The sequence below is a fragment of the Sphingobacterium sp. UBA6317 genome (genome assembly GCF_002440385.1).
Classification (GTDB): domain Bacteria; phylum Bacteroidota; class Bacteroidia; order Sphingobacteriales; family Sphingobacteriaceae; genus Sphingobacterium; species Sphingobacterium multivorum.
Genome location: NZ_DJTD01000067.1, coordinates 147,758 through 205,428 on the forward strand (window position 1 = coordinate 147,758; position 57,671 = coordinate 205,428).

The following is a 57,671-nucleotide window of genomic DNA, read 5'->3' on the forward strand; positions in this document are numbered from 1 at the left end:
ACGACCTTTTCTATGTGAAATTTGTAGCACTATGGTCTAGGAGAATCAAATTTGATCTGAAGATCAAGAATTTCTCTCTTATTCGTTGTTTGTGCCCAGTCAAAATTTAATGTAAATGTTTTTGTTGCAGGATCATATTTATTGACCTTCCCCGCAATATTTCTTAATGTCGGTGCACCTAAAGCAAACATAGTGACTTCATTAGTAGCAGGGTTAATTGTCGCCCGCAAGTTGTCGATACCAGCAATACCAGAAGTACCACCTGCCCATCTCATATTTGTAATTTCGACAGTGTTTCCATCTATTGATTTAAGCGTAACCTTTGGATTACCAGCCAAACTTCCGTTCAATGCATCACCAATATTTAAAGCACCGCCGGTATAACGTTGTACAAGCCCTTTTTCAACGGTGTAAACACCGTCATATAAGTTTTTCGGTACAACACCTAAGACTATTGCTCCAAAATTACCAGAGATTGTCCCCTCACTTACAGATTTGATTTTTAATCCCAAAGCATAGCTTTCTTTAAAATCGAATTTTTCAGGAAAAAACTTGATGTTTAAGTTTCCAATTTTTTGACCTTTTGGAATTGTAATCTCGTAAGTTGAAACAGTATAATTCGCTGTTTGCAACGGTTGATATTTCGATCCATTCTGTGCATTATAAGCAGTAATTATACTATTATCCAATTCTAGTGTAACTTTAACATCCGCTTTCGGATTATACACCCCTGCTATTTGAACAGGAATTGCAAAATCCGTTGTTGGAACCATATCAAAAGCCTGAATATACAGCGGATATTTACTAGATGTCCCCGAAGATGGCGCTACAAAGTTTTTAAACTCGATGATATTTTCAACATTCCCACCTGCATCGGGACCGATGATTGCATCATCCTTCAAACAACTTGTGAACATAAACGGTAACAACAGTACCGAAATATAATTTATAATCTTTTTCATTTCAAATCAATTTATTTTGCCCAAAACAATTTATCAGTGTATTTATTCACCGTCGGGATATTTGCACCGTTATAACTGAACTCACTTGCTGGATAAGGTAGCCTAGCAAGATTTTTATCAGGAGCGGTCGAGCGTGACTCAGTAGAAATAAAGTTCAACTTACCATTACCAATCACATTTCCACCTGCAATTTTCGGATAACCAATTCTACGGTATTCATTATACGCCTCGTGCCCAAATAAGAAGTTCATTGCTATATATTTCTGTGTCACAATAGCCTCTAATTTTTGGTCTTTTGTTTGTGCTGCAGACCAGTCTGCCAGGTATTTACCTGCATTGGCAGACACGTAACTTGTCAAATAAGTAGCCGCATTTGCACCATTTGATACAACATCGGACTCATTTTTATTTAAATAAGTGAAAGAAGCTTTAATTCCGTTTTCAAAAAATGTTTTCGCATCACCTGAAAGTAATCCTTCAACGACAGCTTCTGCACCAAGAAAATTACCTTCTGCACCAAGCATTAAAGGTTGACCTGCAGATGGTCCTTTAATAACACCATAACCTCTATAGTTTGTTGCACTGATTGTTCCTGAGGCTGGTTTCATAACCCAAGCAGAAGGAGAGATTCCCACTGGCGGATTGTTTGTATTTCCCAACTGGTTTACGTTTGTTGAAATACCATTGGCAAAAAACAAGTTCGCACGTGCTTCATCACTTAATTTAGATCCATCAAAAAAAGCCATTACAAATGGTGTAGGGATAAATTGCGTTCCCCATGTACCTACAGCAGCACCATCAGCACCATATGCCCAGGTATTCCACATTGGATTCTGTTTTCCCGCAATTTTAGTAAATCCAGGTTGTACAATCACATCATCTGTAATTACACCAATAGGATCTATCGTCTTATTTGCAAACGCCGCTTTACTGCCTGCACGCAATACCAACCTTAATTTAAGTGTATTAGCAAATTTAGCCCAAGAGGTATTATCTCCTTTGAAAATGATATCCGATTTTTTAAATACATCAGAAGAAGCATTTGCCTTAAAATACGCCACCGCTCCATCGAGCTTTTTAGCCAAATCGACATAAATATCACTTGCTTTATCGTATTTCGGTGTTAAGAATGCTGCTCCTTGCAGTGCTTCAGAATAAGGAATGTCATTGTAGGTATCTACTAAATTAGCATAGTTGTAGGCCATCAACACTACGGCAGCTTGATTTAAATCCTGATAACCCGCGTTTCCGGAGGTATTTTTAACAACATAATCCAAATCCGTAAGTGTATTATAAACCCCGCTCCATAAACCACCGAACGCACTTGTTGCATAATCGTATGTCAGGATATCTCCCCAACCCGAGACCCCACCAGATGTCGCATAGTATCCTACAAAGCGTGCTCCATAGGTATTAAAACCTGGAACTTGCTGAGCTGTAGCGACCATAGCTTGCGGTAACACCAATTCAGGTGTAGAATAAGTCGGTGAATTTGGGTTAGTATTTATATCTAACGCTTTATTACAGGATTGTAAACCTTGTGTACAAAGTGCAGCTACCAATCCCAACATTATATATTTAATATTTCGTTTCATTTGTAGTAAGATTAAAAAGTTAAACTAACAGAGAATCCAAGGTATCTCGATGGTGGCGTTTGGCTCAAACCAGTTAAACCAATCGCATTTCCGTTTGAAGAACCATTTCCGTCAGAGTATTCTGGATCGGTGTAAACGTTCGTTGCTGGAGTCCATAAGAATAAGTTACGACCTTGCGCACTTACTCGAGCTCTTTTAATTACTTTTTGTCCAGCTAACCAACTTTTAGGAATGTTATAGGTTACTGACATTTCACGAATCTTCCAGAAAGCTGCCGAAGTCACATAAGTTTCATCAATATCCCTTCTTCCGGTTCCCATTGTCCAATAATCTGAACCGCCATCATACACTGTTATATTCGTGTTAGCGACATAAGATTGTGTTGCATCATCCCAATAAGATGAATTAGGGATAACAAAACGCTCTCTATCATAACCGACAGTATTGATTCCTGATCCAGAAAAATCAAAAGTGCTTGCTCCTCTATGATAGATATAATTTCCAGTGCGGTATTCAGCACTCGTATAGAACGTCAGGTCTTTCCAAGATAAGCTAAGATTCAACCCAAGTGTATGCGTAGGCATTGCAGGCCCCATATTGATCAAGCTTTCTGTTTTTGTTGGATACCCCGTATTTTTATCTACAATAATCCGTCCTTGAGGGTCTCTGTTATAACCATAACCCATGATCACTGGAAACTTCTCTCCTGCAATTGCGTATGATCCTGTACTTCCTCCATATGTTCCCAAAGCCAATTGTGTTAGACCTGCTCCTACTGCCTCTACTCTATTATCAATATAGGTAAAGTTACCGCCTACCGTTAAATCCCAATCCTGTGTTCTGATCGGTGTAACCGTCAATTTAGATTCAATCCCCTTACCAGTTGTAATACCTGCATTGACCAGGTAATTGCTGTATCCAGTTGCCCATGAGATGATAGCTGGAACGGTATTATCTGTTGTTCTATTGTTAAAATAGGTTGCATTTGCAGTTATCCGATTATTCCACCATTGTGACTCAAAGCCCAACTCAATTGAGCGAGTCATTTCAGGCTTTAATCCAGGCTGAACAATCTGATTTCCGATTGTAAAACCGCCGACGCCATTATATGGATATCCTGAGCCTTGGCTGAAAGTTGGAACAGTTGCATAAGCTCCAAATGTAGAAGTACTACCTACGTTAACTTGTCCCACTTTTGACCAGTTAGCAATCAGCTTCAAGAAATTTAATGGTTCAAAATCTTTCAATCCGTCAATAGCATCAGTCGCTACAAAAGATAATGCTACACCTGGATAAAAGAACGATCTATGATCTGGATCAAGAATAGAAACCCAGTCATTACGTCCAGTCAGACTCAAGTAAAGATAATTTTTGTACGCAACATCCACTTTTCCAGATAAACCAAATGTACGGGCGAGGTATGAAGATTGACCCGCGCTTGGATTGTTCAATGAGTTCCCAAGATTATAAATATCAGGAATGACCAAGCCACTTACAGAGGCGTTCATACCTGAATATTGATTTTGTAAAAATTGGAAGAGTAAAGTATAATCAAACTTGAAATCACCATTGGTATGTGTCGCATGGGAAATAAAGTCTGTTGCTATATTTGTAGTATAGTTAAATGCATCTGTAACATTACCCGTAATATTATTAGCCTTATAGGAACCATGAAGCCCTGCTGCATAAGGTGTAAATGAATATTTACCCGTCGTATATTTATAAGACTGATTGGCAGTTGTCATACCAACACGGCCTGTAAAATCTAACCATTGTAATGGTTTGAAACTTAAGTCAATGTTCCCCATAAAATAGTCATTACGGATATTCTGACGATTATTAGCAGCCACAAAATATGGGTTATTATAATAAGCATTGTAATAACCGCTAGGGTCAGCAAACGGATTATTTTTCCAGTCTTTATAACTTAATAAAGGGATTTGTCCAGGTTGATTCAAAACTGCATCATAAATGGAAGAATTCGCTGATGTCTGATCATATCGATTTTGTGCATAGTAAGAAGAATACGAAATATTCAACTTATCACTTAATTCTCTAGCCCCATTTACGCGAGCTGAAGCTCTTGTGTATTTATCTCCTGGAACCGTACCTGTAGAATTTAAATACTGACCAGAAAAACGGAATGAGCTTTTATCGAGCTTTGATGCAACAGACAAGTTGGTCATATTAGTAACGCCGGTTTCCCAGAATTTATCTTTATCACCGCTATAAGAATATGGTGTATATTGCGTGCTTCCATCTTGGAGCGGATCGCCAATTAACACATTTGAACCGTCAAATTTAGGTCCATATTGTTGGTTTTCATAAGGTGTGTAAATCTGAACATATTTATCCGCACCAGACCCGAATAACTTCTGCATCTTAGGTAAAAAAACCGAATTTTCAAAAGTTGTTGTGTTATCGATTGTCACTTCTAGGCCTTGGGAAGCAGCACCTTTTTTCGTTTTTATGATCAAGGCACCATTTGATGCTTGTGATCCATAAAGCGCAGCAGCAGAAGCACCATTCAGTACGGTGATATCTTCCACATCATCAGGGTTTAGATTACCCAGCATAGCTGAAGGAGAAATGATATTATCAATAACAATTAAGGCTTGGTTATTACCCGTTAAAGAGCGCATTCCCCGCAATACTACGCGGTAATTGGGATTTACACCACTACCAACTCCTTGTACTGTTAGACCCGCAACTTTTCCAGTAAGGCCGGTCACGATGTTTGTCGGTTTTGCCTTTTGTAGATCATCTGCTTTAATAGTTGTTTGGGTAACACCAATAGAACGACGACTGGCCTGAAGACCCGCACCAGTTACAACGACTTCATCAAGAACAGAAGCATTGTCATTCAGTTGTACGTTATATAAACTTGAACCTTGTGCAACGGTAATTGTTTTGTCTGAATAGCCTACAGAGCGAAAGACTAAAATTTTTCCAGTAGGAACATTAATAGAATAGTTACCGTTTGCGTCGGTTTGTGTGGCTTGGTTAGTGCCTTGAATAACAATAGTAACGCCTGGCAACCCCTCGCCATTTGTACCTGTCACTCTTCCACTAACCTTCTTTTCTTGGGCGAATGCTACCGAAGTTAGGATAGCACCACCCAATAAAAAACTGAGTAGTTTGTGTTTCATATGTTTATGTTTAATTAAGTATGTTTATTTAAATTCTTGGCAATACAGCACCTTGGCTAGCGAATTTTTTACTTCTCAATAATTATTATATGCGATGTTAGTTAGTCATACATCTTTTAAGTCAACAATGTCAGCTGTTAAAAAATGTTAAATACAAATTTATAACTTTTTTTAACTTTTGCAATGCAAGCATAACTTTGTGATAACATTTATTTCATAATAAATCACAAACAACTGATAAACAGGTCATTATTTTTGATGCAATATTAATTAAAGTAACATTGTTTAAACAAACATATTTATTTGTATTTCCCCTCGAACCATGTTATCCATTCACTTATCTTTCATCAAATTCTATTTATTTATAATAATATATTTTCCACTGACGGTAAATCCGACCTTAAAATGAATGATCTCAAACGCTCTATTCATCTGTTCGCTTCAGACTTATAGATAAGGAAATTTTCATTTCATCGCCGTACGACTGTCCTTATGATCTTCAGGGCAAAAACTTATCATCCCTTTTTTCTCATACATCAACACCCCAGCGTCGCGTATTACGGCATAGACCTTTTCCCGATTGGTCCTATAGCAGACAGTCGTACTTATCAACTTGTTCGGTATACATTTCATGTTTTTAACCGCAAATCCATGCCAGCGGCTCATCTGCCAGACAAATTCTTTCAGTGGGACATCTTTGTATTCACGTACAGCATTCGCCCATTGCGAAGCTTGTTCAAAATCCCCGTTCTTTAAATAAAATAGACTATCCCGTTGTACTTTTTCACCTTTAGGTAAATAGGATTTGATAACCACAGCTTCATCCAAACATTGAAGCTCCTTACTTTTGTATGATCTACGATCAGAGACAAGCACCTCTCCATGTGATACCGTTGCCCGCGTAAACTGGGCATAAGATGCTAATTCAAACCTTCCGTAATCACTCGAAATTTTTCCATTGCTAGTTTGTATTACCATCACCCCCCCAAACAGTTGGCTAGGTATGTCTATAAGCACCTCGCCCTCGATAAACAGATGTGTACTATCTCCTCCTTGCGTCAACGGATAACGAAGGGTTGATTGGGCATTTAGCCGGACCCGCATACCATAAGAGAATTCTATAACACATTGCTGACGAGCAGCTGTTCTGATCACGATAGCCGTATCTTTTGTATTTATTTCCCGCCCGCTGGATGATTTATCAAATTCCAATACCCCCTCGGCGGTCTTGGCGAGCGAAATACCGTTTAAATCAAGCAATACTCCGGTTGCATTCGTATCCAATCGAATGATAGATGAATCAGCAAGCATTATTGTACCTGCAGATTCAGACAACGGTATTTCCGTACCAGAGGACATACTAGCACATTCCAGACCGATTTCAGCCATATAATTCCTGTGTTTTAACATGACAATTACAGCCGGTAGCAAAAGAAATAAAACTGCTGCTGCAGCACAACGCCACCATAATTGCCGTTTCTTTTTTTTAGCTAACCGATCTCCCGCAGCCTGGATCTGTTCAAAATCAGGCCGCCACTCGATGGATAATTCGTTTGACCGATTAGTAGACATTTCTTCGATCACCTCGGCAATCATTGCATCAAATTCCTCTTCACTAAAAATTTTCTCCGCTGCTTCTAATTGATCGGATTCTGTAAAACTGATACTCGCGTCCATACGCTTCCTAATCAGTTCCTTTACATATGTTCTGTTGTAAATCATTTCACCTTGTATTAAACAAATAAGCCCATAAGATCTTTCAACTTTTTTCGGATCACCTTCAGTGCCCTAGACAATTTATTTTTCACCGTCTGTTCTGCCATTCCATAGGTTGCCATTAATTCCTTGTTACTCCTACCCTCAAACTTCGATTTAATGACGAGCTCCCGATCCTGGGGAGGTAATTCCTCACAAGCCTCCAAGATCAGCATCTCAAGTTCGTTATAGGCAAATATATCGTCTGCGCATTGACCACTAGCCATGTCCAGGCCATTATCGAGAGAAATCTTATTATATTTTGCCTCATCTCTAATGTAATAAAGAGCTTTATTTTTCGCTACGCGCTGCATCCAATATACGGGTGCTTCTAGCTTCGCGACCAATTGCCTTTTTTCCCAGATTACGATTAATGTCTCATTTAATACATCTTTGACCAGATCGTCATTATCATAAATAAACCGACGGATATACTTTTCCAGACTCCCGCCATAATGCGCAAAAATCTGCTCAAGCGCTGCATTAGGCTGTGAGTCTAATAATTGAAAAAAGTAACGATCGTACGTATTTGTTTCTTTTGCCATTCGTCTACCCTCTCTAATATCATTTTGATAAAATTATAAACTTAAAAATCAGATACTTATAAAAATTACAGCGTATTAGCAGGTACGAACTAGCCTTTATTGCTAGTAGTATATAGAAGAATTAGAAGATTAGATTTTAAATCATTAATAAAACAAAGATAATAAAAGCCATATAACAAACCAAGAAAAATAATTTACAATATACTGATTTACAAATAGTTGAATTCAAAATTCAACCCGATACTCTTATGCTTCTTTTATAGATTAGAAAAGACAGTAACAACAAAAAAAATGAACGCAAGAACAGCACATATCGCAATGGAAAGTATCCGAATCGCATTTATGGTCTTTTGGATCTATGTAGCTATAGACAAGCTCATGGAACCCAGCGCATTCCAAGCTGCTCTTCTCCGGCAACCGTTACCAAGCAGCTGGGCAAAACCTCTTTCTTTGACACTTCCTGCTATTGAGCTCGCTACCGGAATCCTTTTAGCCGGTCGGTATAAAAAAATAGGATTACTGCTATCTATAGCTTTATTATCCTCTTTCAGTGTCTATATTGCATTGGGACTACTCAATCTATATCCGCAGAAACCGTGTGGCTGCGCATCCGTATTTGAAAGTTTGTCGTGGGAATGGCACTTGGTGGTAAATATGGTCCTTTTTACGTTATCCATATTGGGATGGTACTTGACTGGCCCAACCAGCCCCATGGAAAGGCACAAGAAAAGGAACCTATCAATTGGCTTTACCTTTATACCGCCCATTCATTTAGGTATTGTCACACTCTGTCTTTATCACACTTCTCAAATACGCTTTCCGCGAAAATTTGCACTATTCCCGGCTTGGCCGGTATAGAAATAAATTATGACACGTGATGGACAGCCCGTAAAAATCGATCCCGAGGTATAAAACAGACTGAAGCGCCTCGTTAAAGCAAAGATTCAGTCATTAATAAAAAAATTGAGTTTTTTGTGGAGGTAAACTTTTTTTGCTCTTATAAAAAAGGCCTCGGTATGAAAGCAATATCTTTCATCAAAAAGCATGCAACGGTGATGTTAGCCGGAGCTGCAATAATTGGATTCTCCAGCTTCAAGATTGCTGAGAACTATAATAAAGCTGGTTTAATGTGGTACCCTGTAGATTCGTCTGGAAATATCTCCAGTACGGGGAGTACTTCGCCCACGAGCGACTGTAGCGAGGAAGAACTTCCAATTGTCTGTGAAATACAATTGGAATCCAACTCAAATGGCACACCTCCAGCTACGCATATCAATGATACAGAACTGAAAGGAGGTTCTGTCCCATTTAATGATGCAAAATTCCGTAACGAAGATTAATCAATAACGGATAATCAGCTATCTCCCGCCTCGTAATATGTGGGAGATAGCTGATTAGAAATAATTAATTCTGTTCGTACTTACCCAGGTCAACTACAGCTTTTGGAATCGGCATTGCATATCGTTCACTATTCGGTTCCAAGATATAAGTACTGCCTTCAACACTCCTTGTAATTGTTCGCGCAGTTTCTTTATCCAAATTAAGCCGTTTCAGATCCGACCATGCAATACAGCGCAAAAGCAATTCCTTTCTTCTCTCCAAGAGTATCCGCTTCAATAGCTCGGCGTTTGGCAAATCCTTTATAGGTTGAAAGTCCGAGTAACGATTTATCAATAAATGATTGAGGTCCGCCAGACTCTTGTCTGCATCACCCGTTCGCAAATATGATTCGGACCGAATGAGATAAAGTTCATCTTTTGCAAGTCCTGCAAAGTAAACACCAGATCCTATATAAGAACCCTTAAAATTGTAAATACCGTTTTTCAGGTTAAAAAAACCTTTCTTGCGAAGGTCATTGTCTTCATAAGTTTTCAACAGTTCTGCGTTTACATCAATACGAGTATCCGAGATAATCTGCGCATAACTCATGGAAGCATAAAAAATCACTTCGGTATTATTTTCTTTAAATGGGTAGGCCAAGGAAAGATTCAATTTGTTGTAATCCAAAAGTGTTCCGTCAATCTTTATGGCCTCGTCACTATGAACTAAAGCTTCCTTATAGTCTTGCATAATTAGATTAACTCTTGCTAGCATCATAAGTGCCGACTTCTTATTGGGCTGATAAATGTTTTCAGAGTTTTTATCTAATAAGGATACCGCTTCTTCCAAATCCGTCTTAACCAGCATATAAGTTTGTTCTAGCGTTGAACGGTCTAATTTTACATCGAGATCAGTTCCCTCTCTCAATGGCAGACCCCGCTTACTTTTATTCTGTTCGCTGTAAGACATGCAATATACTTGTGCCAATTGAAAGTAAGCCCATGACCGGAAGAATAGTGCCCTGCCGCGAATATTATTAAATTTATTGGTATCGGTGGTTTTATCATTTTTTGACAGGATGTCCAGCGCCAAATTAGCGTAATAGATTTGCTGATAAAAGTTACCCCAGTTTTCCAGCCCAACGTTATCAATAAAAACTTCATCTCGCCAGAGGTAGGCGTTCGCCTGCCATGGAACCAGACTCGACCAATAACTAGGTGGAACCACAAAATCTCCTGCGGCAATATCGCCCAGCGGCGAGGCTCTGCTGGCATTCATGATAGACGTTCTATTAAGAATAGCTTCTGCATCTACAAGGGTGCTCGGTATGACCAATCCTTTGGATGACCGGATCTCCAGCCATTCTTTTTTACATCCCTGCATAAGGATGGAAAAGAAGACGAAGAGTAATGTTAGTGTATTTCTAGCTTTCATGATCTCTGTTCATTTAAGGTTAATAGCTCATTTTAATTCCAAGAGAAAAAATACGTGGTGAAAGGTAATAAGAGGCAGACGGATAATCGGGGTCCAAACCCAGCTTATTTTTGCGCCACAAGATTCCGACATTGTTTAAATACCCATAAATTGATAGATCCTTTATCTTGAAGCGATTATGTAGCAATTTAGACAGCGAATAATCTAGTCTGATATCGCGCAGGCGTATATGATCTCCTTTTTCTGCCAATATCTCAGACTGCGTATACACGATATCTCTGTTCGCAATATTTGCAAAAGGATTTGACGGTACATTTGTCACAGCTTCATCACCCGCTTGCTTCCAACGATTGAGATAATCTTCGTGCATGCCTTTGCCATTTGTCATCAGCAAGCTGTATTCCACTGAATTTCGTCTGAAATAGTATCCTAATTTAAAAGCGATATTGAAACTCAGGGTTAGGTCTTTCCATCTAAAATTATTTCTCCAAGCCCCAGTCCAGATGGGCACACTGCTGCCATGGTTAACAAGGTCATTCATTGATAAACTATTTATATATTTGGTATACTCGGTATTCCTTACGCCATCATTGATCACCAAGGGATTGCCGGTAGTATGATCAAGACCGAACCAAGGCAAGCTATACAGCGCATCCAGTGACTTATCTTTTATTGGACGCTTATCCATACCCGTTGTATAGCCCATTACAGTAATAGTGTTGTCACCATAATAATCGGTCACCCGGTTGCTAGTTTTCGATAACCAAAATTCATTGGACCATTTAATTCTGCTGCCTATTTCTCCATAGCCCAAAGTCAGATCCATTCCAGCAGTTTCCATTTTCGCATAATTACGTTTTAACTTAGCCTGAGAACCTCCATAATACACTGTGGGATCGATAAGATCAATACCGATAAGATCATCCGATTTCTTTCGATAGTAATCCACTGATCCTCTAAATTTTCCTTTGATCCTGAAATCCATTCCCACATTTAACGTCGCCACTTTTTCCCAGCGCAGATTTTGATTACCTGGCGATGTGACCAAGGCCTGCTGTAAATTGGTCGATGAGTTGACACTATATGACACTGTAGGATAGGCAGTCATACTTCGGTCAATATTACCGTTCTTGCCATAGGAAACACGCCATTTCAGTTGCTGAACAACATCGTTTTTAAAGAAATTTTCGTCGCCCATATTCCATGCTAAACCAACAGACCAGAGCGGAATACCCTTTTGGTTGGTATTGACGCCAAACAGATTGGAAGCATCCCAGCGCACACTCCCCGACAACAGGTATTTAGATTTCCAATCATAGCCCAAATTGGCATAATAAGACAGGTATCGATCAATATTTTCTTTAAGCGTACTCATCGGAAAAGGAATTCTTCCGGAAGACTGCGGGCGAAGTGGATAAACCTTAGTATAATCAAGTATCATCTGTGATGTTAACAATTCATCATTATAGCCATACAGTGTGTAATCATCCAGCTTAGTGACCACTTCACGCTGCTCCATGCCTGAAAGAAATACAACACGATGAGATCCAAACTGACGATCGACATCAAGCTGCAGTCTGCCAGACTTAGAGGTCAGTTGCTGCCGGCTCTGACTGAGTATATCTCCATAAGGAAACACCCGGCTCCCATCGGCCTGTGTATAGCGATTAACCAAATTCCGTACATAATAAGCATCCTTTTTCTCCAGATTGCGATAATTGGTCGATGCCATCAATGACTGCAGATTGAGAGACAAGCGTATTCCTTTGACAATTCCATAATTGATCGCTAAAGACCACCTATTCTCATTCATGCCGGAGCGCTTACTTTGAAGATTGAGCTCATCCAATGGTCTATAGTTCCAGTCTAGCAATCCTGAAGTTGGAGCTTCCGCTACATATTCTAAGTTATAATCCCTTAGAACAGGTGCATTTCCGTCCTCCTGCTTCAACGACATATAAGGATAGAGGTAATCAAAATTTCTAAAATCCACCGTGTTAGCCACATTGTTATTTGCAATAAAGCCGTATCCAAAATCAAACTTCAGCTGACTTATCGGATAATAACTGACTGAAGATGAAAAGGTGGTTCTTTTTTGACTATTGCCAATATCATGGAGACGCTGTCCATCCCATCCGCCAGAGAAAAAATAACTGAGATCCGAAGAACCGCCCCGCATATTTACATTGTATTGCTGCAAAAAGGAAGACCTATAAAGGTACCGCTTCGCCTCATCGCGCAGATCTATCTGTGCGGCACTACGTAATCGCTGGTCCAGATCGGTATCGCTAATCTTATTATTCCTATGCTGATATAGCCATGTAACCACCGGCGACAATGGAGATTTGCTCGCATCGCTATACCGTGCATCATATATTCCCTTTTCAAAAAAAACTTTCTCCAAATCAATATAGTCCTTGGCATTAATAAAATCCTTACCATACGTCAAATCCGGTCTAGGAGAAAAAGAATTAACTGCATTTAGGCTGACTGTCAATGGCTGATCTCTCTTTCCTTTTTTTGAAGTCAGCACAATAACACCATTTGAAGCCCTTGCACCCCATATAGACGTCGCAGCCCCATCTTTAAGCACCGTTATTGATTCAATATCGTTAGGGTTGAGCCCATTGATATCACCGTCATACGGAAAATTATCCAATATGATCAAAGGAGAACCATCGGCATAGATTGTATTGGTACCACGAAGGCGCATAGCAGTCCGGTTATTATCGCTGTTCATCTGACCTATTTTTCTTTTGTCGAACTGAAGTGAAGGAGCAATATCTTCCAATCGATCCAGTATCGCCGAAGAAGTATTCCGCTGCAATGTCTTTCTATCGATAAAATCAAAGCTACCTGTAGCACGCTCCTTTGGTAATGAATAATAACCGGTACTGATCTGCACCTCCTCTATCATCACCGATTCGGGCATCAGACTGACCAACACATTTTTCTGTTCACGCTTAATAGCAAGCTTTTTTGCTTTATACCCAATCGATGAAATCCAGACCGTATCGTATGTCTTTAAAGAAAAAACAAAAGCACCTTCGCTGTCCGTTTTTGCCAGTACCAACGAATGATCGGCCTTGATAGTGGCCCCTGCAATACCTTTCTGCGTCTTTTCGTCGACAACTCTCCCTTTAATAGATGATTGACCCTTGGCAGTAAAAAATGTAATTAGAACGAGGAAAGCAAGTATACAATAACGATTAATCATGATCGCCCCTCCTTTCTATCACCAGCATAGGCAAGGCTATTGTATCTCTCTTTATCCCCAGGCCGTAACGTTGCAAAGCAGCATCAACTGCGAAGAGGTTTTTTGTATCAGCGTAAAGATCCATGCTGACATTCCCCGCATAACCAGTAGCATCAGTAACAGGCAATTTATCTTTATAATTATTATCGGCTAGATAGGAAACCAAAGATTGCAGAGGTCTATTGACCAAACTAAAATAGCCCTTGTCAGCTTTTATTTTTCCTGTAGCACCACTCTTACTGTAGCATTTTTTGAAGACAGCTGCATCCCGAATATAGAGACACCAAGCTTCTACCCTGCTTGTCGCAACGTAGGATCGGGCATTAAATTTTAGTTCAAGCAATTTAGCTAGATCCAATTTTAATAGATCTGTCTTCTGTTGTTCGTCCAGCATCTCGTTACTTTTAAGATAATAGCAATATAAATTGGAACTTTTCCAAGCTCTTAATGCATTTTCCTTTTCATACTTCTTTGTATTGATAAGCTCTACCGGCAATTCCATCCAATACCGCGTTGAATCTGCTACGTTCCATATGACCCGATTACGCATCCCTACGAAAGGAATTTCTTTACGATTCGCATAAAGCAAAAGACCTAAAACAGAATGATTGTATAAAGTCAGCGAATATTTTGTATCGAATTTTGCAAAAACACTGTATGGCAAAGACTTAGCAAACACACTACTTAATATCACCTGTCCAATTCTATTTGAGTCTATATCCGGCTTAGATAGATTACGTAGTTCCTCGCGACTTATTTCCGCATTCTTTGGCAGCAATTGAACAGGTTTGTTGTGCACCAATTTATTTATATTGGCAACGGAAGTGAGGTTTCCATCTGTAATATAGGCTACCCGACCATCTTTGATCCAGATCTGATGAGGGACGCTTACATGGGGAAAATATTTTCTCAGGAGAGAATCTGCGTAGATGGAAGAAAAACCAATATTATTCTGTTGTAGTATCCGGCCTGCTGCATGTGCATCGTTTATGGTAACGGGTATGACTACCGCATTAGTATCTATCAGTGTTTGACTGGCCGATAACTCTTTCAGTTTACGAATGCATGGTGCACACCATACTGTCCAGAAATCCAGAATAAGAAGTTTCTTGCCGCGATACTTCTGCAATGTTATTGTTTTTTCAACTTTAGTGTGATCGATAGTCTTCAATGGCATATTCCATAATTGATTTTCAATAATGCTCCCTACTTCCAGCGATTTGATTGAAAGCCCATCGGCCCCGCTGTCCTTGCGGGGCGTCTGAGCTGATAAACTAAACATAGAAACAAAACATAAAAACATCCATGTTAAAACCATGCGATACGCACGCTTATAATATGCAACGAATAAAAAGCATTTTAAAGCCCGCTGAACAACTAAGCCTATTGATCCAAGCAAAGTATTGGCTCGAAACTCCAAAGCCTTACAGATCGACTTAAAGAACCTTAAAAAAGATCGTTCAGATTCTACTCCATAAGTCAATCTAGACTCTCCCACCTGCTGAAAAGCTTGCTTTTGTTGGGTGGTACTTGTGCAATCGTTTAGTTGTCCTTGTGTATAACAAGGGCTTAGCAAGGGTGAACCTAGGGTCGCGCTATAGTCAAGCTTGTGTGTTTCTTGTGCGAACGTATAGTCAACCGTTAAATAACCAATAACTACCGAATTTCTACGTTTCATCGGATTTTCATCGGGTCGGCATCGGGTTTTGATCGGTGTGGCCCGATGAAATCCCGATGAAAACTCGATGCCAATAGCATGAAAGGCAGAAGCTGGGGCGAAGTTGGGCAGACAAAAGTCCGAAGAAGCCTCCATCTTTATTAGGTTTTGAAAGTCGCTCGTGTAGCGCTTTTTTAGCAGGATCGAAGTACCTTTAAAGTACGTTTTTCCTTGTCTAATTTTCTTGCGCAACAGATGTGTAAATAGTACTATATCTGTGCTTAAGTACTGCTTGACAGGTACTTGAAAGATATAGGTTATATAGGCCTTTAAAAAGGTTATTAATTTTAGGGTATTCATCATTTTTTTGTTAGTGGTTACTTCGATAACCGACCGAAAAACTCAGCGACCTTTCTGCTCAACTCTAGCTCTTTTCCGATGCGCTCTTTTGCTTCTGCAGACAGCTGTACTGTACTCAGGTCTATATGGTGATGATTGGCGATACAATAAGCAATCAATACGCGATACAAGGCAGTTGCAAATTCTTGTATTTCCTCATCTTTCAGAAGCCTATTTTTCTTCACGTCACCATCAACATAAGCAATTAATAGTTCCGAAGTATTAGCAGATACAGTCTCCAGCGCATAGTGATTCCAGAATGTCTCAATCTCCTTTATAGGGTCATAATCGAGGCAATGGACATCATAAATCATACGATCAAAAGCAAATTGTAGCGCTAAAATCCTGTTCATTTTTCAGTAGATAAATCATAACCGAAAGTACATAGCATGCCCCTTCCGATCGAAATCAGCTTTTTATTGGGAGCCTGATGTTACTCAGTTCACATTAGTAATAATTAATTCATTCTGGGAGCCAGAGCGCGTTTGATTGAGGGATCACAAAGGTGTATAATATTGGCGTTACGCGTTCCATGGCGAGAGAAGCCAAATCTTATTTGGCCAAACCAGCCGAGCTACTCGGGGGCAGTGATGATGTTTTTTGATCTTTGTTTTTTGTTCATAACTCGTTTATTGGTAACGAGTCTTGTCGGTAGGTTTCCTAATGATAAATGTGGGGCTACAAACCGTACCTGAAATAAAGTTCTCACGCCTTACACAACACGGATTTACAGTAGCGCCCACATCTATCTTACATGCAAATATAGCATAAAAGTATAGACGTGGGTATTTAAACTACTGCCTTGCGTTGTGGCGTGAGAAATTACAGGCGCAAGACTCTTGATTTAAACACCTAAACTATAGATGACTGATCTAATATCTTTCTAAAACAAAGATAATAAAATAGAATTTAAAAATCAAATTATTTAAGACATAAAGCATAAGGATATCTTATTACTTCCTTTATTTATGGCTACAAATATTTGGTTTTTATTTCCTATAGAGCTTTATTTGATTATACAGGTAAGACGTATAAGATTAGATTTAAATATCGTTGCAGAAGAGCTTTCAAACTTTTTAAAGAAAGGAGAGAAATATATTGGACATATTGAAAGTCGTGCACATAACTCAAAATACAATGATGAGATTTTGAGTGAAATTGCTATATACTTTTCTCAAATTGCAAAAATGAGGCAACAAGAACTTAAGGATTCAGGAGATAGCTCTATCATCAAAACAGATTACAGGATATATGACTTCTATCCCGCAGAAATTTTATCTAATGATAAAGTTCTCAAAGAAGTTCCTCCTATCCCACCTGGTGCGGGTCCAGCGCCTACCCTAAATGCGTTAATGGAAGACCAAACTTTTTTCAGAAAAGCAAAGACCCTAAATGAAATTGTGATTAAAGCCAATGAAGTCCAAAATCAAAATTGGGAAGCAAAAGACTTTACCCGTCCATTAGAACGCGCTGTAAAGGGCAACGGTAAAAGACTCAAAATAGTGCTTAAAGGAGACCTTAATACATACATCCTTGTCAGTAAACACAAAAAGGATTAGTATCTTTGTGGTCAAAGAAATGGCCAATTTTATGCAAGTTGATCTTAGATTTGAAATAACTAACATTACTACAATGCCACGAATAGAGGTCGAAAAAATGCTCAATGTATTTCTTTTGAGGAAGAAAAGAGGTTATAGTCAATTCGAGCTATCTTTTCTCATGGGCCAACGCGACTTTTATGTTCGTGACGCTGAAGATCCCACCCATACTTTAATTTACTCCGTGCCATTTAATAATATATTCCGTGAGATTTTCGATTGTAGCATTGAGCAAATAGTTCCAGATATAACTCAAATAGATTATACAATTCAAATATCTGTAGCAAGGAATGAATCGGCTCCAGTTGTTTATAAAGCTGAAAAATTCTTCAAAGATGGTCGAACAGAACTTTTAGGCGACTTATCTGCTGAACGAAAAGATGTATTACTTCAATCCCCAAGTATAATATCGGAACAATCTGTTAAAGATTGGGTATTTCATCAAATTTCCACAGGATACTTTAACGAAAATAAAAATGCGCTACAAATTCTCAAAGACTATGAGAAGGAACTTGGTAGCACAATACGTCCATTGTTTCTTGCGAATGCATTAAAGGCATGCAAAGGTACAAAAGGAACACCTAAACTGACAAGTAAGAAAGATGAGAACGGGCGGTTTGTTTACCAGAAAAGTAGTTAATAAAAATATCTCCTCAAAATATCGAACATCTAAAGTTACCATAGAAAATAAATCCCTAAACCGAAGTTCTTTAGAAAACTAGGGTTTATTAAGATGCATTGCTCTTTATCATTTTCAAATTTAGCATACGAAAGAGATCTGATAGGTTTTAGGGAAAATACAAAAAAAACCTAGAGTCTTAGTCTAGGCTTTTATATTCTAGTTTTTAATAGGTCTTGCTGGTAATATTCTTAATATACGAGATTTTTCCATTACACCACACTCTCCATTCGATCTAATATAGATTTCGACATCGTCTCCTCTTCCTTTGTCCATCAAAGGATAATTTGTCGGAACTGAAATTTTAAAAGTATATTTATCTACCTGGGTGGTAATTAGATGAGGTGAATCTACCGACCAATTTACGTTTGTATAATCCATACCAGGTTCTGGTTTAAAATAGAAGTAATTATCATTCCATCCTTGCTTGATTCCAACTGGCCCATCTATTGTACCTTTCATTTCAGAACTTACTTCAATAGGATAATTGAATACTTTTCCCTCATAAGTTGATCTAAGGATGACCGTTCCTACAGCATTTCCAATCCTAATGACTTTCCACTGATTATTCCCTAATGATGTCAATGTAGCAATACCAGCTGCGTTTTCAAGAGTTACTTTATAAGGATTTGTAATTGTGTAAACACTTTCTCCACATGTGGAATTTGATCCGCTAAAACTGGAAGCAGGAATTTCATCTGGATTAAGAGCAAAAGGCCTTGTGCTAGCGTAATACCACTCGGTCCATCCATTTGTAGTCTCAGGGTCAGGATAGCCTTCTTTATAATATCTCCACCTAGCTTGCACATCCACAACTGGATTACTAACTGTCACAGTATTTGCTGGAACTGTAAAATCTTTCTGAATCATTTGTGAAAATGTTCCTCCAGACGGCCAATCAGCATTAGTGAAAGGAGCCGTTACCAAAACAACCTCCTGATTATCTTTATAGTAGAATAACTTAGCTTCTCCTTTCACAGGTAAGCCAGACCAAGGGGCAATTGCTGGTTTGGACATCATGAAATAAAATCTCATAGCGGTAGGAGCATTATATTTTAAAAATATGACGTTTCCTTTAAAAGAAACGTTTGTAAGCCCAGCCGATTCTAACCTAATTCGTTGTCCAAATCCTAAATTACATAAGGAAATAAATAAAATTGCAATAAAAAATCTTCTTATTTCCATAATTTGCCAGCTTTAGCGGTTCTTAAATCAGTGGCAAACTTGTCCATATTCATGGAAAAATTGAGATAGTCTATGTTCAAGGTGTGAGTCTTTGAATTGTAGTGAATACTGTCTTTTGGTATATTCAGTATTTTCGAGGTAGTGGTGTAAACAAAGTCTTTTCCGAATTCTTCGCCATCAATTACAATAGTCTCTTCTTTAGGTTTTACGGCTTCTTCTTTCTTACACGCGCTAAAGCCTAGCCCTAGCAGTGCAATAAACATCAAATATCTTTTCATTTTTATATAAGTTTGCAAGCATACTAATTTTAAATACATTTTATATGCCTATTGGTTAATTCTACACAAAAGTGTGTACTGATAAACCGTACCGAATATTTTAATCGGAGCTTTTAGCTATTTAACTAGAATCATAAAAAATAAGAGCTACTTATTTTTTCAACCATTCGGTAGAGATGTTGTAATGTACATTATTTACTTTTTTTGGCCTTCCTAACAACAAAATGATAATTTTCAGAAAACTATCACTTTCGAGATCTATTATTCAAATATTCTCTTGAATAAAACAAACCTAGTCACCTTTATTAAACTAAACATGGATGAAACAGGATATTATAGAAAGCACAGTAAAATAATTGGGATTTCCTTGTGTTTTTTGATGAGCCAGAAAATATGTCGGGGCTCAACCCCAAATTTTTCCAATAAAATTAAGTATGGATATCCCTGCTATTTATAGCGAAAAAAAGCGGCAATTTCTTTCGAAATTGCCGCTCCCACAAGCATATAATCTAAGAGACTACTTAACGTCCCACCATACCGGTGTATAGATTACAACGTTACCTGGATAATTGCTATTTGTTGTTGCTTCACTAAGTGCGTAAGGCATGCGCAAAGGCATTCTGTCTTCACCTAAAGTTGAAGCTGCAGATTTAACAAAGAAGGTTGGATACCCCGTTCTTCGCCATTCAGTCCAAGCTTCGAAGCCTTGGAAACCACACATTGCATAATACTTTTGTGTGATAATAGCTTTTACTTTAGCCTCCACATCGCCAGTGAATTTAGCATCTGGCGCATCAGCAATATATTTGGCAGCATCTGCGGCGTTACCTGTTGCTTTAAAGCTCTCTGTAATACCAGCACTATATAAGCTCTGTGCATCTCCCGTTCCCCAACCTCTTACAACTGCCTCAGCCTGTAAGAACAAACTTTCGCTTGCAGAAAACAGTTTTACTGGTGCTACTGCAGATGTTTGACTCATGGCATTACCTCCAACCATTGGAGAAGGAGTAGATACTAATTTTTTTGAATTACTTGAATACGTCCCTTGAGCAATGTAAGCAATTGTATCCTGTATCTTTGGTTCGTTCGTTTCTGGATCTGTGTATTCAACTTTGTCATAGAAAGCAAATCTGCGAGGATCATTATTTTTGACAAAAGCTTGCACAACGGTTCCACTAGCTACAACATTTTGAGTTTTTCCTAAACCAACCATTTCATTGTAGAAAGGATTTTCATTACCCCCTGTTGTTGTATAAGTGATTGTCGCATCTTGATTCAAGAAAACAGCATTGCTCGCATAAAGTGCTTTAATACCTGCAGCAGCTTTGGTTGCGTTCACATTAGAAAGGCGTAAATAAGCTCTTAATTTTAAGGTATTAGCAAAAGCCTTCCATTTTTCAAGATCGCCATTGAAAATAATATCCTGACTTGCTACTGGAATTGCTTGTTTCACAGCTAGTAAAGATAGTCCTTTATCAATATAATTAAAAATTGAATCGTATACAACTTCCTGAGCTTCATATTTTGGACTCAAATTTCCATCAGCCTTTGATGCTTCAGAAAGCGGAATATCCCCGAAAGCATCGGTTGCAACCTGATATGCATAAGCTTTCAAAATGTGAGCGATACCTTTATAATTTTCGTTATCCGCCACTTTTGAATTGATAATCAATTCAGCGTTGTTTAAAGTTCCCCTGTAGATATTACCCCAAACTCTATCCATAGAAGTATTGGTGATTCTATACTGATCGATAACTCTATATTGAGAAGACGTTGGGTTTTGTGTCCAATACTGTCCCCAAATATTACCAAATACCTGAAAAGAATTTCCAACCACCTGACTGATTGAGGCTTCTACTGTCGGCAATAACAAACTAGGTGTTGCTGACTCCGGGTTATTTGGATTCTCATTGATATCCAAGAATTTATTACATCCAGTCAAGCCCATTGTCGCAACTAAAGCCACAACTAGGAATTTCTTGGTATTATTAAATTTTATAGTTTTCATACTTTATTCGCTTTTAAAATGAAACTTTAACATTAATGCCATAGTTACGCAGTGAAGGTTGTGCGGTAAAATCAAAACCTTGTGCATTACCAGCACCTGATGAATTCACCTCCGGATCAGCATATTTATTTTCGCTTGGCGTCCAGATAAACAGGTTATTTCCAAACAAACCAATAGAAGCAGCTCCAAAAGGCGTGTTTTTCAATTGATTTTTCGTGAATTTATAGCTCAGTGTCAAGTTACGAAGCTTGATGTAAGTTGCGTCCACTACATTCATTCCAGACTCCAGTGAACCATAGTAATTTTGCTTATCGTAGGTTACCGATGTATTTTCAATAGAGTTTCCGTTATCATCCAAGTAGACAGAATTTGGGAAAATCTGTGCAATTCGCTCACCACCGGTTTCAGCAGATGTTCCAACGAAAGCCATGATATCTTTTGTTCTTGAAAAGAATACACCGCCTTGTTTTGTATCAAATAAAGCACTCATTGACCAATTTTTGTAGGTCAGGTTAGTACCCAAGGATGCTTGGAAATCTGGATTATAGGTACCTAAATATTGTGGTTTTTCAGTAGCTAATGGCATACCGGATGCCTGATCTACAATCGTACGACCCTGAGCGTCCGTAGCATTTGTAACTCCATAAAACTCACCATATGGACGACCTACCGCTGCCACGATATTCATACCAGAGAAACCACCGACAGAAACCTGTTCTACACCGGGCATCAATTCGATAACTTTACTGTTATTTTTTGTGAATGTTCCAAACAATTCCCATGTCAAATTCTCTGTTTTCACCGGTGTTCCTCTCAATGTCAATTCAACACCATTATTTTGGACCTTACCAGCATTTACCAAGGCAAATCCGTAACCTGTTGAAACTGGAATTGGAATACTTAGGATTTGATTTTTCGAATTATTTTTGTAATAAGTGAAATCTGCGTAAAGACGATTATTTAAGAAACCTAATTCAGCACCTACTTCGAATGATGTTGTGATTTCAGGTTTCAAACCTGCATTTCCAATTGTATTACTTGACATCAACGCGGATACGTTTCCAAATGGAAAAGTTGTTGAACCAAAACCGCCAGCAATCGTACTTCTAGAGAACGTTGTAATTAATTGATATGGATCTGTATCTGAACCAACTTGCGCCCAGTTTGCACGTAATTTGGCATAATTGAACTTGCTCTTCAATTCAGGTTTAAACAATTCAGATAGAACAAATGATCCACTTACGCTTGGGTAAAAGAAAGAATTATTTTGTTTTGGCAAAGTGGATGACCAATCGTTACGTGCTGTAGCTTGTAAATAAGCTATATTTTTATACGAAACATTCAAATCTCCATAAACACCTACTAAACGACGATTGCTCCAAGTATCTTCGATTAGATCCAATGGACCATTCGAGTTAGCTAAATTATACCAACCTGGTACTACAAGTCCTCCACTTGAATTGGTAGCAGTGCTATTATTCGAAGTTTTGCGTTGACGAATATTATTACCAATCATAAATGATGCATCCCAGTCCTCATTAAATTTATGAGTAGCGGTTGCCATGAAATCATGTACAATTTCATTCACATTAAATTGATCGATTCTATAACTTCCTGGATCCGTTTGAACGTTTCCTTTCACATAATTACCTGTAGAGTTATCAGCAGGCAGGTAGCTATATTTTGGAGACTGCGCTCTTCTACGATCGGTATAATTGTCTAAACCTACACGTTCTTGAAATGTTAACCATTCGGTCGGCTTATAATTCACATTGAAGTTCCCCATAATGCGGTTCACATCATTGTAATTATTATAATTCGCTAATACCCAATAAGGGTTCATGGTATAAGCACCGTAATAACCGTATACATCATCATGCAAAACACCGTTTGCATCCGTATATCCATACGCATTATACGGATTTGAAAGATCTTTCAATCCTTTAACATCAATATCGCGCGGGGTCTGCAATAGGTTGTTATAAACAGAACCACCGCCTTGGCCACCACCGACATTGTTACTGTTAATACGGCTATAATTTACAGAAACACCGGCACTGAATTTATCAGAGAATTCCGTGGTTCCATTAAATCTGACACCATATTTATTGTAGTTATCTTTCTTCCCAGGATAAACACCATTTGAATTCAAGGCATTTAATCCCAGATAGAATGTAGACTTTTCTGAACCGCCTGAAAAACTAAGGTTATTGTCAGAAGCAATACCCAGATCAAAGAAATCGCGTACATTATCTTTTACTGCAGAATAAGCTTTCTTCTGGCGAACGCCATCTATCGCCTGTCCCCATTCTTGAACATTGCCTGTAAAAGGAGCTCCCCACGAACCATTTTCCCTCGGATCATTCACATAATCAATAAAAGCTCCTGTCTTTTCATCAAATGCAGCATAGCCTTGTCCGTATTCATTTTGAAATTCAGGTAACTTCAAAATAGAAGACAATGTATTGGTGGAGCTAAATGTAATGGCACTTTTCGCACCTTTTTTTCCACTTTTCGTTGTAATGATCAACGCACCATTCGAAGCTCTTGAACCATACAATGCCGCCGCCGCAGGGCCTTTTAATACGGTCACGGATTCGATATCATCCGGATTGATATCATTACCACGGTTACCAAAATCCACACTTGAAAGATCACTTGATCCACCAACTTTACTTGTATTATCAATCGGCGTACCATCAACAACAATCAGTGCTTGGTTATTTCCAGCAATAGAAGAACCACCACGTAATACAACACGAGATGAACTACCTGGAGAATTTGATGTAGAGGTAATGTTTACCCCTGCAACTTTACCAGCTAAAGAATTGATCGCACTCGAATTACGGCCTTCTGTCAATTCGTCGCTCTTAATTGTTGGCGCAGAATAACCTAACGAACGTTTCTCCCTCTTAATTGCATTTGCTGTAACAACAACTTCTTCCAAAGCATTGTCATGATTTACTAAAGAGACATTGAATACCGTACTGTTGTTATTAACAATAATAGTTTTATCATCAAAACCAACGGAACGGAATACGACAACCTTACCTGCCGGTACATTCAATGAATAATTACCATCAGTATCAGTCTGCGTTGCCTGATTAGTTCCTTGTACAACTACTGTCACCCCTGGTATTGCTTTACCGTCAGCAGATGTAACACGACCACTAATCTTCTTTTCTTGAGCGAATGCAACCGAAGTCAGAATCATACCGCCAACAAGAAAACTTAGTAATGTTTGTTTCATGTTTTAGTTAGTTAATTTTATTATTTTTTCTAATCCTATATATTGATATAAATTATATCCGTTATCATAACCGTCTAAACATAAATTGCCTAGACAATAAACAGCAAAAACATAACATGCTATTGCAGTTTATTCAGTAACAGTTGAAAATATTTTTGGAAAAGCGGGCCCCAGGTAGATGCAGGGTCAGTCCTTAGATAAATATCCAGCTGTAAAATTTGCTCTTTTCAGCATTTACAGTAAATAATAGTTAGTGCGATTTTTATTAGCGGTGTCAAATATAGAAAGCCAAAGTTGCTTTTACAAGTTTTTTAACATAATCTCCAGAAAACAGGAAATACCGCAATAATAAGTTCACAATTTTACAAATTGTTACAAAAGAATCATTTTAGAATAAAAATTCTTCAAACAATTTTCAAACAGAATTTTATACGGAATCAGCCATAATTAACAAAACATTAACAATGTTATAAGAAAACGTTAACATGTTATTCTATTATTTTTCTGTATTAAAACACAAGTAATTTATAATGATTCTAAACACTTTAAAATCGAATTATAACAAAAAAAAGACGCTCTACCTTCTCAGGCTGAGCGTCTTTCACTGTGATGTTAAATTAGTGCAAAAGCAACTTATTTATTGATATTTAATCGATATACTCAAATTTAGTGTACGGCACCAAAACTGCAGGAATCTTAATTCCTTTTTCCGTTTGATTATTCTCCAATAGCGCTGCGACAATACGTGGTAAAGCTAACGCCGAACCGTTCAAGGTATGTGCCAGCTGCATCTTGCCATCAGCATTTTTAAAACGGACTTTCAAACGATTCGCTTGATAAGTTTCAAAATTGGAAACGGAAGATACTTCTAACCAACGTTTCTGAGCAGAACTATACACTTCCATGTCATAGGTCAATGCAGAAGTAAAACTCATATCTCCACCGCAAAGGCGCAATACACGGTAAGGAAGCTCTAATTTCTGCAACAGACGCTGTACGTATAAACTCATTTCCTCGAGCACTTCATAAGACTTTTCAGGATGTACAAGCTGCACCGTCTCCACTTTGTCAAATTGGTGTAGTCGGTTCAATCCACGTACATGTGCCCCATATGAACCTGCTTCACGACGGAAACATGGTGTATAAGCACAATGTTTAATTGGAAACTGTGCTTCTTTCACAATCTCGTCTCTATAAATGTTGGTGACCGGAACTTCAGCTGTAGGGATCAAATACAGATTGTCGTTACCCACATAGTACATCTGTCCTTCTTTATCCGGTAATTGTCCCGTAGCAAATGCAGAATCTTCATTGACCAAAATGGGCACCTGTACTTCCTCATAACCTTCTTCTGCGGCCTGATCTAAAAAGAAATTGATCAATGCCCGTTGCAATTTAGCACCTTTACCTTTATAGATAGGAAAACCTGCACCGGCAACTTTTACGCCAAGCTCTAAATCAACAATATCATATTTGTTCAACAATTCCCAATGCGGCAATGCCTCCTCCGACAAAGCCGGGATTTCGCCATGGCTCAAAACAACTTCGTTGTCCTCAGCACTTACTCCTGCTGGAACCGATTGATGCGGTAAATTAGGTAATTGTACGATCTTCTCATTCAATTGTGCCTCAATTGTACCCAATTGATCCAAAAGTTGCTTCACTTGCTCTTTATATCCCGAGGATTTGGATTTAACGGTTTCAGCTTCTTCTTTTTTACCTTGGCGCATCAGATCTCCAATCTGTTTTGCTGCCGCATTAGCCTCTGCCGAAAGTGTGTCAGATTCCGATTGGATCTTACGACGCTCTTCATCTAAACTGATGATTTCGTCGACCAATCCAATTTCCTTGAAATGCTTGACAGCCAATCTTTCGATTACCGTATCCCTGTTCTCACGGATATAATTCAATTGCAACATAATATCAATGTGTTATTTAAAATAGTGAACAAACTTAGATAAATTTGCCTTTATTTACAAGCAATTTTATTCCTAAACCACCATCCAAAAGGCTTTTTGACTACTTTACGGCGCTCTATTTTCATTACACCGCATCGGCTAACATCCATCAGCCCATGAAAGACCAATCTTCCATGGAACCGATGTTTATAACCCATGATCCATAGAAAGAGCGTATCCATTAGACGCCTAATCGATACGCTCTATAATTCGATCTATATTCAAAGCCCTATGCTGAGATTCAACCTGATGAACTCATGTGATGCGCATTTGCTAAGCAATGCTTACCTCATCGCATAAATAAACATCCTGAATGGCATGTAATAATGCGACACCTTCATTCATTGGCTTTTGGAAAGCCTTACGGCCGGAGATCAACCCTGTGCCACCTGCACGCTTGTTGATAACCGCAGTTTTTACAGCTTCCTGGATATCATTCTGTCCCGAAGCTCCACCAGAATTGATCAAGCCAGCCCGACCGGCAAAGCAATTAAGCACCTGGTAGCGGCATAAATCAATAGGGTGATCGGAAGAAAGCTGTGTATACATGCGTTCATCCAGCTTTCCATAACTACTTTTCCCCATATTTAATGCTTTAAAGCCTCCGTTTAATTCGGGTAGTTTTTGCTTAATGATATCCGCTTTGATCGTTACGCCCAAATGATTGGCCTGTCCGGTAAGATCCGCTGCTAAATGATAATCTTTATCACCTACTTTAAAGGCCGAGTTGCGCAGATAACACCATAATACCGTCGCCATCCCCAAAGAATGTGCTTCTTCAAATGCTTTTGCCACTTCGATAATCTGACGGTCTGATTCCTCAGATCCAAAATAGATGGTCGCCCCTACCGCAACTGCCCCCATATTCCAGGCTTCGCGAATTGTTCCGTACAAGATTTGGTCGGCTCGATTGGGATAGGTCAATAGTTCATTATGATTGATTTTAACCAGAAACGGAATCTTGTGTGCATACTTTCGGGCAACGGCTCCTAAGACACCAAAGGTAGATGCCACGGCATTGCAGTTTCCTTCCAAAGCTAGCTTGACAATATTTTCCGGATCAAAATACTGAGGATTTGGCGCAAAAGAAGCTCCTGCACTGTGTTCGATTCCCTGATCTACGGGCAATATCGAAAGATACCCGGTATTGGCTAACCGACCCGTTCCAAAAAGTTGCCCCAAACTCCGCAAGACCTGCGGGCTACGGTCACTCGAACTATATACTTGGTCAATAAATCCTGCTTGTGGAAGATGAAGTATTGTTTTGGAAACTGCGGGTTGATCAAATTCTAACAAATAACTCGCTTCAGCACCCAGATGTGCCTGTATTTTTTCAATGTATTGCATAATTTATTTAAAATAAAGTGATGGAGTTTACCATTATCTTTAAAATAAAACTCCAAAAAGCACAGAATGTTTTAGCGCATATTATATAGTAAAAAAAACTTAACTTTGACCATGTTATATTTAGTTCCGACACCTATTGGCAATCTGGAGGACATGACGTTCCGTGCGATCAATGTCCTGAAAGAAGTGGACCTCATCTTAGCAGAGGATACCAGGACCAGCGCTCCGCTTTTGAAGCATTTTGGAATCGACAAAAAAGTATTTGCGCATCATCAGCACAATGAACATAAAGCGGTATCTGAAATCATTAAATTCTTGAAAGAAGGGCAAAACATTGCATTGATTTCAGACGCAGGGACACCGGCGATCTCAGATCCTGGATTTTTGCTGGTGCGTGAAGCCATCAAAGAAGGGCTTGAAGTGCAGTGCTTACCAGGCGCAACAGCTTTCGTGCCAGCGCTTGTCAATTCGGGCCTTCCCAACGACCGTTTTTGCTTTGAAGGTTTTCTACCCGTCAAAAAAGGAAGGCAAACGCGCTTAAAAGCTTTGGCAGAGGAAAAAAGAACGATGATCTTCTACGAGTCGCCACATCGTATTCTCAAAACCATCGAAGAATTTATCACCGTTTTTGGAGCAGAAAGACAAGCTTCGATATCACGTGAACTGAGCAAACTCTATGAAGAAAATGTTCGCGGAACATTAACTGATTTAAAATTACACTTTGAAAACAATCCGATTAAAGGAGAATTTGTATTTTGTGTAGCGGGATTGGAATAAATTTTGACAATCTTTAGGTATTAAAAAGTATTTGACATGAACATGGAACAATTTGCACAGGACGGGCAGGACATAAAAATCATTGAAAAATTGGTTACTAAAGTCCAAGATATGCTTACTCCAGGGGAAAAAATAGATTATATTGCAGTTCAAAAGAAACCTGCAGTTACTATTTTACCAGATAGTATCACCATCAGTAATAAGCGCATATTTATGTGCGAATTTACTAAACTGGGTCTGGCTACTGATTTTGAAATCTTCGGTTGGCAAGATATCAAGGATATTGCCTTTAAGGAAGAAATATTCGGTTCAAAAGTTACGGTTATACCATTTACTGGCGAGAACTTAAGCATAGACTATATCCCTAAAGTTCAGGCTAGGAAATTGTATCAATATATTAAAGCCGCCCTTGAAAACTATAAAAAAGCGGAATTGGCTGCCGAAAAAGAAAAAATAGTCATTGCTCCAACAGTTGCAAAGGAAGTGATTATCGAACGGCCAGAAAATAATACACCGGTTCAGCCAGCAGTTACAGCTCCGGCGGCACCTCAAGCTGTTGTATCGGCACCAGTAACTCCGCCAGCGCCAACGGTATCAAACATCCCGCCCGCTCCACCCGTTAAAGAAGAGGAAGATGATGAAATTACCTTAAAGCTCAAAAAATTAAAAACACTCTTCGACAAACAATTGATTACCCAAGAGGAATACGAGAGTAAAAAGAGAGAAGTTTTATCCAGTTTATAATCATAAATGGGAGAAAATATATAGTGAAAAATAACTATCTACTGGCACTTTTAAGTGCCTTTTTATTGTGGTTCGGCTGGCCTCCAATCCCCTATTCCAGTCCATTGTTATTTATTGGGTTTGTTCCACTACTCATTGCAGTGGAAAATATTATCCGGAGTGAAACATTCAAAAAGAAAGGCCGAAAAATATTTCTTACTACAGGACTCACCGCAGTTGTCTGGAATACGGCCTCTATTTATTGGGTATACAACTCCATTTCGGCAGTTATGCCGCCTTTTGCAGCTGTTATCATCAGTCTGATCCCTTTTTGCCTTGGCGCCGCTTTAATGGCGTTAGCTTTCAGGCTTTATGGGCAATTACGACGTAAAACGAACATTCTGTTATCCCTTTTCGGATTAATGGGATTCTGGATAAGCTATGAATTTCTACACGAATCCTGGGATTTAGCCTTCCCTTGGATGACTTTGGGCAATGGTTTCGCCAGTTTTCATCAATTGATCCAATGGTATGACATCACAGGGGTCTATGGCGGAACAATATGGATCTGGCTCGTCAACATCTTGGTATTTACACTTTACCTCAATCGAAAAGGACTTTATCCGATCAAACGTAAGATCTTTCCGATAGCTTCTTTAGCTGCAGTCTTATTAGTTCCCAGTACCTACTCGCTGATACGTTACTTCAAGTATGAAGAACATCAGAATCCTGCACAGATTGTTGTTGTTCAACCGAATATTGACCCTTATATTAAATTCAATTTAAGTCCCGAGGAACAATTAAACACCTTATTCGCCTTATCAAATTCAGTCGCCAAACCCAATACGGAGTTTTTCATCTGGCCTGAAACTGCACTTTCACAGAACGGCGATTTTGACGAGGAAAACTTTAGGGAAACCTATTCTTACCAGCGCATTTTAAAATTTTTAGATCAATATAAAAATGGTAATGTACTTTCAGGTATTGAAAGCTATCAGTTGTACAACTATGCAAAAACACCTACTGCGCGTGAAATAGCTCCTAATGTATATCAAGATAATTTCAATGCCGCAACATTGATCGATTATTCCTCCAAACTTCAGTTTTACCATAAGTCCAAACTCGTTCCGGGCGTAGAGCAAATGCCTTTTGGGGCAGCGATGAACTTCCTGAAACCTTTATTTAAAGCATTCGGTGGTACGACGGGTGGCTACGGAAAACAGACTGAACCTTCCGTATTCTATGCCCAGAGCGGTATTGGTGCCGCACCCGTTATCTGTTATGAATCCATCTGGGGCAATTATGTTTCCAAATACGTCAAAAAAGGCGCTCAGTTTATTGCCATTATCACTAATGATGGCTGGTGGGGCAATACTTCGGGTAAAGACCAGCATTTACAGTATGCCAAACTGCGTGCGATTGAAAACAGGCGCTGGGTTGCCCGATCGGCAAATACAGGGATTTCAGGCTTTATCAATCAACGTGGCGATATTGTACAGCAGACTAAATGGTGGCAGCCTGCGGCCTTAAATCAGGAAATTAATTTAAATGAAGAAATTACGTTCTACACGCAAGCAGGTGATATCGCTGCCTATTTGGGTTTGGTGCTCGCACTAGGAGGAATTGTGATACTCATCGTGGTCAGACCAAAAGAGAACTTGTCTAAATAGAAAAGTAGCGCCAAACTGAAGTAATAGATTGGCGCTATTTTTTTCATCAGAACGGAAAAATACTCATCTTATTCCTTTCCAGGCAAAAGAGCCTAATTCTGATGAGACCCGCTACGCCAGCACTGTCAGCTACAATTAGAAAAATAAAATGATAAAAATAAGTCATTTAATACCTTTAATTTACTTTGGAGATTTGTAATTTTGCAGCATGCAAGTATATTTTGATAATGCAGCGACTACAGCCTTAGATCCTGAAGTAATAAAAGTAATGGTGGATGTGATGAACAATAACTTTGGAAATCCATCTTCTATCCATAGTCACGGACGACAAGTAAAAACAATTGTAGAAAAAGCACGTAAAACGATTGCCAATCTACTTCATGTATCTCCAGCAGAGATCTTCTTCACATCGGGTGGAACCGAGGCCGACAATATGGCCATCGTTAGGTCAATCGCCGACTTTGGGATAACCCATGCCATCACCTCACCTATTGAGCACCATGCCGTATTACATACCTTAGAAGAGCTAGAAAAAGCCGGTAAGGTGCACCTCGACTTATTGGAAGTTGACGAGAAAGGTAATTTAAATCTCAACCAGCTGGAAGAACTTTTAAGTACCAATCCGCGTACGTTTGTTTCCATTATGCATGCCAATAATGAGATCGGAAATCTCAACGATATTCAACGTATATCCGAGTTATGCCAAAAGTATAATGCGATATTCCATTCGGACACGGTACAGACCATGGGGCATTATCCACATGATCTTGGTAGCCTCAAAATAGATTTTATAACAGGGGCTGCACATAAATTCCATGGCCCAAAAGGGGTTGGTTTTCTTTACATCAATGCGAATAACAAGATTAAACCGTTAATCTATGGTGGAGCACAAGAGCGCAACATGCGTGGTGGAACAGAAAATGTCTATGGAATAGCGGGTCTTGCCAAAGCTTTGGAACTTGCCTATGAGCACATGGAAGAAAACCACGCTTATATTCAAGGACTCAAATCTTATATGATCGACGAGTTGCAGAAAGCAATCCCCGAGATTGATTTTAATGGTGTTATTGAACCGCAAAAATCACTGTATACCGTACTGAATGTTTCTTTCCCTTGCAGTGACCTTGCCGACATGCTTTTATTCAACCTGGATATTGCAGGGATCTCTTGTTCTGGTGGCAGTGCCTGCAGCTCAGGAACAGACATCGGATCGCATGTATTGGGTGCAATCAAATCAAGCTCGGAGCGTCCTTCGGTTCGTTTTTCATTCTGCAAGCATAATACAAAGGAAGAAGTCGATTTTGTGGTAGCAACCTTGAAAGAACTTTGTACAAAGAACAAATAACATTTCCAGATATAGCTTCAAGGATGACCCGCAAGTGAAGAAAAAAATCTCAAGCTTGTAGCAATAAGAACTTATTCGATAGCCGAAAACAGCTATACATCCAAAAACATAAAAAAGCCGAAAGTATACTTTCGGCTTTTTTATGTTTTAATATAGCCCTTAGGCTATATATCAATTTTTTGTCAAGACATAATATTTGGAAATATCACCCGTAATATCATTTCCGGAAAGATCCAGCTGGCTGAGTATCCGATTTCCTAATTTGAACTTATAGTCGACGCCGTCCAATGTAATGATGTTGCCATCCAATTTCCATTTTCCTTCACGCATAAACACATCATCACTTTTATTAAGGTATTTAGATGAATATTGGTAGGTGTTGTCTGCATGCAATGAAATAAGCGTTTCTATACCATCACAATCCGCACAAGGCATGACACCTCTATATTCACCAATCACTACTTCCGCCTTATCCCTACCTTTTAGGTCTTGTAAATTATCTTTATAGACCGCAACACTTTGTTTGGGATTATCACATCCCACCATTCCAATTGTCAATAACAAACCCACAATCCAAATATACCTTTTCATCTCATTCCAAATTCAAAAAAATCAGCATCTAACAGTTACACCAATAAATTCATAACAAATTAAATACCAAAAATTTAGAAAAGATTAAAAATCATCTTCATCATCGTCTGTCAAGAATGACAATGCACCTTGTAACTCGCCCAAAGCATGGAAATTACGCGTCTTGCGCGCGATCTCAATTCCGGATCTATAGGTATCAATCGCGGACTCCTGTTTATTTAATTTTTCGTACAATTTACCCAAATGATAATACGTTCCTATATAATCTGGATTCGTATGTACTAAATTCTCAAATCTTACCATGGCCTCTTGTTCATCTTCCTGCTTGAGATATTCAGCTGCAATCGCATATTTTAAAAATGGATCTTCAGGGCTCTCTTTCAAAAATTCATTCAGTTGATCCAATCGTGTCGACATATCTTTTTTATTTCAAACTTAGACAAATTGCATATTATATGCAATTTAATTGTATATCCACTAAAACAATTCCTTGTCTCTCCATATCACACGAAAGGTTTTTATAAACAGGGACCCCGAATGAGCTGCGATGTTATATAAAATTACTATGCTAGCATATAAAATGACAATTTACTGACGTAATAAATCTATTGTCAAGAACCGGCTATTTAAAATAAAAAATTACAAAAATGACAATAAAACACATCAATATTATATCACATCAAAAAAAATAAAAGAAAAAAACTAGTAAAATTACAAATTCATCAAAATCTCAAGACAACTTTTTAACAGCATTTAAAACGCCTTAGCACTTTTTAATTGAAAGAAAATATGGTAAGTTTGAGTAAAACCAATCGTATATGAAAATATTAGTTTGTATAAGTAATGTCCCTGACACTACATCCAAAATCACTTTTACAAATGACAACACTGCATTTAATACAGCTGGTGTACAATTCATTATAAACCCTTATGATGAAATTGCTTTATCCAAAGCAGTTGAGTTGGCCGAAGGTGGAAAAGGAACCGTAACTGTCATCAATGTGGGCGATGCATCTACTGATGCAACCATTCGAAAAGCATTGGCAATTGGTGCAGACAATGCTGTACGGATTAACGCCGTTCCGCGCGATGCTTGGTTTGTTGCGAATCAGATAGCACAATATGCCAAAGACAATGCATTTGATTTGATCTTAACCGGCCGCGAATCAATCGACTATAACGGTGCTCAAGTGGGAGCAATCGTAGGAGAACTGCTGCATATCCCTTCTGTTTCCATTGCCAAAAAAGTTGATATTGCGGGCGACGCAGTCACAGTTGAGCGCGAGATTGAAGGTGGAAAAGAAGTATTGACAGCAAAGCTGCCCATCGTCATTGGTACAGCAGAAGGTGTTGCCGAGCCAAAAATACCGAATATGCGTGGTATTATGAGTGCGCGGACCAAACCATTGGATGTGCTGGAACCTTCCACTATAGACGTTCTTGAACACATTGTCAGCTATGAGACACCTGCTCCGCGCGGTTCGGTCAAACTTGTTGACGCTGCCGAGGTAGAAAAATTAGTTTCTCTTCTTCACGACGAAGCTAAAGTTATTTAATCTTTAAACGCTAAAACACTATGTCTATACTCGTATATGTAGAAAATACCGATGGAAAATTCAAAAAATCAGCTTTTGAAGTTGTTTCTTATGCAAAATCCATCGCCGATAACATACAGACTGATCTTGTGGCTATTTCAATCGGAAATGTCGCTGAAGACGAACTTGCTGGTTTAGGCAAGTACGGTGCTTCCAAAGTATTAAATGTCAATAATGAACAACTTGCTTCTTTTGTAAACCAAGCGTATGCAAGCATCATTGCTGAAGCCGTAAAAAGTACCGGTTCAAAAATACTTGTGCTGTCCAACTCATTCTCAGGTAAGGGACTCGCTCCACGTATTGCAGCCAAATTGGAGGCTGGTCTGGCCGATGGCGCACTCGAATTGCCCACAATCAATGGCGACAAACTGACTGTCAAAAAAACAGCGTTCTCCAATAAAGCTTTCGCTACGCTCGAACTATCCTCGGATATAAAGGTCATCGCACTAAGCCCGAATGCATATGAAACAAAAGAGACCGGTGGTAGCGCAAATGTCGAAACTTTTGCTCCCAATATTGACCAAACAGATTTTACAACGATGGTCAAAGAGATTGTTCGAGCAACAGACAAAGTTTCCCTGCCCGAAGCTGAAATCGTCGTCTCCGCAGGCCGTGGTTTAAAAGGCCCCGAGAACTGGGGTATGGTGGAAGAACTTGCAGACGTCCTTGGTGCAGCTACAGCATGTTCAAAACCGGTATCTGATGCAGGCTGGCGCCCGCATTCGGAGCACGTAGGCCAAACAGGTATTGTTGTTAGCCCCAATCTCTACATTGCTATCGGTATCTCCGGAGCAATACAGCATTTGGCCGGAGTAAGCTCTTCTAAAACAATCGTTGTCATCAATAAAGATCCAGAAGCGCCCTTTTTCAAAGTGGCCGATTATGGAATTGTAGGCGATGCTTTCGACGTCGTTCCGAAATTAACGCAGGCATTGAAGGCTTACAAAGGTATTTAAAGCTTTCTTCCGATATATTCTCCCCATTTATCCAAAATGAATGGGGAGTTTTTATTTGTTATAATTGGATATAAAAGCAAATTTATCTAAGTTTGTAGACCGCTTTGGAATTAAAATGAAGAAAATCAGATTAGATATCGTTGGTTTATCCTATAGTCAAACGCAATCTGGGGCTTATGCTCTTGTATTGGGAGAAGTGGAGGGCAACAGAAGATTGCCCATCATTATCGGCAGCCATGAGGCTCAAGCTATTGCTATTCGGATAGAGAAAATGATTCCTAGTCGTCCGCTGACACACGACCTATTTCAATCTTTTGCAGATTCTTTTGGTATTAAACTCATTGAAGTACTGATCTATAATTTGATTGAAGGGATATTTTATGCTAAAATTATCTGTTCCGACGGCAACAAGATTGTCGAGATTGATGCCCGCACATCCGATGCCGTTGCACTGGCTGTACGGTTTGAAGCTCCGATCTATGCCTACGAATTTATTATGTCCTCTGCTGGAATTATCATTGAGGGACATGAGTTCGCATTTTTGGAAAACCTAGACAAGTCCAACAAAGTTCAGGATCCAAGTGTTGTTGAGATCGAAGAAAAAACACCTTCAAAATCCCCACAAAATCCTTTCTCCACGTTGACAGATGAGCAACTGGAGCAAGCACTTAATCAGGCATTGACCGAAGAAAACTACGAGCAGGCTGCCTTGATTAGGGATGAGATTTCCAAAAGAAAATAACCCCTTTCATTAAAGCGAAACAAAAATTTTAAATAACATCGATTTATGTCTATTAAATTAAGATTGACCATTATGAGCTTCTTTCAGTTCTTTGTCTGGGGAGCATGGTTGATTACAATAGCAAACTATTGGTTTGGCACAAAACAATGGGATGGTACACAATTTGGAGCTATTTTCGCAACCATGGGGATCGCTTCTTTATTTATGCCTACCCTGATGGGAATTATCGCCGATCGTTGGATAAATGCAGAAAGATTATATTTTATCCTTCACTTATGTTATGCGGGTGTTTTATTCTATTTACCGCAGGTAAATGATCCAAACACTTTTTTTTATGCAATGCTAGCGGCGATGTGTTTTTATATGCCCACTTTGGCCCTATCCAACTCCATTGCATATACGGCATTGAATGAAAATAACTACGATTTGGTCAAGGCATTCCCCCCTATCCGGGTATTCGGAACGATAGGCTTTATCGTCGCCATGTGGATCACCAATTTAACCGGCAACAAGGCTACAGCTTATCAATTTTATATCGCCGGAACCGCAGCGCTGGCTTTAAGTCTCTATGCTTTTACGCTACCTAAATGTCCACCAAAAAAGTTACAACAGGAAGATGCCTCCTGGACACAACTATTAGGCTTAGAGGCATTTAAACTTTTCGGAAATTATAAAATGGCTTTATTTTTTATTTTTTCCATGTTCTTGGGGGCCGCACTCCAACTGACCAATGCCTACGGTGATGTATTTTTGGATGAATTTAAATTCTATCCTAAATTTGCAGAATCTTTCGTTGTGAAATATTCGACCATCATTATGTCGATTTCCCAGATATCCGAGACACTATTTATTTTGGCTATTCCATTTTTTCTCAAAAGATTCGGTATAAAAAAGGTCATGCTGATTTCGATGTTAGCCTGGGTATTACGTTTTGGATTATTCTCCTTTGGTGACCCTGCAGGCGGACTTTGGATGATTGTATTATCCTGTATCGTCTATGGTATGGCATTTGACTTCTTTAATATCTCAGGTTCTTTATTTGTTGAAACCTCAACAACTTCGAGCATACGCAGCTCGGCACAAGGTTTGTTTATGATGATGACAAATGGTTTTGGTGCCGTTGTAGGCAGTTTTGCATCGGGTTGGATCATTGACCACTACTTTACCAAAAGTTTTCAAAACAGCAAAGATCTCGCACAATATTTAGATACAACAATCGACAACACCCATTTTCTACATTTTCTGCAGGAAAAGAGTATCTCAATCTTACCTGACGGCATGTTAAGTGGTAACCTCATGCTGAAAGACTGGCATGACATCTGGCTAGCTTTTGCCATCTACACCTTGATTATAGCAGTCCTTTTTGCGGTCTTCTTTAGACATAAACACGAGCGTGAACCGCTCAATTCAAAATAACAAAAAGCCGCTAATTGCGGCTTTTTGTATATTTGTAACATGCAAAGCACAGCAACGGAATTATTCAAAGATTCTCAATCCCACATCTATAATTGGACATTTCAATGGATTAAACAATTTGGTCTTGATAATCAGGGGAGTCATTTTGTTAACTCGATCCTTTTACTCTTACTGGTTGTCTTGTTTTTGATCATCATTGACTATTTCACCAAAAGAACATTACTCCTGTTAACAATCAAAGCCATCAGACGTAGTACAAACCGCTTTGATGATCTGTTGATCCGTAATAAAACACTGAAACTTGTTGCTCATTTTGTTCCGATATTAGTGGCACAATATATCATGCCCATTATCTTCATGGGTTTTCCAACCTGGAAAGAAAACAGCAATAAAATACTTGACATAGCGACGACTGTCGTCAGTTTATTGATTATTCATTCGCTCCTGAAAAGTTTGCGGGATATGCTGCGAATGAAGAAATCTTTTGCAGACAAACCTCTGGAGAGTTATTTACAGGTTTGTCAGATTATCTTATTGTTTATCGGCGGAACGATCTGCTTTTCAATATTGACAGGAAAATCTCCCTGGTCTTTCTTATTATCCTTGGGTGCCGCATCCGCAATTCTGATGTTGGTATTCAAAGACACTATACTAGGATTTGTTGCCAGTATACAAGTTTCGGCCAATGACTCCATCCGTGTCGGAGATTGGATAGAGATGCCCAAATATGGCGCCGATGGAACGGTCAAAGAGATTAACCTCAATAATGTAAAAGTACAGAACTTTGATAAGACCATTACGACGATACCGACACATACGCTATTGTCGGATTCGTTCAAAAATTACAGGGGCATGCAGCAGTCGGGCGGTAGGCGCTTAAAGCGGGCCATAAATATCAAAATTTCCACGATTCGATTTTTAGAAAATGAAGAAATTGAAAAACTCAAAAATATACAGATCCTGCGGCCGTATATCGAAGAGCGCGCCAGGACAATTGACCAATTCAACACCCAGCAGCAGATAGATCAGTCAAGCCCCATAAACGGTCGCAAAATGACCAATTTAGGGATGTTCAGAGCTTACACACTCACCTATTTACGTCAAAACCCCAATATCCACAAGACCATGCCCCTGATGGTGCGTCAGCTTGCTTCAACCGAACACGGTGTTCCAGTCGAACTTTATTTCTTTGTAAACGATATCCGCTGGGAATATTACGAAGGAATTGTTTCGGATGTATTCGACCACCTATTTGCCGCCACAAAATACTTCGACCTGGAGATCTTTGAAAATCCGGCATCGGATGATTTTCGGCGTGCTATCCGGCATAAAAGCCTTCATGACTTCGCAGACCAACAACAATAAAAGCGAACGGAATGTTCTTTCTGGCCAATAACATCAGACACTTTCAGAAGATATTATCGCTGTCGAACCAAGTGTTCAGCCGAACTATGTGTTCATATATTGCTAAGGTTCATATACCAAACGAATTACCAGGCAAAACCTTGTCTGCATAAATCAAATGAACTGTAAGAACAGGCCAGCCGAGAAGCAGTTAAATGCTGGTATCGTAAGATAGCCTAAAAGGTCTAAAACAGTGAAAGGTAATCTGGGGAGATTACCTTCACTTTAAAAACAAACTAAATTTTCAGACGTGTTTCACAACAGATCTACACATTAACCCTAACTCTTTATGAATCAAAAATTACTCTACACAAATATAGGATCGTTATGTTAAGTGCATCTTAAGCTATCTTTAAACTTAAAACAACTCTACAAATGCTTATTTATCTCACCTCAATAGTCTTTGTTGCCAGGTGTACTCTATTGAAAAGATCAACCGCCTGAACCTCAATCTGATATTTACCAGCTTTAAGTTTGGGCAAATTAGCTGTCCACAGATGACTGGATTTTTCGGGGTTCGAAGGTCTACGCGTATTCTTTAATTCGGTTGCTGTATCGTATTTAGCAAGAGAATTTAGGAATGCCGGATCGTTTTCATTGACAAAATCCATTTCCTTCCATTCGCCCTGATTGATTCTATACGTTACCTTGTCACCTTCCTTTCCAATGAAAAAATTAGCGTATATCGGGTATTTCTTTGTGTATTTTTCTGGAACGACTGATGCGCCATATAAATCAATCTGATACGTTGCCGGCTTACCGACAACCTTATAATCAAAACTGTACTGGTTGCCCTCGATTTTTAAGATGGCATACCCTTTTGGTGTACCGTCCCGCATTGTAGAAACAGGAATTCCCTTTTCATTCAACTCGCCCGAATACCAGTCGCCAGAGGTTGTACCCACATTATACTCGTGATGTGGCTTTTCTTGTTTCCATCCTTCGTTTTGTCCATAAAAATATTGCCGCTGAAAGTGTGTATGCGCGGATAAAGACAAGGTATGCTTAAATGGAGCCAAAATATCGAACAGACGTTGTCTATCTTCGTTACGAAAGACATCCGAGTTTTGATGGTATAAAGGAATATGAAATGCCAACACAATCAATTTATCTTTAGCAACGTTTTTTAAGTCATTTTCCACAAAATCAAGCTGATCTTTACGGAATCCGCCTAAATAACCTTTACCTGTCCGTGGATTCGGATAAATGATATTATCAAGAATGATAAAATGCGTATTTCCATAGTTGAACGCATAATTATTGGGGCCAAACGTCCGCTCGAACGATTCATCGGAGAGGCTATCCACTTTAGCATCATAGTTCATATCGTGGTTTCCCATGACATTATACCATGGCAAGCCCATCGTGGAAATCACCGATTTATATTTTGGCTGGAGTGAAAGATCGTCTCCCACCAAGTCGCCTAAGCTTATTCCGAATTTTGCAATTGTCTTATTGGAAATTTCATTGATCACACCATTTTTGAAATAGGCCAGTTCTTCCTCCGTGTAAGCCTGTGGATCACCAAAAACAAAAGCTGAAAAATTAGGATCCTCATCTTGTTGATACATTGCAAAATTTACAGCAGCAGGGATTTTTCCTGTAGCAGCAACAGCAGGGTATTTTGAAACTGGACTACCGTTTACTTTATGGATATAATAGAATTTTGGGTGGTTATTTTCATCCAAGGGCAAAGCATAGCCTGTTGGTTTAACCACAAAAATGATGTTGTCATTTCCAACGGGCAATTGGTAATTACCATCTTTATCAGTCGTTGTCACTTCACGCCCGTTACTAACAGAAACAGACGCAATGCCTTGTTCGTTTTTATCTAATTTTCCGTTCTTGTTTGCGTCCAGATAAACTTTTCCTTTTGCAAAATCTTGCGCCTGCACAGCGTTTACGCATGCCCAGGAAATTGCTAGTGCCAAAAATGCTTTCATATGAAATTTTGTTTTGGCGCTAAAGTATTCGATTCAGGTTAACGGAGTATAAAGAGAATATAAAGAATTTATCAAAAAAACAAAGGAAGCCATTTAACACTCTTGTATTAATTAATCCATATTTGGCAGTATCGTTATAGGGACTTTATCCGTGTTTTATACGTATTCATCCGAATGAGGTCCCTATCAGGTCCCTATTAAGTCCCTATAAAATCCCCATTAACATTTATGTTGTTGGCCGGTTAAATCCTTCTTCCATCCTTTGTTTTCAGACGGATATTCGGCACAAAAAAAGAGAAACCAATGACTTGATTTCTCTCTTTACCCTTAGGGCCTATTTCTTAACTATCTGGCTTGCGCAGTTGCCAACATGCGGTTGACTTCATCGATCATTGATTTTGCTGCATCGTGCATCCGAGGGTTGCCTGCAAAATCTGCATCCAAAGTGATATGCTTGGACTTATCTTTATAGTTGAACTCTAAATAAAAACGTGGGACTTTAGAATTTGTTGAATCCTGCTGCCATTCAGGACCGGTCATATCAGTATCCAAGTTCCAAAAGCCGAGCTCCATTGCTTTGCGATGCAGGTATAATAAATCGTCTTTTGTAAATTTTAAAGTATCGGTAATTAGAGAATCTTTTTTGTCTAAATATTTATAGATACGTGTTTTTGAATTGTATTCGTTGACCATGTGGTTCGGCTCGCCATATTTGAATTCAATGGATTCAAAATCGGCAAAACGAAAAGGGGCATTTTTGATCATATTACTGTAGTAATAAACACAATACATCAAAAACGGCACAATAATACAAAGGCCCAAAAAAATCTTCTTACTCTTGATTGTCATTTCTATAAAATTTTGACAAAAATAAGGATTTATACAGGGTATAAAAGTTTATATCAAGATATGACATAAAACCTACATGAAATTCACGCGTTTAGATATTGGGAGAGCCCGCGTCAACAAAGGTCTTCGCATACCAACTGTCGGAAAGATCAGAGATAATAACACCTTTCCGTGTCGAAACATGAACGAACTTATTATTATGCAGGTATACACCAACATGATCTATTCCATTTCGTCCGAAAGAAAAAAACACGAGATCTCCTTCTTCAAGTTTATCGACCTTTTTTCTCTTTACTATTCCTTCCATGTCACGCGAAGTCCGCGGCAAATTCCCTTTGTATACTTCAATATAGAGCAGATTAACAAATCCCGAGCAATCTACCCCCGATTTGGTCTGTCCACCCATACGATGCGGTATCCCCATCCAATCGTCAATAAAGGAATAAAGGTGCGGATTTAGTTTTTTGGTACTCACATTGAGCAAGTCTGCATAATTGTCAAGTTTGGATCCCGAAAAAGTTTTTCCACGCGCTGAGCTCGCATCTGTCAAAACCGAACCATTGGAAGAATGTGTTTTGGAGCTAAGTACCTTTTTCTTCGTTGAACAACTGCTCAAAAATAGAACTGCACCTAAAAAGAAGATAAAATAAGATCTGACACCCATGCTGTTCGATTTACGTTCTTGCTTAACAAACTTACTTGCATAACAAACTTAATTAAATTGCTGTTGATATCCAATAAATTTGCTTGCCCCCGGAGATTGCTTTTCTTGATAAGAACGTCAGATAAGAAAAAGAATTGTTCAGAAATCGTAACTTTGACGCCTAATTTATTTGAGAATGGAAAAATTAAAAGGTGCATTAGCTGTCTTTTTAGGTGCGAGTAGTTTTGGGATACTATCAACGTTTGTTAAAAAAGCCTATGGTAAAGGGTTGAATTTAGGAGAGGTAACGGGAATTCAGGTATTGTTTGGCATGCTTATCCTTTGGCTTATCTATATCATCATCAAACTCTTTTCGGCAAAGTCATTTCACTCTTCAAGCAAGAAATCTTCATGGATCAAGATATTAATCAGTGGTACTTCGACCGGTTTGGTGAGCATTCTCTATTACAAATGTGTACAGCTCGTCCCGGCTTCGTTGGCCATCGTACTGCTCATGCAGTATATCTGGATCGGTGTGGTAATCGAATTTATCTTTTTCAAGGCAAAACCTTCAAAAAACAACCTGATTGGTATCGGCATTGTACTCATTGCAACATTATTAGCGACTGGACTTCTTGAAAAAGGCTTGCAACACCTCAACCTAACAGGTGTCTTATTTGGTCTTTTAGCAGCGACCGCCTATTCGGTCTTCATGATCGTCAACGGTCGTGTCGGCAATGACTATCACCCCATTCAAAAAAGCGCTATTATGGTAACGGGGGCCTGTATACTGGTCTTCACCTTGTTTCCACCTGCTTATTTATGGAATGGTCAATTTGATGGTAACTTCCTCTATTTCGGCTTGATCCTCTCGCTATTTGGCACGGTCATCCCGCCTTTATTATTTGCCTATGGCCTACCGAAAACGGGCTTCTCCTTAGGCGGAATATTAAGTTCGGCGGAGCTACCCGTAGCCACCTGTATGTCGTTTTTTATACTTCATGAAAGTGTATCCACGATACAATGGCTCGGGGTACTTTTGATCTTGGGTACCGTCATCTGGTTAAATGCAGCAAAGAGCAGTACGCATTAGGCGACCGATCCACTTCTGGTCAGAGTACTGCAGTCAATTTGATCAGGAACACAACTGTGTGCTGCAATCAATAGGGAAATTATGGAATTCCCGTTAACGAAAAAAGGCAATCTTCCTAATAAGATTGCCTTTTTTATATGTTAAACCTTTGTATGTTATAAATCTTAAAAAGGTTAATGTGTCAGTGTCTCCGGAATTTCTTCTACTTCCACTTCACAGGAATCTGTTACTTCCATAAATTTAACCGGCACAACCTCATTCACCAATAATGGATCGTATAAGGTCCGTACTTTGACATAGTTTTTAGAAAAACCATGCATATAACCATCTTTTTCGTCTGCTTCAAACAAAACATCACCAGTCTCACCAAGCTGTGACTCATAAAACGCACGGCGCTTCTTCTCCGAAAGGATGTGCAACATTTTGCTACGGTCGCTGCGTTGAGCTCCCGGTACAGCACCGTCCATTTGAGCAGCAATCGTATTCTCCCTTTCTGAATAGGTAAAGACATGCAGGTAAGAAATATCCAAATCATTCAAGAAATTGTATGTATCGATAAAGTCTTCACGTGTTTCTCCCGGAAATCCGACAATAACGTCAACACCGATACAGCAATTAGGCATCAATGACTTGATAAAAGCGACGCGCTCTGTGTAAAGCTCTCTTTTGTACCTTCTGCGCATTAAACCCAGAATTTTATTGCTTCCAGACTGCAATGGCATATGGAAATGTGGAACAAAACGTTTTGATTGGGCCACAAACTCAATAATATCATTGGAAAGAAGATTGGGTTCTATCGAGGAAATACGGATTCTATCAATCCCTTCGACTTCATCCAGTGCTTGTACCAAATCCAAGAACCGGTCTTCGCGCTTACCATCCCGAATGCCAAAATCGCCAATGTTTACACCTGTTAAAACGATTTCTTTGACGCCTGAAGCTGCAATTTCTTCTGCTTGACGCACAATATCTTCGATCTTGCCCGAGCGACTTCCGCCCCGTGCCAAAGGAATCGTACAAAATGTACATGAATAATCGCAGCCGTCCTGTACTTTTAGGAACGTACGCGTACGATCGCCAATCGAATAAGCCGAGACAAATTGATTGGTCTCATCGATTGGACCATTATAAACGATCGTTTTTTCCTGTTTCGTCAAATCATTGATATGCTCAATAATATTAAACTTTTCAGCTGCACCTAAGACCATGTCCACTCCGGGAATCTCTGCAATCTCTTTTGGTTTTAGCTGCGCATAACAGCCAACAATCGTAATATAGGCGTTGGGAGAGTGCTTTAAAGCTTCCTTCACTACTTTTCTACACTTCTTGTCAGCATTATCCGTTACCGAACATGTATTGATTACATAAACGTCTGCACGGCTATTGAACGCTGTGGTATCATAGCCCGCATCTTTAAATAAACGACCAATGGATGATGTCTCCGAATAATTCAGTTTACATCCAAGTGTATAAAAAGCTACTTTTTTATTCTCCATAATATTTTGCAAAATTACATTTTTTTTCAGTAACCCCTCTTATCATTTTAAGTTTTGACTTTCTCGTTATAAGGATTTTCCTTAGTTTTGACTATCTTGAAAGGTTGAATGCACCGGCGGCTTATTACGGACAAACTAAATTAGAGCCGGACATGATGTATTCAAATATTCCCCGATTGAGAATCAGACACATAAAATAGTGCTATTCGTTCTGTCCAGTTCGATTATAGCATTGATATTTGGTATTTAATAATTACTTTTTACAGATGAAACAATATTTAGATTTACTCAGACATGTATATACGAATGGTGTTGTAAAGACAGATCGTACGGGCACAGGTACCAAAAGTGTCTTTGGATATCAGATGCGTTTCAACCTTCAGGAAGGTTTCCCTTTGGTAACGACGAAGAAATTACACCTGCGATCCATTATCCATGAATTGATCTGGTTTCTTAAAGGTGAAACTAATATTCAGTATCTCAAAGAAAATGGCGTAAGCATTTGGGACGAGTGGGCTGACGAACAAGGAAATTTAGGCCCTGTATACGGATCACAATGGCGCTCCTGGCCAACGCCCGATGGCCGTCATATCGATCAGATCACACAGGTTATCAACCAGCTAAAAAATTCACCGGATTCACGCCGTATTATTGTATCGGCATGGAATGTTGCCGAAATAGAGCATATGGCATTACCTCCTTGTCATGCCTTTTTTCAGTTTTATGTCGCTCCGGCACAACCTGAAAAAGGTATCTTAAAGCCGCAATTGTCCTGTCAACTCTATCAACGTAGTGCCGATATATTCTTGGGCGTTCCTTTCAACATTGCCTCTTATGCTTTATTGACGATGATGGTCGCACAGGTTTGCGACATGGAAGCCGCAGAGTTTATCCACACCCTTGGCGATGCACATATCTACAGTAATCACTTCGAGCAAACGGAGCTCCAATTGAGCCGCGAGCCAAAAGCGCTACCCCAGATGAAAATAAACCCTGAAGTAAAAGATATCTTTGATTTTAAGTTTGAAGATTTTGAATTGTTAAACTACGAATCCCATCCACATATCAAAGCTCCGGTGGCCGTTTAACAAGAAAGGTACCTGATTTTGTAATATATTTTAGCGAACGAATAATCACCTTATATCAAAAATGAGCAACCCAACGATCACATTAATCGTAGCTGCGTCGGAAAACAATGCCATCGGAATCGACAATCAGATGCCTTGGCATTTACCCAACGACTTTAAATATTTTAAGAGAAATACCGTTGAGCACTCTGTCCTAATGGGCAGAAAGACTTTTGAGGCCATAGGCAAAGCATTACCAGACAGAAGGAATATTGTCATTACACGTAACGCGAATTTCCAGGGAGAAGATATTGATGTTGCCAACAGCATCCAAGAGGCACTCTTGTATTGCCGGGATGAACGTGAGGTATTTATCATTGGTGGCGCAAACATTTATCAGCAAGCGCTACCCTTGGCAAATAAAGTGCTTCTGACGCGCGTACATACAACTATCAAAGGTGACGCTTTCTTTCCTGAATTACCGTCAGAAGAATGGGAATTAGTTGCCTCAGATTCGCATCAGGCCGATGACAAACATGCATTTGCTTATACCTTTGAAGTTTATACGCGAAAATAATTCCATGTTTACGAATAGCAAAACGCGATAGGATCATGGAGCTTTTTGCTTCATGATCCTATCACCATTAAAAGCTATAGAAGAGCTTAATCGACAAGACTAAACAGGCGCGACACTTTGATCTAAAGCACATGCAAAAATACCTCACCCTAATTCTTACTCTATTCATGTCAGATCTATACGCTCAGAAGATAGATACTGTTTACCTGGAAAAATTACTCCAAAGTCATCCCGATCTATTTCAAAACATATTAAGTCATCCGACGAAAAATGAAATACAAATTCTGTATACACAGATTGATCGTGACAAATCCAATAAGCCACATTTCAGGTCCTATAGCTATCGACTGAATCCGAACTGGTATTTTTATCCCGCAAGTACAGTGAAGTTGCCGACAGCAATTCTGGCTTTGGAAAAAATCAATGACCTGCATATTGCCGGTCTCAGCAAAGATACCCCACTACGCATCGATTCTGCTTTTGAAAAGCAGACTAAGGTTCTTGTGGACGAATCCGCCGCCAATGGCCTTCCATCTGTTGCTCAATATGTTAAAAAGATCTTATTAACCAGCGACAACGATGCCCAAAACAGGCTTTTCGAATTTATTGGCCGTGCAGAACTGAATGCGAAACTAAAAGAATACGGCACTAATTACAGCCGCATTGTCAACCGTCTTGCTATTGGCGACAAAGGCATATGGGCCAAACATACTAACCCCGTCACCTTTTATAAGGGGAAGGATATTATTTATAAACAAGAAGCACAGTTCGATCCCAAGGATTATACCATCGAGCTATCCAATACGCTTCAGGGGAAAGGTTACATGAACGATAAAGATGAACTTGTTCATGAACCCTGGAGTTTTGAAGGATTAAATGTATACGCTTTGCAAGATCAACAGCTGATATTGAAGAAGCTGTTATTTCCCGAAGCATTTCAGCCTCAAGAAAGATTCAATCTGAAAAAAGATGACTACGCGCTCCTCTATGATTATATGTCGCGCTATCCCTTTGAATCGGATTTTCCAAAATATGATCCAGCAGAATTCTGGCCAACGTATAGCAAGCTCCTTTTTTATGGCCGTGAAAAAAATGCGATCTTAAATCCCAACATCCGGATCTTCAACAAGTATGGAGATTCCTATGGCTATAATATTGATAATGCCTATGTCGTCGACTTTGAACATGGCGTGGAATTTATGCTCGCCGTTGTTGTACAGTCCAATGAAAATGGAATCTACAACGATGGACGCTATGAATATGAAACAGTAACCTATCCTTTTTTAAAAAATATCGGTCAGGTAATTTATCAGGAGGAACTGAAAAGGGTTAAAAAGTTTAAACCTGATCTATCCAAATTTGATTTCAGAAAATAAAACACAAAAAAGGCTCTCAGAAAATTGAAAGCCTTTTTTGCGCATCGTCATCGTGGCGTATTTTTATCCCCCTTGGCTAGAAGGCTGCTTATGCGAATGATCAGCAGGCTGTGGCTGGGAAATGCAGTATGTCATCATCGGAATGTATGCTTATCCGCGCTCCAGCCATATAGTCCCTGCCTCAAGTCCTACTGAGATAGAGCAAAACTATTTCGATTGTAGAGCCGTTTCGATCAACTCCCCGTAAAAATCCCCCTCCTTCATTCCAAAAGCCCGTACCTGCTGCGGAATAAAGCTTTGTGGAGTCTGCCCGGGAATGGTATTAATTTCGATAAAATAAAATTTATCGGTATCGTTTTCTAAAAAGAAGTCCACCCGAACCATACCCTTACAGTTCAATCTCACGTAAATTTCCCTTAAAATACGTGCAGCGCGCTCCTGCTCTTCCGTAGTCAGGTCTGCTGGTGTAATCTCTTCGGTCAATCCAGGTACATACTTGGCTTCATAATCAAAAAATTCACGTGTAGTACGAACTTCGGTAGCCGGCAAAACAACGAGTTCGCCTTTTGAATTCCTAAAAATTCCCTCGGAAAATTCGCGTCCAGTCACAAATTCTTCAACAATAACCTGTTTCCCGGTATTCTCTGCATCAAAAGCTTTATCAATCGCTTCCTGCAGTTGTGCCGATTCCTTTACTTTGGTCATTCCGATACTACTTCCACCGGCATTAGGTTTCACAAAATACGGCAGCGAAAGATTGCTTTCGACGATTTTAACCGCTTCCGGGCGTTGCGATTCAAACAATAAGACCGATTTTGCCAAATGCAACTCGGGAATATCCGATAAAATCGCTTTTGTATACCCTTTATTCATAGTCAATGCCGAAGTCAAGGCATCACATGAGGTATATGGAATATCTAATAAATCAAAATAGCTCTGAAGTCTTCCATCTTCTCCGGGCACACCATGCACCATAATAAATGCTAAGTCAAAGCTTAAGATATCTCCGTTCAATGGAAGTGTAAAATCTGCTTTTGAAATCGGATGCCGCTTACCGTCCAAATCTTCATAGTACCATGCTTCTTTGGTCACTGTAATCAAATATATATCGTATTTGTCGTGATCAAGTTGAGAATTGACAAAGGCAGAACTTTTAAAAGAAACTTCAGCTTCTCCTGTATAACCTCCAGTTATTAATGCTATTTTTGCTTTCATAAATTTTAGCGATTCGAATAGCAAATATAATTTGCTATACACGGAAAAACGAATAATTTTGTGAGGAATAATTTTATTTAATCATTCTGCAAACTTGGCTTTAATATTGCGGTTCTATGCAGAATTAATTTTTATCAAAACAGAGAAATGTCCAAAGTCGTACAATATCTTCAGACCCCCACTTTTAGGAAAAATCTTATTGCCGCTTTTATCGCGATAGTATGTCTATTCCTTTTCGTTTATGTTGGACTGAAAATATATACCAAACATGATGAATCTATAGCCGTTCCTAAAGTGAAAGGCCTTCATATCAGTGCTGCCATCCAGGCGCTGGAAGACGCGGGGCTGGAATATCAAATTGACTCCGTCTACCAGATGGACGCCAAACCAGGAATGGTCATCGAGCAGGATCCCGAACAAGGATTTCATGTAAAATCGGGGCGGACTATTTATTTGACCATTATCACACAAGTTGCACCTGAAGTTGCCTTTCCGAATATAAAGGATAAAACATTGATCGAAGCAACGGCTATTTTGAAAAACCATAACCTTAGAATCGGAGACACTTCTTATGTCGCCGATATCGCTAGGGACATCGTATTGGATGCTCAATTTGCTGGACAATCAATCCGTAACGGGCGCATGATTCCTAAGGGTTCACGTATAGATCTAGTTTTGGGAAATGGACTCGGTGCTAATGAAGTGGAAATACCCAACTTAATTGGTCTTCCATTAAACGAAGCGAAGTTTGCCCTATCTGGAGCTGGTCTAGGCCTAGGCACAGTGACTTATGATCCCAATGTAACGGATACAGCCACCGCAGTAATCAGTGTACAATCACCAGGAATAGAAAAAGGCTTAACCAGCTTAGGGGCTAAAATAGACATAACGCTCTCATTGACGGCACCAACAACAACTACAGGTGCTCCAGCTGGAGGTACGCCAACTCCTAAACCACAGGCAAACCAAACACAGGTTACTCCGCCAGCAGCAAAAGCTCCGGTTCAGTCTAAGCCCGTTGCTCCAGCGAAAAGTACCACAACAAATACGCCAGCAGCTAAATCGACAACAACAAATCCAACTGCAGGGCAGAAAAAAGAAAAAGAAAGTAAAGGGAATAGTCTTGGCTTTTAAGTGTATTGACTTAAAAATAAAGCTGCATGGCATAATCTCCATTATGATGGATTAGCGTTTGTTGCAGATTCAGGAATTGTATAAAATATAAAGATGAAACCGATCCATATCTGGGCGATTTCATCAACCATTGACCGCTAAAGGCTGTATGAATGCCCTTAATAGCGAACAACAAATGAATAAAAAATTTTAGCATGGAAAATAAAAAAGGAATACCAAGTTGGTTAAAAATCATTGCCCTGATCGTTATCGTTGTCGGAGGTTATTTTGCTTGGACATTTTATAAAGCATTTTATGCTTCCAATGTATCGGGAGAGAAAAAATACCTGTACATACACGAGGGCGAAAAATATGAAGATGTATTGAAATCAATCAAGGATTCAAATCTTGTGGATGACATCGCTTACTTTGAGCGTGCCGCACAATATAAAAAATATGAGCAAAGTGTAAAACCCGGACGTTATCTGTTAACCCCTGGTATGAACAATAGACGCTTAGTTGGCAATTTGATTGGTGGCTACCAAGAACCTGTAAAATTCAGATTTTCCAATGTGCGACTGAAAGAGAATATGGCCGCACTCCTTGGTAAAAGTTTTGAGGCAGATTCTGCAGAATTTATCGCGGTACTAAATGATGAGGCTACAGCACAGAAATATGGATTTACAAAAGAAAATCTGATTGCTATATTTATCCCCAATACCTACGAAATTTATTGGAACACCAATCCCGAAAAAGTAATTGCTCGTTTTGATGATGAATGGAAAAAGTTTTGGAATGCAGATCGCACGGCAAAAGCAAAAGCACTTAACCTGACACCGCAACAAGTCAGTACATTGGCTTCTATTGTCAAAGGTGAAGCCTTACACCAAGATGAAATGCCCATGATCGCCGGATTATATTTAAACCGCCTCAAAAAAGGCATGTTATTGCAAGCTGATCCTACCGTGATCTTTGCCAACAACGACTTTACCATTAGAAGGGTATTGAATAAGCACCTTAGAACAGACAATCCTTACAATACTTACATCTATAGGGGCTTGCCTCCAGGTCCTATTTCAATTCCAAGTATTGCTGCAATTGATGCGGTCTTAAACTTTAAGCAACATGATTATATTTACATGTGTGCTAAAGATGATTTTTCGGGCTATCATAATTTTGCAAAAACAGAGGCTGAGCATTTGATCAATGCACGTAAATTTCAACAGGCATTGGACGCCAGAAATATTAAAAAATAATGTTTGTATTTGACCATCAGATTCGTGTCCGCTATGCAGAAACAGACCAAATGGGTTATGTTTATTATGGAAATTATGCTGCATTTTACGAAATAGCGCGGACTGAAATGCTGCGGAGCACGGGGATATCGTATAAGGAGCTGGAAGAAATGGGGGTCATGCTCCCCGTTACGGAGATGAAAACAAAATACCTAAAACCGGGCAAATACGATGATTTGATCACGATACGGGTAACAATCCGCCAGAAACCTGCCGTCCGTATTATTTTTGAATATGAACTGTTCAATGAAAGCGGAGAACTACTCAACCAGGGCGAGACAACTTTGGTCTTTGTCAACATGGAAAAAAATAGACCTTGTATGCCGCCACAGGTTTTCTTGGATAAGATGAGTAACTATTTTAATTGATATGGGGAAAATCCACCAATGGCTATTAAATATTGAACCTTATTTTAGATTAATCGAATGGAGTAAACGTGTCGTACTACCTGGCTTTGGCTCGCTACCACTCTATACTGTGGCCGTATTTTTCTTTCAGGAGCTATCGAGAGATTCCATTGTCAGCAAGGCTTCTTCCCTTTCCTATAGCTTTTTATTGGCCATTTTTCCGGGTATCATTTTTTTATTTACATTGATCCCTTATATTCCGATCAATAATTTTCAGGAACAGTTGCTGGACTTTCTGGCCGTGGTTATTCCCAAAAATGCTTTTCTGGTTGTTGAAACGACTTTGGAGGATATTATTAAAAACCAAAATGGTGGATTACTTTCTTTCGGTTTTTTATTTGCGGCCTATTTTGCAACCAATGGTATGGCCTCTCTGATGAATGCCTTCAATAAGGCTTCCCTCATGACGGAAAGAAGGCCATGGGTCAGAAAACGTTTGCTTGCCTTAGCCTTGGCTTTCCTAATTATTTTTGCGTTAACAGTTGGGATGACAATATTTACCCTAGCTGGCATTACCATAGACTACCTCAAGGAAACAACAGGTATAAAGTCGAGCTTCTGGGCCATTCTACTTAAAGTAGCCCGATGGTTGATAATATTTGCTATTTACTTTTTCACGGTAAGCTGTATTTACAAATTTGGTCCTTCCAACTCCAATAAATGGAAACTCTTCAGTCCCGGAGCTTCTATGGCTACCATTTTAGCAATATTGACGTTTTCCATATTTACCTTTTATATCAATCATTTTGGTGCATATAACAAACTCTATGGATCCATTGGGACACTGATCGTCATTATGCTCTGGATTTACCTGAATACGCTTATTTTATTATTGGGCTATGAGCTTAATGCAGCAATAGCGCTGTCTAAACAAACCATTGTTATTGCCAAACCACGCATTTTCAACTCTTTTAAGAGAGACGAATAGGTGTATAAAATTATTTAAAGCTTCATTTACCCCGTCAGGTTGGCAACAAATGAACGGTAGAAGACGCTAAACGAGCGTTCGAACAGGCAGCTTTACACGTCTAAAGCAAAAGGCCTGTATAACTGAAAGTCTTTCAATAAAATAAGAAAAATAAAATTTTGCATTTAAAGTTTTTTTGTACCTTTGCAACTCCTACAAAGTAGGAAAAAGGAGAAAATTAATTAATGGCAAAAAAACAAGAAGCAGAAAAAGAATTAGCAGCGAAAAACGCAGAGCTACAAGGTGCTGACACTAAAGTAGTGAAAGACACTGAAAAAATTGAATCAGAAGCTGATTCAAACTTAATCGACGAAATCAAATCAAACACTTGGATCACACCAGAAGGTGAATTTGACTGGGATGCAAATGATAAAGGTTTCGGAAATTATAGCGATGCTGAACGCGCTAAACTTGAAGCACAATACGCAGATACTTTCAACCAAGTTAACCAAGGTGAAATTATTGAAGGTACTGTAGTTTCTATCAACAACAAAGACGTAGTCTTAAATGTTGGTTTCAAATCTGACGGTTTAGTTTCTTTATCAGAATTCCGTGACTTACCAGAATTAAAAGTTGGTGACAAAGTTGACGTATTCGTTGAATCTCAAGAAGATGCTAACGGTCAATTAGTACTTTCTCGCAAACGTGCTAAAACTCAAAAATCTTGGGAAGCTATCAATGAGGCATTGGAAAATGATGCAATCATTACTGGTTTCGTTAAGAGCCGTACTAAAGGTGGTCTTATCGTTGATATCAAAGGTGTTGAAGCATTCTTACCTGGATCTCAAATCGATATCAAACCTATCCGTGACTACGATGTATACGTAGGTAAAACAATGGAATTCAAAGTTGTGAAAATCAACCACGAATTCAAAAACGTTGTCGTATCACACAAAGTATTAATTGAAAACGACTTAGAGAACCAAAAATCTGAAATCGTTGCTAAATTAGAAAAAGGTCAAGTATTAGAAGGAACAGTTAAAAATATCACTGACTTCGGTGTGTTCATCGACTTAGGTGGTGTTGACGGTTTATTGCATATCACAGATATCTCTTGGGGTCGTATCGAGCATCCAAAAGAAGTTTTATCGCTAGATCAAACAATCAACGTTGTTGTATTAGACTTTGATGATGAGAAAAAACGTATCGCTTTAGGCTTGAAACAATTATCTGAGCATCCTTGGGAATCTTTAGATACTGCATTAGAAGTTGGTTCTAAAGTTAAAGGTAAAATCGTAACAGTTGCTGATTACGGTGCTTTCTTAGAAATCATCCCTGGTGTTGAAGGTTTGATCCACGTTTCTGAAATGTCTTGGTCACAAAACTTACGTTCTCCACAAGAGTTCTTGAAAGTTGGTGATGAGATCGAAGCGCAAATCTTAACATTAGATCGCGATGAGCGTAAAATGAGCTTAGGTATCAAACAATTGACTCCAGATCCTTGGAAAAACATCACTGAGCGTTACCCTGTAGGTTCTAAACAAACAGCTGTTGTTAAAAACATGACTAACTTCGGTGTATTTGTTGAGTTAGAAGAAGGTATCGACGGTTTGATCCACATCTCTGATTTATCTTGGTCTAAAAAAATCAACCACCCTAACGAATTCACTAAAGTTGGTGAAACATTAGACGTAGTTGTTTTAGAATTAGATGAAGAAAACCGCAAATTATCTTTAGGTCACAAACAATTGGAAGAAAACCCTTGGGATACTTTCGAAACGATCTTTACTGAAGGTTCTATCCACGAAGGTACTGTGATCAAAGTTGGTGACAAAGGTGATATCGTAGCTTTACAATACGGTGTTGAAGGTTTCTGTCCTTCTAAACACTCTGTTAAAGAAGACGGTTCTTCATTGAAAGTTGATGAAGTTACTTCATTCAAAATCATCGAGTTCAACAAAGAGAACAAACGTTTGGTAATTTCTCACTCTCGTATCTGGGAAGAAGAGAAAGAAGAAGCTCGCAAAGAAGAGTCTAACAACCGTAAAAAAGACGCTAAAGCTGAGTCTTCAGCTGTGAAAAAAGTAAAAGATTCTGTTGAAAAATCTACTTTAGGCGACTTAGACGTATTAGCTCAATTGAAAGAGCAAATGGAAAATGATAAAAACGCTAAGTAATTAGCAATTTCAATCCATAAAAAGCGGCTGTTCCAAAAGGACAGCCGCTTTGTTTTTATAGGGATGCTTTTGTAATTTTGTATCAATAAACGTTATTGTTATGTCATTCAAATCAGCCTTAATTAACCCCACCGAACTTCAGGAATCACTGGGACAGCATACAGACATTGTCCTCCTCGATTGCACCATCGACAAAGTTGGTCAATCCATCAAGGATACCAAGTTCGAAGTTCTTCCCCATTCTCAATTTTTTGACATCGAAGGGAAACTTTCGGATGCTACTTCCAAATTACCGCATACCCTCGTTTCTGCAGAGGTATTCGAAAGGGAAATGCAAAGCCTGGGAATAAATCAGGATAGTACGGTCGTATTATATGACAGATGGGGCGTTTATTCAAGCCCAAGGGCCTGGTGGATGTTTAAGGTCATGGGATTTGAACAGGTCTTTATTTTAAATGGCGGTGTTCCTGCTTGGAAAAATAACAAACTGCCCGTCGTAGACCAGTATACAACCGCTGCAAGTCCCGGTAATTTTAAAGCCCAATTTCAAGCAAACCTTTATGCCGATAAAGAGTATATCTTAACACATTATCGGGATAATCAAGTGAATATTTTTGACGCCAGAAGTAAAGGTCGATTTAGTGGTTTAGTAGCTGAACCCCGGAAAGGCCTTCATGGTGGGCATATCCCCCATTCCAAAAATCTCCCTTTCGAAGAATTATTTGACGGAATCGTTTATAAACCCGTTGATGAATTGAAACAGCAATTTGATCATTTTAATGCGACCGGAAATGAATATGTATTCTCCTGTGGATCGGGTATCACGGCCTCAGTCTTAGCATTTGCTTGTCATCTCGCTGGTCATGAGCAAACCCGTGTATACGATGGTTCTTGGTCAGAGTGGGGCCGTGAAGAGCTCAATCTACCCATCGAGAAATAGTTTAAAACAAGGTATTCCAAGAATAGAGATTATCCTCCAAGCGGATTTTTTCGGCATCTAGGAGATTACGGATGATCTCTATTCTTTTCTTTTCTGTGCCTATCGTCAAACTCGCCACCAAATCATGAATGTTTTTGGCTTCAGCAAGTAAACTGCTTTTGATTTCTGCTTTTATATTTGCCCGCTGCTTTTCCTGATGATTGCGGATCAGACATAAATCGCATACTTCACAGAATCCCGCATTTTTCTCTCCAAAATATAACAACAGCGATTGACTGCGGCAATTGCTCTGTTCAATATAACCGATCATGCCATTGACTTCCTCTTCCTTCACCTGATGGCGATCGCGAATAAAAATATGATCGATATGCAGGTGTTTGTAATCGACTCGGTTCTGCAAAAAGGTCAATTGTGGCGCATCTGTAGAAGGCAGATAGCTCGCTATTTCCAGTGTCTCCAACGACTTCAACAGCTCGACAACACGATCATAAGGCAGACCTAACTTACGTGCAAATTCATATTCATTGATGAGGATATAGTTTTCAAATACACCACCATAGCTGCGCAAAATAGCCTTAATAAGCTTATCATATTTGACATACTGCACCTGAACTTTATACAATTCGGCGCTATCAATTTCAAACTTAAAGCGTGAAGGTATTGTAACAGCTTCTGACAAAACCAACCAAGTGTCCCGCTCCAGAAACTTCAGCGCATTCATAACAGGAACCAACGGTAGCTGATATTTTTTTGCAAATGCAACAACATCAAAATCTACAGTCACTCCTTCTCCAGAACCATAGGGAATCTGAAAATGATTACAAAGGTAATGATAGGTCTGTTGAATAAATAGAATATCAGGAAAGCTAGCTTGCAAATTATCGACAAGTTTCCGCTCATCTGCCTTTTGATAAAGAATAACGGGATAGGCCTTCTTGCCATCTCTTCCTGCCCTACCGGCTTCTTGATAATAGGCCTC

General features: G+C 39.2%; 46 protein-coding genes (1 of these 46 cut by a window edge). 23 read left to right on the top strand and 23 right to left on the bottom strand.

Annotated features, from left to right (window positions below; all coding sequences use genetic code 11):
* Positions 1-29 precede the first annotated feature (29 nt).
* The 5 genes from B3E92_RS22240 to B3E92_RS22260 all read right to left on the bottom strand — a co-directional run bounded on the left by B3E92_RS22240 (position 30) and on the right by B3E92_RS22260 (position 8,006).
* Positions 30-962 (bottom strand): DUF1735 domain-containing protein, encoded by a 933-nt coding sequence (locus B3E92_RS22240; RefSeq protein WP_159332777.1) that lies wholly within the window; start codon positions 960-962, stop codon positions 30-32.
* Positions 963-973: 11 nt separating this feature from the next.
* On the bottom strand, positions 974-2,557 hold the full coding sequence (locus B3E92_RS22245) for a SusD/RagB family nutrient-binding outer membrane lipoprotein (RefSeq protein ID WP_159729811.1): 1,584 nt from the start codon (positions 2,555-2,557) through the stop codon (positions 974-976).
* 11 nt (positions 2,558-2,568) lie between these two features.
* Positions 2,569-5,706 carry a SusC/RagA family TonB-linked outer membrane protein gene (locus B3E92_RS22250; protein WP_159332775.1) on the bottom strand — a complete coding sequence of 1,046 codons (3,138 nt, stop codon included), beginning with the start codon at positions 5,704-5,706 and terminating at the stop codon, positions 2,569-2,571.
* Positions 5,707-6,171: 465 nt separating this feature from the next.
* A complete protein-coding gene (locus tag B3E92_RS22255) occupies positions 6,172-7,428 on the bottom strand; it encodes a FecR family protein (protein ID WP_286898407.1) in 1,257 nt (418 codons plus the stop codon).
* Between the two features lie 11 nt (positions 7,429-7,439).
* Entirely contained in the window at positions 7,440-8,006 is a 567-nt protein-coding gene (locus tag B3E92_RS22260) for an RNA polymerase sigma factor (protein ID WP_286767047.1), read from the bottom strand.
* 291 nt (positions 8,007-8,297) lie between these two features.
* Between B3E92_RS22260 and B3E92_RS22265 the strand changes: the two genes are divergently transcribed.
* Positions 8,298-8,864, top strand: a complete 567-nt coding sequence (locus tag B3E92_RS22265) for a MauE/DoxX family redox-associated membrane protein (protein WP_286767046.1) — start codon at positions 8,298-8,300, stop codon at positions 8,862-8,864.
* A gap of 158 nt (positions 8,865-9,022) precedes the next feature.
* The gene (locus B3E92_RS22270; protein ID WP_145330263.1) at positions 9,023-9,346 is read left to right on the top strand and encodes a hypothetical protein; all 324 of its coding nucleotides are present in this window, start codon (positions 9,023-9,025) and stop codon (positions 9,344-9,346) included.
* A 64-nt stretch (positions 9,347-9,410) separates the two neighbouring features.
* Here the strand turns inward: B3E92_RS22270 and B3E92_RS22275 are convergent, their stop codons facing one another.
* Genes B3E92_RS22275 through B3E92_RS22290 form a run of 4 tightly spaced genes read right to left on the bottom strand, consistent with a single transcriptional unit; the run spans position 9,411 to position 16,425 of the window.
* Complete coding sequence (locus B3E92_RS22275; RefSeq protein WP_145330265.1) at positions 9,411-10,760, bottom strand: RagB/SusD family nutrient uptake outer membrane protein; 1,350 nt, start codon at positions 10,758-10,760, stop codon at positions 9,411-9,413.
* A gap of 19 nt (positions 10,761-10,779) precedes the next feature.
* Positions 10,780-13,977, bottom strand: a complete 3,198-nt coding sequence (locus B3E92_RS22280) for a SusC/RagA family TonB-linked outer membrane protein (RefSeq protein ID WP_286898408.1) — start codon at positions 13,975-13,977, stop codon at positions 10,780-10,782.
* Positions 13,970-16,036, bottom strand: coding sequence for a TlpA family protein disulfide reductase (locus B3E92_RS22285; protein ID WP_286898409.1), 2,067 nt, complete (start codon positions 16,034-16,036; stop codon positions 13,970-13,972). The genes B3E92_RS22280 and B3E92_RS22285 overlap by 8 nt, the downstream gene beginning before the upstream one ends.
* A 14-nt stretch (positions 16,037-16,050) precedes the next feature.
* Positions 16,051-16,425, bottom strand: a complete 375-nt coding sequence (locus B3E92_RS22290) for a hypothetical protein (RefSeq protein WP_145330271.1) — start codon at positions 16,423-16,425, stop codon at positions 16,051-16,053.
* A 615-nt stretch (positions 16,426-17,040) separates the two neighbouring features.
* On the opposite strand from B3E92_RS22290, the gene B3E92_RS22295 reads away from it, so the two are divergent.
* Together B3E92_RS22295 and B3E92_RS22300 are read left to right on the top strand one after the other, a co-directional pair.
* Positions 17,041-17,631, top strand: coding sequence for a hypothetical protein (locus B3E92_RS22295; protein ID WP_145330273.1), 591 nt, complete (start codon positions 17,041-17,043; stop codon positions 17,629-17,631).
* Positions 17,632-17,638: 7 nt separating this feature from the next.
* Positions 17,639-18,310 (top strand): hypothetical protein, encoded by a 672-nt coding sequence (locus B3E92_RS22300; RefSeq protein WP_145330275.1) that lies wholly within the window; start codon positions 17,639-17,641, stop codon positions 18,308-18,310.
* Positions 18,311-18,508: 198 nt separating this feature from the next.
* Here the strand turns inward: B3E92_RS22300 and B3E92_RS22305 are convergent, their stop codons facing one another.
* The 6 genes from B3E92_RS22305 to B3E92_RS22330 all read right to left on the bottom strand — a co-directional run bounded on the left by B3E92_RS22305 (position 18,509) and on the right by B3E92_RS22330 (position 28,375).
* A complete protein-coding gene (locus tag B3E92_RS22305) occupies positions 18,509-19,534 on the bottom strand; it encodes a hypothetical protein (RefSeq protein WP_145330277.1) in 1,026 nt (341 codons plus the stop codon).
* On the bottom strand, positions 19,525-19,812 hold the full coding sequence (locus B3E92_RS22310; RefSeq protein WP_145330279.1) for a hypothetical protein: 288 nt from the start codon (positions 19,810-19,812) through the stop codon (positions 19,525-19,527). Before B3E92_RS22310 ends, B3E92_RS22305 begins: the two co-directional genes overlap by 10 nt.
* 517 nt (positions 19,813-20,329) lie before the next feature.
* Positions 20,330-21,820 carry a SusD/RagB family nutrient-binding outer membrane lipoprotein gene (locus tag B3E92_RS22315; protein ID WP_286898411.1) on the bottom strand — a complete coding sequence of 497 codons (1,491 nt, stop codon included), beginning with the start codon at positions 21,818-21,820 and terminating at the stop codon, positions 20,330-20,332.
* Between the two features lie 13 nt (positions 21,821-21,833).
* Complete coding sequence (locus B3E92_RS22320) at positions 21,834-25,070, bottom strand: SusC/RagA family TonB-linked outer membrane protein (RefSeq protein WP_145330281.1); 3,237 nt, start codon at positions 25,068-25,070, stop codon at positions 21,834-21,836.
* A 647-nt stretch (positions 25,071-25,717) separates the two neighbouring features.
* On the bottom strand, positions 25,718-26,989 hold the full coding sequence (gene serS, locus B3E92_RS22325; protein ID WP_286709347.1) for a serine--tRNA ligase: 1,272 nt from the start codon (positions 26,987-26,989) through the stop codon (positions 25,718-25,720).
* Positions 26,990-27,301: 312 nt separating this feature from the next.
* Positions 27,302-28,375, bottom strand: coding sequence for a class I fructose-bisphosphate aldolase (locus B3E92_RS22330; RefSeq protein WP_286709346.1), 1,074 nt, complete (start codon positions 28,373-28,375; stop codon positions 27,302-27,304).
* Between the two features lie 111 nt (positions 28,376-28,486).
* On the opposite strand from B3E92_RS22330, the gene rsmI reads away from it, so the two are divergent.
* The 4 genes from rsmI to B3E92_RS22350 all read left to right on the top strand — a co-directional run bounded on the left by rsmI (position 28,487) and on the right by B3E92_RS22350 (position 32,890).
* Positions 28,487-29,152, top strand: coding sequence for a 16S rRNA (cytidine(1402)-2'-O)-methyltransferase (gene rsmI / locus B3E92_RS22335; protein ID WP_083663502.1), 666 nt, complete (start codon positions 28,487-28,489; stop codon positions 29,150-29,152).
* A 42-nt stretch (positions 29,153-29,194) separates the two neighbouring features.
* Complete coding sequence (locus tag B3E92_RS22340; RefSeq protein WP_312715832.1) at positions 29,195-29,896, top strand: PH domain-containing protein; 702 nt, start codon at positions 29,195-29,197, stop codon at positions 29,894-29,896.
* Between the two features lie 23 nt (positions 29,897-29,919).
* Positions 29,920-31,545: an apolipoprotein N-acyltransferase gene (gene lnt, locus B3E92_RS22345; RefSeq protein WP_286898413.1), complete on the top strand. Its 1,626-nt coding sequence runs from the start codon at positions 29,920-29,922 to the stop codon at positions 31,543-31,545.
* A 208-nt stretch (positions 31,546-31,753) separates the two neighbouring features.
* The gene (locus B3E92_RS22350) at positions 31,754-32,890 is read left to right on the top strand and encodes a cysteine desulfurase family protein (RefSeq protein WP_286898415.1); all 1,137 of its coding nucleotides are present in this window, start codon (positions 31,754-31,756) and stop codon (positions 32,888-32,890) included.
* A gap of 171 nt (positions 32,891-33,061) precedes the next feature.
* On the opposite strand, the gene B3E92_RS22355 is transcribed toward B3E92_RS22350, so the two are convergent.
* On the bottom strand, positions 33,062-33,481 hold the full coding sequence (locus tag B3E92_RS22355) for a copper resistance protein NlpE (protein WP_070565053.1): 420 nt from the start codon (positions 33,479-33,481) through the stop codon (positions 33,062-33,064).
* 84 nt (positions 33,482-33,565) lie between these two features.
* Entirely contained in the window at positions 33,566-33,898 is a 333-nt protein-coding gene (locus tag B3E92_RS22360) for a tetratricopeptide repeat protein (RefSeq protein ID WP_286898416.1), read from the bottom strand.
* 401 nt (positions 33,899-34,299) lie between these two features.
* Between B3E92_RS22360 and B3E92_RS22365 the strand changes: the two genes are divergently transcribed.
* The 5 genes from B3E92_RS22365 (at position 34,300) to B3E92_RS22385 (ending at position 39,555) form a co-directional block, all read left to right on the top strand.
* Complete coding sequence (locus tag B3E92_RS22365; RefSeq protein WP_286767039.1) at positions 34,300-35,037, top strand: electron transfer flavoprotein subunit beta/FixA family protein; 738 nt, start codon at positions 34,300-34,302, stop codon at positions 35,035-35,037.
* A 20-nt stretch (positions 35,038-35,057) separates the two neighbouring features.
* Positions 35,058-36,032: an electron transfer flavoprotein subunit alpha/FixB family protein gene (locus B3E92_RS22370; RefSeq protein WP_286767038.1), complete on the top strand. Its 975-nt coding sequence runs from the start codon at positions 35,058-35,060 to the stop codon at positions 36,030-36,032.
* A gap of 115 nt (positions 36,033-36,147) precedes the next feature.
* Positions 36,148-36,774: a bifunctional nuclease domain-containing protein gene (locus B3E92_RS22375; RefSeq protein WP_088160444.1), complete on the top strand. Its 627-nt coding sequence runs from the start codon at positions 36,148-36,150 to the stop codon at positions 36,772-36,774.
* A 45-nt stretch (positions 36,775-36,819) separates the two neighbouring features.
* The gene (locus B3E92_RS22380; protein ID WP_070565037.1) at positions 36,820-38,190 is read left to right on the top strand and encodes a nucleoside permease; all 1,371 of its coding nucleotides are present in this window, start codon (positions 36,820-36,822) and stop codon (positions 38,188-38,190) included.
* Positions 38,191-38,229: 39 nt separating this feature from the next.
* Positions 38,230-39,555, top strand: a complete 1,326-nt coding sequence (locus tag B3E92_RS22385) for a mechanosensitive ion channel family protein (RefSeq protein WP_286735900.1) — start codon at positions 38,230-38,232, stop codon at positions 39,553-39,555.
* Positions 39,556-39,977: 422 nt separating this feature from the next.
* Here B3E92_RS22385 and B3E92_RS22390 read toward each other — a convergent pair whose 3' ends face one another.
* From B3E92_RS22390 to B3E92_RS22400, 3 genes are all read right to left on the bottom strand, one after another.
* Entirely contained in the window at positions 39,978-41,537 is a 1,560-nt protein-coding gene (locus B3E92_RS22390) for a calcineurin-like phosphoesterase family protein (protein ID WP_286767037.1), read from the bottom strand.
* Positions 41,538-41,882: 345 nt separating this feature from the next.
* Positions 41,883-42,386, bottom strand: a complete 504-nt coding sequence (locus B3E92_RS22395) for a hypothetical protein (RefSeq protein WP_286898418.1) — start codon at positions 42,384-42,386, stop codon at positions 41,883-41,885.
* Between the two features lie 91 nt (positions 42,387-42,477).
* On the bottom strand, positions 42,478-43,050 hold the full coding sequence (locus B3E92_RS22400; protein ID WP_046673998.1) for a C40 family peptidase: 573 nt from the start codon (positions 43,048-43,050) through the stop codon (positions 42,478-42,480).
* Between the two features lie 175 nt (positions 43,051-43,225).
* On the opposite strand from B3E92_RS22400, the gene B3E92_RS22405 reads away from it, so the two are divergent.
* Positions 43,226-44,122: an EamA family transporter gene (locus B3E92_RS22405; RefSeq protein ID WP_112373638.1), complete on the top strand. Its 897-nt coding sequence runs from the start codon at positions 43,226-43,228 to the stop codon at positions 44,120-44,122.
* Between the two features lie 173 nt (positions 44,123-44,295).
* Here B3E92_RS22405 and mtaB read toward each other — a convergent pair whose 3' ends face one another.
* Entirely contained in the window at positions 44,296-45,618 is a 1,323-nt protein-coding gene (mtaB, locus tag B3E92_RS22410; protein ID WP_115049709.1) for a tRNA (N(6)-L-threonylcarbamoyladenosine(37)-C(2))-methylthiotransferase MtaB, read from the bottom strand.
* A 266-nt stretch (positions 45,619-45,884) separates the two neighbouring features.
* Between mtaB and B3E92_RS22415 the strand changes: the two genes are divergently transcribed.
* From B3E92_RS22415 to B3E92_RS22425, 3 genes are all read left to right on the top strand, one after another.
* Entirely contained in the window at positions 45,885-46,706 is an 822-nt protein-coding gene (locus B3E92_RS22415) for a thymidylate synthase (RefSeq protein WP_070565019.1), read from the top strand.
* Between the two features lie 61 nt (positions 46,707-46,767).
* Positions 46,768-47,262 carry a dihydrofolate reductase gene (locus B3E92_RS22420; RefSeq protein ID WP_112373640.1) on the top strand — a complete coding sequence of 165 codons (495 nt, stop codon included), beginning with the start codon at positions 46,768-46,770 and terminating at the stop codon, positions 47,260-47,262.
* Between the two features lie 167 nt (positions 47,263-47,429).
* The gene (locus tag B3E92_RS22425; protein ID WP_286898419.1) at positions 47,430-48,638 is read left to right on the top strand and encodes a serine hydrolase; all 1,209 of its coding nucleotides are present in this window, start codon (positions 47,430-47,432) and stop codon (positions 48,636-48,638) included.
* Positions 48,639-48,845: 207 nt separating this feature from the next.
* Here B3E92_RS22425 and B3E92_RS22430 read toward each other — a convergent pair whose 3' ends face one another.
* The gene (locus tag B3E92_RS22430) at positions 48,846-49,853 is read right to left on the bottom strand and encodes a D-alanine--D-alanine ligase family protein (RefSeq protein WP_112373642.1); all 1,008 of its coding nucleotides are present in this window, start codon (positions 49,851-49,853) and stop codon (positions 48,846-48,848) included.
* Between the two features lie 147 nt (positions 49,854-50,000).
* On the opposite strand from B3E92_RS22430, the gene B3E92_RS22435 reads away from it, so the two are divergent.
* From B3E92_RS22435 to B3E92_RS22460, 6 genes are all read left to right on the top strand, one after another.
* Complete coding sequence (locus B3E92_RS22435; RefSeq protein ID WP_070565008.1) at positions 50,001-50,987, top strand: PASTA domain-containing protein; 987 nt, start codon at positions 50,001-50,003, stop codon at positions 50,985-50,987.
* A gap of 194 nt (positions 50,988-51,181) precedes the next feature.
* Positions 51,182-52,222: an endolytic transglycosylase MltG gene (mltG, locus tag B3E92_RS22440; RefSeq protein ID WP_286767032.1), complete on the top strand. Its 1,041-nt coding sequence runs from the start codon at positions 51,182-51,184 to the stop codon at positions 52,220-52,222.
* Positions 52,222-52,629, top strand: a complete 408-nt coding sequence (locus B3E92_RS22445) for an acyl-CoA thioesterase (RefSeq protein ID WP_070564999.1) — start codon at positions 52,222-52,224, stop codon at positions 52,627-52,629. The genes mltG and B3E92_RS22445 overlap by 1 nt, the downstream gene beginning before the upstream one ends.
* A 1-nt stretch (position 52,630) precedes the next feature.
* Positions 52,631-53,596: a YihY/virulence factor BrkB family protein gene (locus tag B3E92_RS22450; RefSeq protein WP_070564997.1), complete on the top strand. Its 966-nt coding sequence runs from the start codon at positions 52,631-52,633 to the stop codon at positions 53,594-53,596.
* Positions 53,597-53,820: 224 nt separating this feature from the next.
* The gene (rpsA, locus tag B3E92_RS22455; protein WP_075991301.1) at positions 53,821-55,752 is read left to right on the top strand and encodes a 30S ribosomal protein S1; all 1,932 of its coding nucleotides are present in this window, start codon (positions 53,821-53,823) and stop codon (positions 55,750-55,752) included.
* A 100-nt stretch (positions 55,753-55,852) separates the two neighbouring features.
* The gene (locus B3E92_RS22460; RefSeq protein WP_286898421.1) at positions 55,853-56,692 is read left to right on the top strand and encodes a sulfurtransferase; all 840 of its coding nucleotides are present in this window, start codon (positions 55,853-55,855) and stop codon (positions 56,690-56,692) included.
* Between the two features lies 1 nt (position 56,693).
* Here B3E92_RS22460 and B3E92_RS22465 read toward each other — a convergent pair whose 3' ends face one another.
* Positions 56,694-57,671, bottom strand: the 3' portion of a protein-coding gene (locus tag B3E92_RS22465) for a RecQ family ATP-dependent DNA helicase (protein WP_286898423.1). The gene runs 924 nt beyond the window's last position; only the last 978 of its 1,902 coding nucleotides appear in the window; its start codon lies off the right edge, out of view; its stop codon occupies positions 56,694-56,696.

Bases quoted from the DNA above. Each gene is read 5' to 3' on its own strand.
- B3E92_RS22240 (WP_159332777.1), bottom strand. From the start codon at position 962: ATGAAAAAGATTATAAATTATATTTCGGTACTGTTGTTACCGTTTATG.
- B3E92_RS22245 (WP_159729811.1), bottom strand. From the start codon at position 2,557: ATGAAACGAAATATTAAATATATAATGTTGGGATTGGTAGCTGCACTT.
- B3E92_RS22250 (WP_159332775.1), bottom strand. From the start codon at position 5,706: ATGAAACACAAACTACTCAGTTTTTTATTGGGTGGTGCTATCCTAACT.
- B3E92_RS22255 (WP_286898407.1), bottom strand. From the start codon at position 7,428: ATGATTTACAACAGAACATATGTAAAGGAACTGATTAGGAAGCGTATG.
- B3E92_RS22260 (WP_286767047.1), bottom strand. From the start codon at position 8,006: ATGGCAAAAGAAACAAATACGTACGATCGTTACTTTTTTCAATTATTA.
- B3E92_RS22265 (WP_286767046.1), top strand. From the start codon at position 8,298: ATGAACGCAAGAACAGCACATATCGCAATGGAAAGTATCCGAATCGCA.
- B3E92_RS22270 (WP_145330263.1), top strand. From the start codon at position 9,023: ATGAAAGCAATATCTTTCATCAAAAAGCATGCAACGGTGATGTTAGCC.
- B3E92_RS22275 (WP_145330265.1), bottom strand. From the start codon at position 10,760: ATGAAAGCTAGAAATACACTAACATTACTCTTCGTCTTCTTTTCCATC.
- B3E92_RS22280 (WP_286898408.1), bottom strand. From the start codon at position 13,977: ATGATTAATCGTTATTGTATACTTGCTTTCCTCGTTCTAATTACATTT.
- B3E92_RS22285 (WP_286898409.1), bottom strand. From the start codon at position 16,036: ATGATGAATACCCTAAAATTAATAACCTTTTTAAAGGCCTATATAACC.
- B3E92_RS22290 (WP_145330271.1), bottom strand. From the start codon at position 16,425: ATGAACAGGATTTTAGCGCTACAATTTGCTTTTGATCGTATGATTTAT.
- B3E92_RS22295 (WP_145330273.1), top strand. From the start codon at position 17,041: ATGGCTACAAATATTTGGTTTTTATTTCCTATAGAGCTTTATTTGATT.
- B3E92_RS22305 (WP_145330277.1), bottom strand. From the start codon at position 19,534: ATGGAAATAAGAAGATTTTTTATTGCAATTTTATTTATTTCCTTATGT.
- B3E92_RS22310 (WP_145330279.1), bottom strand. From the start codon at position 19,812: ATGAAAAGATATTTGATGTTTATTGCACTGCTAGGGCTAGGCTTTAGC.
- B3E92_RS22315 (WP_286898411.1), bottom strand. From the start codon at position 21,820: ATGAAAACTATAAAATTTAATAATACCAAGAAATTCCTAGTTGTGGCT.
- B3E92_RS22320 (WP_145330281.1), bottom strand. From the start codon at position 25,070: ATGAAACAAACATTACTAAGTTTTCTTGTTGGCGGTATGATTCTGACT.
- serS (WP_286709347.1), bottom strand. From the start codon at position 26,989: ATGTTGCAATTGAATTATATCCGTGAGAACAGGGATACGGTAATCGAA.
- B3E92_RS22330 (WP_286709346.1), bottom strand. From the start codon at position 28,375: ATGCAATACATTGAAAAAATACAGGCACATCTGGGTGCTGAAGCGAGT.
- rsmI (WP_083663502.1), top strand. From the start codon at position 28,487: ATGTTATATTTAGTTCCGACACCTATTGGCAATCTGGAGGACATGACG.
- B3E92_RS22340 (WP_312715832.1), top strand. From the start codon at position 29,195: ATGGAACAATTTGCACAGGACGGGCAGGACATAAAAATCATTGAAAAA.
- B3E92_RS22350 (WP_286898415.1), top strand. From the start codon at position 31,754: ATGCAAGTATATTTTGATAATGCAGCGACTACAGCCTTAGATCCTGAA.
- B3E92_RS22355 (WP_070565053.1), bottom strand. From the start codon at position 33,481: ATGAAAAGGTATATTTGGATTGTGGGTTTGTTATTGACAATTGGAATG.
- B3E92_RS22360 (WP_286898416.1), bottom strand. From the start codon at position 33,898: ATGTCGACACGATTGGATCAACTGAATGAATTTTTGAAAGAGAGCCCT.
- B3E92_RS22365 (WP_286767039.1), top strand. From the start codon at position 34,300: ATGAAAATATTAGTTTGTATAAGTAATGTCCCTGACACTACATCCAAA.
- B3E92_RS22370 (WP_286767038.1), top strand. From the start codon at position 35,058: ATGTCTATACTCGTATATGTAGAAAATACCGATGGAAAATTCAAAAAA.
- B3E92_RS22375 (WP_088160444.1), top strand. From the start codon at position 36,148: ATGAAGAAAATCAGATTAGATATCGTTGGTTTATCCTATAGTCAAACG.
- B3E92_RS22380 (WP_070565037.1), top strand. From the start codon at position 36,820: ATGTCTATTAAATTAAGATTGACCATTATGAGCTTCTTTCAGTTCTTT.
- B3E92_RS22385 (WP_286735900.1), top strand. From the start codon at position 38,230: ATGCAAAGCACAGCAACGGAATTATTCAAAGATTCTCAATCCCACATC.
- B3E92_RS22390 (WP_286767037.1), bottom strand. From the start codon at position 41,537: ATGAAAGCATTTTTGGCACTAGCAATTTCCTGGGCATGCGTAAACGCT.
- B3E92_RS22395 (WP_286898418.1), bottom strand. From the start codon at position 42,386: ATGACAATCAAGAGTAAGAAGATTTTTTTGGGCCTTTGTATTATTGTG.
- B3E92_RS22400 (WP_046673998.1), bottom strand. From the start codon at position 43,050: ATGGGTGTCAGATCTTATTTTATCTTCTTTTTAGGTGCAGTTCTATTT.
- B3E92_RS22405 (WP_112373638.1), top strand. From the start codon at position 43,226: ATGGAAAAATTAAAAGGTGCATTAGCTGTCTTTTTAGGTGCGAGTAGT.
- mtaB (WP_115049709.1), bottom strand. From the start codon at position 45,618: ATGGAGAATAAAAAAGTAGCTTTTTATACACTTGGATGTAAACTGAAT.
- B3E92_RS22415 (WP_070565019.1), top strand. From the start codon at position 45,885: ATGAAACAATATTTAGATTTACTCAGACATGTATATACGAATGGTGTT.
- B3E92_RS22420 (WP_112373640.1), top strand. From the start codon at position 46,768: ATGAGCAACCCAACGATCACATTAATCGTAGCTGCGTCGGAAAACAAT.
- B3E92_RS22425 (WP_286898419.1), top strand. From the start codon at position 47,430: ATGTCAGATCTATACGCTCAGAAGATAGATACTGTTTACCTGGAAAAA.
- B3E92_RS22430 (WP_112373642.1), bottom strand. From the start codon at position 49,853: ATGAAAGCAAAAATAGCATTAATAACTGGAGGTTATACAGGAGAAGCT.
- B3E92_RS22435 (WP_070565008.1), top strand. From the start codon at position 50,001: ATGTCCAAAGTCGTACAATATCTTCAGACCCCCACTTTTAGGAAAAAT.
- mltG (WP_286767032.1), top strand. From the start codon at position 51,182: ATGGAAAATAAAAAAGGAATACCAAGTTGGTTAAAAATCATTGCCCTG.
- B3E92_RS22445 (WP_070564999.1), top strand. From the start codon at position 52,222: ATGTTTGTATTTGACCATCAGATTCGTGTCCGCTATGCAGAAACAGAC.
- B3E92_RS22450 (WP_070564997.1), top strand. From the start codon at position 52,631: ATGGGGAAAATCCACCAATGGCTATTAAATATTGAACCTTATTTTAGA.
- rpsA (WP_075991301.1), top strand. From the start codon at position 53,821: ATGGCAAAAAAACAAGAAGCAGAAAAAGAATTAGCAGCGAAAAACGCA.
- B3E92_RS22460 (WP_286898421.1), top strand. From the start codon at position 55,853: ATGTCATTCAAATCAGCCTTAATTAACCCCACCGAACTTCAGGAATCA.